Origin of the sequence: Chryseobacterium sp. MMO-72, from assembly GCF_037146035.1 — a bacterium.
In the GTDB taxonomy this organism is placed as follows: domain Bacteria; phylum Bacteroidota; class Bacteroidia; order Flavobacteriales; family Weeksellaceae; genus Chryseobacterium; species Chryseobacterium indicum.
In genome coordinates this window covers 173,015-230,685 of sequence record NZ_JBBCWG010000003.1, presented here as the reverse complement: position 1 = coordinate 230,685, position 57,671 = coordinate 173,015, and the positions used below count along the sequence as shown (strand labels likewise).

The following is a 57,671-nucleotide window of genomic DNA, read 5'->3' as shown; positions in this document are numbered from 1 at the left end:
GTGGAATTAAATGCGATGCACTGGACAACCGGATTTTATTGGGAACAATAAGTGAGTATAAACTCAAACAAAAAACCACCGCTTTTGCGATGGTTTCGTTGTTAATTTCATTGTCTTTAAAAAGATACTTCATTTACTTCTTTTCCGCGTTGGAAATTCATTGTTTTCTGAATTCCCTGATACGCAATATTAACAAGGTTAATCTGCTTTGGAAAAGCACTTAAAAGGATTGTATTCTTTATTCTTAAGGTATTGATATCCGAAACGCCTCCCGTTTCAAAATATACCCATACTGTTTCTCCGCTTACCTGACTACCCGTAAATGTAATTGTTTTCGGTGAGCCATTGACATACACATCAAAATTATTGTTTACATACTTTTTAACTTCTGCTTCAAATCCTGCCGTATTCGGGTTAATTTTTATAGCATCGGAAATGTGATTTGTATTCATTTTTGTAGTGAACTTCAATGTTTTGCTTCCATCAATATAATCCACCTTAGTCATTGAAGAGAAAAAGTCTACATACGTGAAACTCAATAGCACAAAAAGTGCTAAAATTCCTGATATAGATAAAATTTTTTTCATCTTAGATAATAAATTTACAATCATGATTGTTAGTTTTAAGTCACAAATAATATGCCAATTAAAAATTCACATTTACAGAATACTTATCATAAAAAGCCTTGATGTGTGCTACCGCTTCATCCGCGCTGTCTACCACTCTGTAAAGTTCAAGGTCTTCTTCATGGATCATCTTTTCTTTCAGTAAAGTAGTTCTAAACCAGTCTAATAATCCGTTCCAGAATTCCGAACCTACCAGAACGATGGGAAATCTTCCGATTTTATTGGTTTGAATCAGCGTTAAAGCTTCCGTAAGCTCATCCAGTGTTCCAAATCCTCCCGGCATTACGATAAATCCCTGAGAATATTTTACAAACATTACCTTTCTTACAAAAAAATAATCGAAATTCATCGAATAGGATTTGTTGATGTAAGGATTAAAATGCTGTTCAAAAGGCAGATCAATATTTAAACCGATTGATTTTCCCTGAGTATTAAAAGCTCCTTTATTTCCTGCTTCCATAATTCCGGGACCACCTCCGGTGATAATTCCGAATCCTAGTTTTGTAATCTTCTCCGCAATTTCTACCGCCATTTTGTAGTATTTGCTTTGAGGCTTTAATCTCGCCGATCCGAAAATAGAAACACACGGACCAATTTTAGCCAGTTTTTCATAACCGTCCACAAATTCTGCCATCACCTTGAAAACCATCCAGCTGTCTTTTGTAATGGTTTCGTCCCAGGTTTTTTGTCTGAGGCTGTTTTGTAATTTCGTTTCGTTACTGTCAAATTCAGGATTTACCAGACTTTCATCTCTCGTTCCTTCAATTCCCATTGTACAATTATTTAAAATGTTTTTCGGCTTCCGTTACAGATTCCGGTCTGCCGACATCAATTAAAATGCTGTCGTGCAGAAAACCATGAATATGCTCCGTCTGCATAAGATCCAGATATTCTTCCATTACAGAAAATTTACCTGTTCTTTTTATCTTTTCAAAGATAACGGGATTAATACAATGAACTCCACTGAAAGCCAGAGCTTTAAATCCCTTGTTAAACTCAGCAAGTCTCTGTTCGCCGGTCTGTACATTCAGCCAGCCTCTTAACACCATATCGTCGTTGAAAAGCAGTTTTCTCGAACTCTCTCTGTCCGATACAGCTAAAGTAGCAAAATCTTTTATCTTTTTATGGTATTTTACAAATTCTGTGATATTAATATTGGTAAGAATATCTGCATTCATGATTAGAAAGTCTTCCCCATGATCGAGAAATTTTCTTGCAAAAACCAAGCCTCCGCCAGTTTCCAGCAGTTCTTCTCTTTCGTCCGATATTTCAATTTTACATCCGAAGTTATCATTCAGCTTTAAAAAATCAACTATTTGATTTCCAAAATGATGAATGTTGATGACAAAATCGTTGATTCCGAAATTTTTTAAATATTTAATATTTCTTTCCAGAAGCGGAATCTCATTCACTTTTGCCAAAGCTTTCGGATGATGGTCGGTAAATGGTTTTAATCGGGTTCCTTTTCCGGCTGCAAAAATAAGTGCTTTCATTTTTTATGGGTAATGAGTAATTGGTGATGAGTAATAAAATGACCGTGTTTAAATTAAAAACAAAAAGTAATAAAATATCAACGAATTTAAAATATTACTTATTGCACATTACTCATTACTTATGATTAAGTTGATGCTGTTCGTCGTGATGAAGGCTGATTTCAACTTTTTCACCATACTTTTCTTCAATAAAATGAGCTATTTTTATCGCAGAATAAACCGATCTGTGTTGCCCTCCTGTACAGCCGAAGTTGATCTGAAGATTCTCAAAACCTCTTTCCAGATAATTATCTATATTAATGGAAACAAGATTTTTAATTAATTCCAGAAATTTAGGCATTTCGGTTTTTGTTTCCAGATATTCCTGAACGCCGATATCATTTCCGGTCTGGCTTTTATATTCTTCCACTCTTCCGGGATTCAGGATTCCGCGACAGTCGAACGTAAATCCGCCTCCGTTTCCTGTTTCATCCTTTGGAATTCCTCCTTTTTTATACGAAAAACTGTGTATGTCAATGTGTAGCATTTTTTTAATTTTATAATTATTTATTTATTCTTAAACCATTAAGATTTATATTTAAGAAGTTAAGTTTATTTAAGATTTTTGATAAATCAAAATTTTAGTTTGGGAGCTCTTTAAAGTACTCATTAATAAAAGGTTTTAAAGATTTGGTTATATTATCGGTAAAGAAATTTATTAATAAACCCTGAGGCTTTTTCAAAACTTTCATGTAAGTTAACAACTGAGCTTCGTGTATAGGCAAAATTTCTTCAATTGCTTTTAATTCTACAACAATAGTATCATTTACAAGCAGATCAACAACCAGTTTCGTTTTTATATCAACACCTTCATAATTAATGGTTGTATAAAGTTGTTGTTTTACATCATATCCATTTTTAATGAGCTCAATTTTTAAACATTCTTCATAAATACTTTCAAGTAAGCCGGGTCCAAGTGTTTTGTGAACTTTTATTGCAAAACCGGTAATTTCATAAGACAATTGTGTGATTTCTTTTTTAGTCATAACACTTAAATAAACTTAACTTCTTAAATATAAATCTTAATGGTTTATTATTTCTTCAATTTTCAACTTTGTTTTATCTGAACTCAATTGTTTAATCACTTTTTCCAGTTCGGGATAATCTTTCATATTTTCCCAGTTTTGTGCAAAGACTGTAATATTTTCGATTCCCTTTTCGATGCTTGAGATGAAGTGATGTTTTCTCTGGATCAGTCCTCGGAAACCGTAAGCTCCCAAAACCTGCAGGAATCTCATCAGTTGAATTGGTTTTACCGAGGTTTTTAGTTTATTTTTAAGTTCCTGATTTTCAAATTGATGAATGTAATAATCAAGCATCTCACTTTTAAAGCTTTCATTGAAATTTGCTTTTGCCTGAAACAGAAAAGAAATCACGTCATACATTAACGGACCTTTCATCGCTGATTGATAATCGATAAATGATACTTTTTTCTGATCATTTACCATCATATTTCTCGCCTGAAAATCGCGGATCATTAAACCTTTCGGCTCCAGATTTTCGATGAGAGAAACGATGTTCTTAAATTCTTTTAGTAGAGTAGATTTGTGGTATTCCAGTTCCAGAACATCCGCCACGAAATTTTTAAAATAATACAGATCGTGCATTACCGGAAGTTCGTCATAGTTTTCATATTCGAAAGTTTTGGTGAAATCTACCTTATTCTGTGTTGAAATCTGTAATTGATATAACTTTTCCAAAGTCTGCTTTACCAAAGATTTTACATTTTCTGATAAGCCTTCTTTGGAGATAATTTCTGATAGTGTATTTTCTCCTAAAAATTCCTGAATATACATTTTCCGGTCCTCCGAAACTGCAAAAATTGCGGGAGTATTGAGCTTTAAATCAGAAAATAAATAAGAGTAATACAAAAAACTCTCATTTTCCGCGATGTTTTCGTTGTAGGTAATGATATACGTTTTATCTGCTTTTGCGATAAAATTTACTCTTGCGGAGCCGCTTTGAGCTAAAGTAATAAACTCAGAAGGCTTTTTTCCTGTGTAATTTTCAAAAAATCTTTGGGCGTATTCGGAAATCATAGATGTCACAAATATAATAATTTACAGGCGAATTTCTATATTTGCATTATGCTAAAGGATTTTAAACCTGTTTTGAGCATTCTGCTGCGCTTCATCATCATTTATATGGTGCTGCTTCTAGCCTATCAGTTTTTTCTGAACAGTTTTCAGAAAGAAGGTCTCGATCCGTTTTCCAGAATGATTGCGGAGCAGGTGAGACATATCCAGAACTTTATGGGTTTCCCGACGCAGTTGTATAATGATATCAAAGGTGAGCAGGTTTATTTTTATGTCCGGAACGAATATCCTACAAGAATGGTGGAAGGCTGCAATGCCGTTTCTGTGATGATTCTTTTTGTAGCATTTGTTTTTGCCTTTTACAAAGGAAAAAAGACTTTCGTTTTCGTTGTTCTGGGGCTGATTTTGCTTTATATTATTAATGTTTTAAGAATTGTGGGGCTTAATATTGTTGTTTTAGATTACAAAGCATACAGTAAAACAACTCATGATTATATTTTTCCTGCGGTTATTTACGGAACGGTAGTCGTACTCTGGCTGGTCTGGATTAAATTTTTTGCTTTAAAAAATGAAAAATCTTAATTGGATTTTAGTCATAATAGGGGTTTTTGGTCTTATAAGTGTAAGAATACTTGAAGACAAAATTTTCTATGATCCTTTTCTCAATTATTTTCATGAAGCAAATAAGAATCTTCCTTTTCCGGATTTTGAGTGGGGAAAATTAATTCCCGGCTATATTTTCCGGTTTATTCTGAATCTGTTATTTTCATGCATTGTAATTCACTTTTGGTTCAGAAACAAGCAGTGGACAATTCAGGGAGCTGTTTTAATTGCGATTATTTTTGCGATTACATTTCCGATTTATTTGTACTGTATTTATGACAGATTTGAAATCGGATATCTTTTTTCTTTTTACATGAGAAGATTTGTAATCCAACCTTTGACTTTACTTCTTATTATCCCGATGTTTTATTACAGAAAACAAATAAACAAGTGAAAAATATCTTGTAAATAGTATAAGGTGTATTTTTATATGTATAAAGCGTGTTTTTAAAAATTTTATATGATTAAATATATGCTTTTCGCATAAAATTATATATTTTAATATTTAAAAAATATTATTTAAATGTAAATTTATATATTTAATATGTATAATTTTGTATTTTATACGTAAAATAGTAGATAATGAGTTCCAGAAAATATCAAAAAAAAGGAGACTTTCCGCATCCCCATCTTGGGGAGCTTGTAAGAAAAATTATTGATGATAAAAAACTTACACAGGCGGAAGTAGCAAGAAGAATGCAGATTTCTCCAACATCATTAGCTAATTACTTCAAGCAATCGTCACTGCAATTCGGGATTGTTTGGAATATTGGCTTGGCAATAGGCTACGATTTTCTTACGGAGCTAACAAATTATTATCCGTCTACTTTAGCTTTAAACGAGGATGCTAAGATTGTAAAGGAACTTACAGAGAAAACCCAAAGAATAGCAGATATGGAAAAAGAAATTGAAATCTACAAAGCAGCTTTAGGAATAAAAAGATAAATTTTTTTTGCTTTGAAACTTGCTTATACTTTTAAAAATTTCATTTAAAAGTGACTTGTTTGTAATGTTTTAAATGTAATCTGTTATTTTGGTTAAATGTTGGGAAAGTACAGCAATATTTGCTGTGTTTTTATTACAAAAGTTCTCATTTTTACTTCATAGGTTTGTGATGTAAAACAATTAAAAAATCATTTGATTATGAAAAAAACATTATTAGCGGGAGCTTTACTATTGGCAGGTGTAGTTAGTGCATTTCCTTTTAGAACCTCTTGTGGAACTATTGTAATGGTAAATGGAGCTACTGGTTCTTTAGCGCATATTGAAAATATTTGCGAATCAATCAACTTTGCTGTTTGCGGGGAATTTGCAGAAGTTACTTTATACTATCATTAATCAATAATTAATCAAAAAAGTAAATCCATAATTAATTTTATGGATTCATTTTTTACTTATATAATATGAAAAGACTTTCAATATTTTTTATTTTATTATCAATAAAGTTGTTGTCACAAACAAGTTTTAGTGTTGTTTATGAAGCTGATTATAAGTTACAATATAAATTACTTAATTCTCCAAATGCAAAAGTTGAAGAAGCTGCATTTGCATTATTAATAAACGAAAAAGAATCATATTTTAAAAATATGAACAAATATGTAGGAGATTCTTTACGCTTTGAAAAGAAACTTGATGAAAATAAAAGTAATGGTAAATACTTTACTTTTTTTCGGGAAAACATAGGAACTACATACGGAAAAATATATGTTACAACTTCCATTTCTAATAAGAACTTTAGATACGAAGAAACTAATGATATAACTTGGAATTTAATTAATGAATATAAAACTATAGGAAAGTATAAAACTCAAAAAGCTACTACAAAAATATACGGTAGAACTTGGATAGCATGGTTTGCTAGAGATATTCCTTTTCCTTTCGGACCATATAAATTTAATAAACTCCCAGGGCTAATCTTAGAAGTTTATGATGACAAAAACGATTACCACTATACATTGTATAAATTTGGAAAAAGAAAATATCTATGTAAATCTGCAAATATGAATACAGAAGGTGTGAAACTAGTTGAAAAATCTAAAATATTTGACTATCAACGTAAAGAAATAGGCGATCAAAATCAATTCAATGACTACATAGAGGATAAAGAAACATTGAGTATGTTAAGAAAAAAGTCTGCCGAAAGAGCAAAACAATATAATCCTATTGAATTGGAGCCTTGATTAAATGTAAAGCCTTGCAAATTTTGCAAGGCTTTACATTTGAATTCTTGAAACTCAAATTATAAAAAAAATTATTCTTTATTAAGATATTTATCAAGTTCCTCCTTAAGTTTTAAAACTGAACTTTCATCTGAAACATTAATTATATTTATAACAATATTGCCTTTTTGTACACCAACTCCACCAGCTTTATCCTTATTTTCAATATTATTTATGATTTGAATTTTTTGATCATTTTCAAAAAGTTCTTTTAATTCAACCTCGAAAATTTCTGCTAACTTCGGGATGTATTGAGACTTTACATCAAACATTTCACTTTCCCAGTTGGCATAGGTTACCCTGTCGATATTTAGCTTATCTGCTATATCCTGCTGAGAAAATTTTGTTTTGCTTCTTAATCTTTTAAGATTTGTTCCTACTCCCATATTATTATTTTTAACAAATGTAATAATTTTTTTATTCCGCTGTATGCTTATCCACAGAAGTCACATTTTCGGGTGTCCAGATTACTCTTTTTACAAACTCTTTTTCGCGTACCGGACAATCGGATATCTGACAGACAGGACAGGAAATTGGTCTGCAATCGTCCATATGAAAATTAAATTCTACACTTCTTTTTGTATTTTTTGCTAAAAGAATAATCATTTTTTCCATTTCGTTATGCGCGTCACGAAGGCTGTAATACCAAGGTAAAGTAATATGCGCATCAATATGAAGATTCGCCCCGAACTGTTGTATTTTCATATTATGAACATCAATCCATTCCGTTCTCCGGTTTTCTTCCAAAATCTGGATGATCTGTTCCAGAAGATCGGGATCCTGTTCATCCATAATTCCGCTCAGCGATTTCCGGACGATTTTATAGCCCACAACAATAATATATCCCCCAAAGCCCAGTGCAACTACAGAATCCAGCCAATAGATTTTGGTGAAATAGACGATAACTAAACTTGCAACAACGCCAAGTGTAGTTAATGTATCGGATTGAAGGTGTTTTCCGGAAGAGATCAGAACAACAGAGTTTTCCGCTTTTCCTTTTTTAATGGAAATATAGCCCAAAAGATAATTGATAACAGCGGTTGCAGCAATGATCCAGATTCCCAAATCAATTTTGTCTAAAACTTTGCCGACAATTAAACTGTGAACACCTTCATAGATGATCATGATTCCGGCAATGGCAATTAAAGCACCTTCGATTCCTGAGGTTACAAATTCTACTTTTCCATGTCCGTAAGGATGATCCTCATCTTTAGGCTTTGCAGCCAGATACAGCGAATAAAGCCCCATAAATGCGCTGATTACATTCACGATACTTTCCATGGCATCAGAAAAAACGGAGTCGGAATTTGTCAGTTTCCATGCGATAATCTTTCCGATGAATAGAATGATCCCAAAGGCGGCAATCAGTTTCTGAAAGGCTAATTTATCTTTACTTTTATTTTTATGAAGGTTCATAGGTTTGATAAAAAAAAGAATCTCATTTCTGAGACTCTTTCTGGTTTTGTTAGTTTATACTAAGTTGTTTTCTACAAGGTATTCTGCAATCTGTACCGCGTTCGTTGCGGCTCCTTTTCGCAGATTGTCTGCCACGATCCAGAGATTAAGGGTTTTGGGCTGCGAAAGATCTCTTCTTATCCTTCCAACGAAAACTTCGTCTTTTCCTTCGGAATACAGCGGCATAGGATATTCGTTGTTTTTTACGTTATCTACAACAACAACTCCGGGAGTTTCAGATAAGATTTTTCTTACTTCGTCAAGATCAAATTCATTTTCAAACTCGATGTTTACACTTTCAGAATGTCCTCCCTGAACCGGAACTCTTACTGCGGTGGCTGTTAAATTAAAGGTATCGTCCCCTAAGATTTTCTTAGGTTCTTTCATTAATTTAATCTCCTCTTTCGTATAATCGTCATCTGCAAAAACATCACAGTGCGGCAAAGCATTTTTAAAAATTTGGTACGGATATACTTTTGCGATAGAATCGTCTCCGCTGATTTCTCCGTTCAACTGATCTACAGCAGCTTTACCGGTTCCTGTTACGGATTGGTAAGTGGAAACAATTACTCTTTTTAAATCGTATTTTTTGTTCAGAGGTCCTAAAACCATTACTAACTGAATAGTAGAACAGTTCGGATTGGCAATAATTTTGTCTTCTTTTGTCAATACATCTGCATTGATTTCCGGAACTACCAGTTTTTTATCAGGATCCATTCTCCATGCTGAAGAATTGTCGATTACCGTTGTTCCTGCTTCAGCAAAAAGAGGAGCGAATTCGAGGGAGGTTCCGCCTCCGGCAGAAAAAATAGCAATATCCGGTTTGGCAGCTATAGCGTCTTTCATGCTTACAATCGTAAATTCTTCCTGTTTATACTTCACCTTATTACCTACAGATTTTTCGGATGCTACCGGAATTAGTTCGGTGATAGGGAAGTTTCTCTCTTCGAGAACTTTAAGCATAACTTGTCCAACCATTCCTGTTGAACCTACTACAGCTACTTTCATTGATTTAATTAAAAATTATTTTTGTTAATATATTTATGCCCCGAAGACTCTCGCCCACGGGAACGCGAATGCAAATAAACCTACGGCAATTAATCCCATGATTACGACTCCTAAAGAAATAGTAGGATTGGTTTTTACTTTTTTGTTAACGATCGTCATTAAAACAGCGGCGATCAGCATAGAAAACGGATGTTCTACATATTGAAATCTTAATGCTGAGTTTTTCATCACTTCACCCATATTTAGACCATTTGAGAAATTAATGATCAGCATCACAATCCCCAATAGAAACTGAACGTGGAAAAAGATCATTGTGAAAAGAGTAGTCTTTTTAAGGAAATTATTTACTTTTCCACTGAATCCGAACATGGTTGCTAAAAGTGCAATAACAAACAGCGTCACCAAAAGAATTTCCAGATATCCGAATCCTTTGTGAGCATTAAGTAAAATGTTGTAAAAGTCCATATTTATTTTTTTCTGTTTTTCAGACACAAATATAGCAAAAATCCCGGCGAAAAGCCGGGATTGATATTTATAAAATCTAATTTATGTATTTATTAGAAGTTGAAAGACAGGGTTGCAGACCATGTTCTTCCGTATCCGAAATAAACCTGGTTTTGCTGGCTTACTCCATTCCATGTTCCTGCTGCCTGATAAGTCTGATAGTTAGACGTTAATGTTGCAATCTGAGCAGTGGTTAATGGTGTTGATTGAAGAGGTCTGTTTACCGCAATGTACTGATCTAAAGTTAATCCGGTTTTGATGTTTGTATTAGATTCTGCAATGTAAGTCTTATCCAGCAAGTTATAAACATTACCTCTAATCGTAAAGAATTGTTTAGGATTGTTTAATTTAATTTTAAAAGATATTCCTAAATCAACTAAACCATAAGAAGGTAATTCTAAAGCACCTTGGTTTCCTGCATCCGGATTGGAGAAGTTAAGAAGGTTTAAGTTAGCATATAAATTTTTAATCCCTCTATATGTTCCGTCGAATGAGAACCAGTCTGTTGGCTTGAATGTAAATCCAACTGCTGCTGAAGTTTGTGCTGCTCCACCAACTTTAACTTTATCTATATAAAGAGTCTGAGTATCTGCGCTGATTTGTTCATTTGTTTCGCTAAAGATATTCCCTTGTGCATTTCCTTTATAGTACCAGTCACCCACAGAAAGCATACCATACAGGCTTAACATTTTGTGAACATTAGCATTTGCTTCAATTTCAAATCCCTGGTGAATTTCTGTAATTCCCTGAAGGTTTGAATAAGCAGTCGTTGTTGAAATTGTTGAACTTGGATTAGCCGGATCTGGATAAGTAAATGAAAGATTACCTCTTCTCAAGAATCTGTCTCTCCATTCAGTTCTGTAAAGGTTCACATTGGCTGTGAAGATACCGGAACGGAATCCATATCCTGCTTCAACACCGAAGATTTTCTCATTCGTTAAGTTAGGATTTAAATAGTTTTTGTTATTTGGATAAACAGCGTTTAGGAAAGGTTGTTTAGAATAATATCCGATATTTACAAAAACGTTGTGCTGATCATTAATGTTGTAGTTAGCACCTGCCTTTACATTATATCCTACAATATCTTTAAAGCCTGTTTTCTCGTACAATAATGGATTTGTAGCGGTAGGCTGAGCAATTGTTGGTGCAGATGTGTTTCTGAAACCTGCTTGCTGACCATTTAAGAGAGTGACTCCATCAATAATAAAGTGATCTATTCTTTGGAATGACTGGTTAGATAACGCTCCTGAAACAAATGCAGATAATTTATCACTAGAGTATTCTAACTGACCAAATCCACCGTACCATAAAACTTCACCGTCATTGTTATATCCTACCATATCATCCATGCTGTTTCTTTTTCCTCCGAAAGGATTGAAAGTTGGTTCAGCTTTAAATGTATTGGAAACTACTCTTGGAGTTACAGTATATAAATTTCCTGGAGCAGTATAAAAGTTTCTATTCGTATTATCTTTATATCCTGCTGCTCCGTAAAGATCAGAAAGTACCTGATAATGATATCCGTAATAATATCTGTCGTCTGTACCGATTGTGAAGTTTAAGTTATCATTAATTTTATGATTGAAACTAATAATTGCTCCAAACCAGTTATGAGAGTTGATAGATGATCTTCTTACTAAAGTGCTACTTGCTGCAGCAGTGTTTAGATTAACATTTGCGTTTGTAGCAAAAATTCTGTCATACGCAATTTGTCCGTTTGCATCAACAAAAGAATTTACTCCTCCTGTTGTACTACCCACACCTGTTGGAATTCTACCTAAATCTCCAGTTCCTCCACCTCTACCGAAAGAAGCATAGAATACTGAATTTAATTTAGATTTTGAGCTGATATTCCAATCCCAGTTTAATGACATTACCGGTTTGTGATAGTAGTTTACCCTGTTTGATAAAACTTCACCGTTTCTCCATCCCCAGTCTGCATTATATCTTCTGTTTGGAGTTCCATCGTTATCAGAATTATATTTGATGTAATTCTGAATAGTAGAATAAGTTGTTCTTTGGTTGTGCCATTGAGGAGCTCCCGTAATGGTAAACTGGAAATCATGTTTTTTATTTGGCTGATATCCTAAGGCAAAATAATAGTTATACCCTTCGAACTCAGTTCCGTCTGCGTACATTGATCCGGCAGTTCTGCTCATTAAGAATGAAGAAGACCATCCTTTTGCAGATTTACCTGTATTGTATGCAAATAAAGTTTTTAAATAATCATTATTACCAAGACCCAGAGAAACAATACCTCCCTGTTTTTTATCAGCAGCTCTTGTTAATACGTTAATCGTACCACCAACAGAAGCAATGGCTAATTTTGAAGATCCAAGACCTCTCTGTACTTGCATAGCAGAAGTTACGTCAGAAAGTCCAGACCAGTTAGACCAGTAAACGGCTCCGTTTTCCATATCATTCACGGGAACACCATTTACCATTACAGCAATATTTTCCTGTGCGAATCCTCTAATATTGATTTTAGAGTCTCCAAAACCTCCACCGGCTTTTGTAGCATATACAGATGGGGTTGTATTTAAGATTTCAGGGAATTCCTGATTTCCTAATCTTTCAACGATTTGCGCTTCTTTGATTGTTGAAACTGCTACAGGAGTTTTTCTATCTTTTGCGATATCAGCAACTCCAATTAACACTACCTCGTCAATGTCTTTAGACCTTGTATCTTTTACAGTGTCTTTAACCTGTTGAGCATAATAAACGCTAGCTGTAGATAATGTAATTATCGCAGTTAGCATTGATTTGTTGATTAATTTCATAATCGTTAGTAATAGTTAGATTTAATTTTCTGCAAAATTGAGGAAATTTATTTTAACTAATATTAACTGTATGTTAATTTTTAAAGGTTCTTAATAAGGTTTAAAATGTTGGTTTACAATGTATTGAATAATAATTGATATTTCGCATGAAAAAAATCACATTATTGAGTTTTTAACAAAAGGGGATCATTTTTAACAAAAATTCAATGCTATTTCACGGCTTTGAGGCTTAAATCTATATTTTCTGCTGAGTGAGTAAGTGCTCCTGCGGAGATGTAGGTAACGCCTGTAGAAGCAATTTCTTTAAGCTGATCGCGGGTAATTCCTCCCGAAGCTTCACTTTCGCAAGAGCCATTAATTAAGCTTACTGCTTTTTTCATGGTTTTTACGTCCATATTATCCAGCATGATTCGGTCTACCTTCGCATCAATAGCTTCCTGAACTTCATCCAGATTTCTGGTTTCAACTTCTATTTTAAGCTTTTTCTTGTTCTTTTTGATGTAGTCTTTTGCCATTTTTACGGCATTGGTAATGCTTCCGTTGTAATCGATGTGGTTGTCTTTCAGCATGATCATGTCATAAAGTCCGTATCGATGATTGGTTCCACCACCAATGGCAACAGCCCATTTTTCGCATACCCTGAAGTTTGGAGTTGTTTTTCTGGTGTCCAGAAGTTTTGTTTTGGTTCCGATGAGTCTGGAATCCCAGTCATGCGTTAATGTTGCAATTCCGCTCATTCGCTGCATACAGTTTAAAACCAGTCTTTCCGTTGAAAGAATAGATCTTGCACTTCCGGTTACAATAAAAGCAATATCTCCTACCTTTACAGCATCACCATCTTTTACGAAAGTTTCAACGTTTAAATTTTTATCAAAAGTTTTAAAAATAATTTCAGCGAGTTCTACTCCTGCAAGAATGCAATCCTGTTTTACCAGTAGTTTTGCACTTTGCTCTAGATCTTTCGGAATGGTTGAAAGCGTAGAATGATCGCCATCCTGAATATCTTCTTCAAGAGCGTTTTTAATAAACTGTTTTAAAACTTTATCAGTTACGTATGCAGGTCTTTTCATATTTTTAATTTTAGTAATAATAAGATGCTTTTGTTCCGAATAACAAATCGTGAATCACAAAAAGCAAAATTACTTCATTTTCATCAGCTTTTATTTTTTCGAATTCAATTTTATTTTTTATTCGGATATTGTCTTGATTGGTTGCTGTAAATTCTATTAAATATTTTCCTTGCGGATTGTAAGCATCAGGATTTTCTATATACAGAAAATATTTCCAGTTCAGATTTTTCCACTGATATTCTGTCCCATGAAAAAGAAGTTTATCTCTTTTAAATTCTAAAATCGGATGTTGATGATTGTTGATATAATAAAATGTCTGAGGAAGTTTGTTATCATTTATAATTTCATCCAGATCGAATTGATCTTTTCCGAAATAATAAGATTTTCCCATTGTAAGTATATTGCACAATAGATTTAATGGAAGAGGATATTTTGCTCTTGAAATGATAATTTTCTTGATATAATTAAAGAATCGAACCCCAAAAGATACAGCCGCTAAAATGAACATCCAGCCCAGAAAATAGATTTCATCATGATGCTTGCTTCCAAAAATAAGAAAACCAAGTACAATGAGAACGATAAAAATCAACATGACTCTTAAAAAGTTTAAAAGATTCATGATGGTTAAAATTCTCAGACTGAAGATTTCCATACTCCGTATTTGCTATTCTTAAGCCAGATCTTTATTATAAAACGCACCTTTATTCTCCGTCATTTCCATAGACTGGGTAATGATTAGGTGGGCAACGGTTGTTAAGTTTCTAAGCTCTGACAACTGTGGCGAAAGAATAGAGTAGTGGTAAATTTCGTTCACTGCGGCAGCGATTTCCTGATGTTTTTGCAAAGCCATATTCAGACGGCGGTTGCTTCGTACAATTCCTACCAGATCGCTCATCATTTCCTGAAGCTGCTTTCTGAGGTAAGATATAATTACCATCTCATCCATGATTTTCATTCCTTCTTCATTCCATTCCGGAACGGCTTTCAGATCATCAAAGTTGAAATTATTTTCGTTTAAAAGTTCAACGGTTTTCATGGCAGCATTGTGTCCGAAAACTAATCCTTCCAATAAAGAGTTGGAAGCTAGTCTGTTGGCTCCGTGAAGTCCGGAATTGGTACATTCTCCCACTCCGAAAAGATTTCTGATGGAAGACTGTCCGTCACGGTCAACCTCAATTCCTCCCATCAGATAATGACAGGCGGGAACGACGGGAATAAGCTGGCTGAAAGGATCAATTCCTTCGTCTTTGCATTTTTTATAAATATTCGGGAAATGTTCAAGGAATTTTTCATGATCCATTTCACGGCAATCCAGTCCTACAAATTCGTCTCCGGTAATTTTCATTTCCGCATCGATAGCTCTGGCAACAATGTCTCTGGAAGCAAGCTCTTCACGCTCATCATATTTGTGCATGAATTTTTCACCTCTTTTTGTTCTTAATTTGGCTCCGTCTCCACGAACGGCTTCCGAAATTAAAAACAACATTCCATCGAGCTTACTGTACAGAGCGGTCGGGTGAAACTGATAGTACTGCATATTGGAAACTTTTCCTTTTGCTCTTGCCACAAAAGCGATTCCATCTCCTGTTGCAATCGTCGGATTGGTGGTATTTTTGTAAACGTGTCCTGCTCCTCCGGTTGCAACAAGTGTTATTTTTGATGTTATTTTCTTAATGGTTTTGGATTTTTCATCCAGAATATAGGCTCCGTAGCAATGAATATCGCCTTCATTTAATTCTTTTCCGGGAACATGATGCTGCGTAATGATATCAATTACATAATGATGATCGAGAATCTCAATATTCGGACTGCTTTTAGCGGTTTGCAAAAGTGCCCTTTCGATTTCAAAACCTGTGATATCTTTGTGATGTACAATTCGGTTTTCGGTGTGTCCTCCTTCTCTTCCTAAAGCAAATTCGCCGTTTTTCTTGTCAAAATTCGCACCCCAGTCTACAATTTCATTGAATCTTGCAGGAGCTTCCCTAACTACCATTTCCACCACATCGCGTTTGTTTTCGCCGTCTCCCGCACGCATTGTATCGGCAATGTGTTTTTCGAAGTTATCATTTTTAGAATCTGTAACTACTGCAAGACCACCCTGTGCATATTTGGTGTTGCTTTCATCTTCGTCCGATTTTGTTACGATGATTATTTTGGCATCAGGAAGCTGCTCAGAAACTTTTATGGCATAGGAAAGTCCCGAAATTCCGGAACCGATTACTAATACATCCGCTTTTATCATATCCTTAGTTTAAGACAATTGTCTAAATAGTTAAATAAATTTAAACAATTTTTCGTTTGGTTTTCTTACTTTTTTCATGTGCTGAAAATGATCTTCCTCCGAACGGTAGCCTAAAGCGAGCGTTACGCTTACTTTTTCGGTTTCAGTATTTATCTCCAGAATTTCTTCGATAAGTTCCTGACGGAAGCCTTCCATAGGACAGGTGTCTATATTTTCTATCGCGGCAGCGTACATGAGATTCGCAAGAACGATGTAAGACTGTTTTTCTGCCCAGCTGAAAATTTCATCCTGTGTTTTTTGATTAATATGCTGATTGATGCTGTTTTTAAAAAGGTCCAGTTTTTCCAGCGGTGTTTCTCTTACTTTGGAAATATGCCGGAAATAACCATTGATGTAATTGTCGTCCACGATTTTTTTGGAAACAATAACAATGAGATGAGAACAGGTGGAAATCTGTGAAGGATTGTAGAATGCAGGAATTAATTTCTGCTTCATCTCCTCACTTTCCACGATAAGAATTTCGTAAGGCTGAAGACCAAGAGAACTTGCCGATAATTTTCCGGATTCAAGAATATTATGCAGGGTTTCCTGAGGAATAATTTCGTGATTAAATTTTTTTACAGAGTATCTTCTGCTTAAAGCCTCTAAATAATTCATAATTCAAATTTAAGAATTGAATGTGAATTAAATAAGTTTAAAATAAAATATTTCTTCTAAATAAGGCATAAAAAAAGATCATTCGAAAAACGGATGATCTTTAAAAAGTGTTATTCTATATTTTTTACCAGAACCCAGCCATTGTAAGACGTCTGAGTACTGTTTTTGTCATTTTCATTCCAGGTAATGGTGTACCAATAAGTTCCTGTCATTACTTTTTTGCCTCCCGTAGTTCCGTCCCATTTGTAGTTTCGGATTTTGTCGGCTTCGTACATTTTATTTCCGTATCTGTCATACACCGTGAATACTAAATTCTTTTTATATGCTAATGCGGAATAATCAATGTAATCATTTTTGTTGTCTCCATTCGGAGTAATGGCATTCAGGAGATTAGGAACCGTTATCTGAACATGAATAGGTGTACAATTGTAGGCATCTTTTACATACACTGCAACTTCACCTCTTGCAAGACCTGTGAAGACGTTAGAATCCTGCCAGTTTATTCCGTCCAAAGAATATTGATATGGTGTTTTTCCTCCTTTCACATTCACGGTAATCGTGTTGTTTTTAATATCAATTGTAGTAATTACAGGTTGCTGCGAAGGATTTACCATTACGGTCTGCTGTGTTGTACATCTTCCTGATTTAAGCTGTACCCAATAAATTCCGGGTGTTACATTCGTGATAGATTGTGTGGTTGCTCCGGTGCTCCATAAGTAACTGTCGAATCCGGTTCCTGCATCTAAAGTTGTTTTGGCATCAATACAGATGATTTTATCTTTTAATACAGAAGAATAAATCGGCGCTAAAACTTTTAATGTAATTTTTGCAAGTGTCCAGCAATTGGTCACATTCGTAATTCTTACATACACTACGGATGATGTGCTTACGTAAGCTGCGGGATTCAGAATTTCATTTGTTCCGGCTAAAGCATCCGCTTGTGTTTTAAAATATCTTTTGGTAACTCCCGTCGCAGAAGTTACAATTGCCTGTGTAAGATTAAATAAACCTGTTGTCGGTGCATTATCGATAAAGCATGATTCCAGAGTAGCGTCTGTTGTAGCAATTTGAGGGTAAAATGCTAAGGTAATTGCAGCAGAACCCTGACAGCCAAGAGGAGTGGTTACTTTTACATATACCGTTCCCGCAGCAGAAGTGTAGGCTGTAGGATTGGTAATTTCATTGGTTCCGGCGTTCAGATCCGCCATATTTTTATAATATTTCTTGGTAGAACCCGTTGGTTCGTTCACATTCGCAAGGGTAAGATTGTATGTGGCTGTTCCTGTATTGTTGTTATTACATTCCGTAAGTGTTGCAGGGGTTGCTGTGAAAGGAGAAAGGTTTAACTGAATTTTACCGTCCGGATTATCACAAAGCAATCCTGTATTGTCTTTAATTAAAACAGAAACTGAAGTATTTGCACTGAACTGATAGTTGGTAGGATTCGTAATCGGAGTTCCGCCTACACTGTATGAGAACGTATAATTGGCAGGATTGGTTACAAACTGTCCCTGATAAGATGTTAAATTTACCGTTCCTTGTCCTGTTGCAGGATTCGGACAGAAAGTATCTGTTACCAACGTCTGGTTAAGCGCAACTTTATCTATATAAACTTTTACGTTTTTAATTGATTGTCTTGCACTTGCTCCTCCTGTAGAAGCAGAAAAGCCAAAATAGCCGGTCGTCATGGTAGCTGCAGCTCCGGAAGGGGCAAATGATTGGCTTACAATAGTAGTTCCGTCGATTTTAAGCGTAATGATCCAGCTTGCAGGAGCTGCAGGATTTACCTGTCCGTTTACTTCAACGTGTCTGAAAGTAGTTCCTACGAAAGGCTGCGTAGGATTCAGATCCGGAGAGTGAAATGTACTTCCGGGAGTCGTATTATATTCGATATTTGATCCTGCCGTGTTGTTTATTCCATATAAGATATGGACTTTACTCATCTGTGCTTCTGTGGTATTATTAAAGATGTCAAATCCCACCATTAAGCCGGTAGAGTTTGCAGGAATTCCTAATCCTCCGCCAGATGTGTAAGAAGCGGGTGGATTTGCCAGATACCAAAAAGCAATACCATCTCCTCTTCCGTAGGCAGCTGTACCGTTTCCGTCGATTCTGAAATCAAATTCCACTCTCCATTTATCACAATATTTAAGATTGATAGGAGAGTCTAATTTTATACCTCCTACCTGGCTGATCTGGTCTGCGGTAAGCTGTATAAAGTCTGTATTTACAACCGCAGAAGGAACGATGTTCCAGCCTGTGGTGTTTACAGGATTTCCGGTAAGCTGATAGGTTTGCGACGAAATTTTTCCGAAGCAGCAAAATAAGAAGAGGGATAAATAAAGGAGTAGTTTTTTATTCATTTATTAGCATACTTAAAATTAGACGTGTAAATATATTAAATCCTAATTAAATAATATGTATTTAATATTAAATTTGCCTTATTTGGTATTTATTTTATAATAAATGGTAAAGAAACTGAAAGAATGCTGAAAATTTTTCCGAAGATTAGCTGTAATTGTTAATTAAAATAAAGTATTGCTTTCAGGATTTTCGAAATAAGTATCGATTTCTAAATTATCTGAAGCAGCAGCGGTTACGGCAAGTTTGTCGCACAGTTCGTTTTCAAAGTGACCGGCATGACCTTTTATCCAGTGCATTTTTGGTTTATGCAGATTGTATAATACAACAAATTTTTTCCACAGATCAGGATTTTTCACGTTTTTCCAGCCTCTTTTGATCCATCCGGCTAACCAATTCTGGTTAATGGCATCCGCAACATATTTGCTGTCTGTATAAATATGAATTTCGTTGTCCGGAGATTTCAGTTTTTCCAAAGCGGTAATCACAGCAAGAAGTTCCATCCTGTTGTTGGTGGTTTTCCGGAAGCCTTTAGAAAATGTTTTCTGATAATTTTTTTCAGGGACACGCATGAGAATTCCGTACCCGCCTTTTCCGGGATTTCCGCTGCAGGCTCCGTCGGTGTATATTTCAATTTTCAAGTTAAAAACGATTTATGTTATCAAGATTTGCATCGTAATTAAAATCGTAATCATAATCATTAATTACACCTACATAATTTATTGCAATTTTATCAAACGGATCTTCTTCAATGAGTACTGTTATAATTTTATATGGAAATGTTGCGCTAACTTTATAAAAGTTTAAGTGTTCAAGAACTATATCATCAAAATTATACTTATTTAAAATAATCACTTGATTTTCATTGATTTCGTGATCTAATATAAAGTCTCTTATAGATTTAATTGTTATTGGTTTTAACCGAAAAGTTTTTACTTTCATAATTAAATTGATATCGATTAAAAAGGAAAGTCATCATCGTCATCATCAAAATCATTCATAGACGAACCTGAGACTTGTGAGTTTTTTGGAAGATCAAAAGCTGCACTAGGATCTAGCCCTTTAGTAATATTATTATATCCACTTGCTCCTTCAGTTAGACCAGTGTTAGGCGTATATCCAATATTGTTAATTGGCGAATAACCTATTCCATTATTTGCATCCTCAATATTCCCGAATTTCGCAAAATGTTTTAAGAAAGATAAACGCACATCGGCAGTTGCACCGTTTCTATGTTTTGCAATAATCAATTCCGCCTGATTTTCTGTTGAGGTTTCCTGTCCTTCCTCATCATTATCCCAAACCGTAATTTTATAATACTCCGGTCGGAAAATAAAAGATACAATATCGGCATCCTGCTCGATTGCTCCGGATTCCCTAAGATCGGAAAGCTGAGGTCTTTTCCCCGGACGTGTCTCCACACTACGGGAAAGCTGCGAAAGTGCAATGACAGGAACATTAAGTTCTTTGGCAATGGCTTTTAAAGATCGTGAAATCATGGAAATTTCCTGTTCACGGTTTCCGCCTCCTTTTCCGCCGCTTCCGGCAGTCATCAGCTGAAGATAGTCGACCATGATGAGCTTTACACCATGCTGCATGACAAGTCTTCGGCATTTGGCACGGAAGTCGAAAATAGACAGGGAAGGTGTTTCATCAATATATAAAGGCGCATTTTCCAGTTCGGAAACATTGGAGAAGAGTCTTTCCCATTCTTCATCATCCAGTGTTCCTTTTCGGAGTTTTTCTGATGAAATTCTTGTTTCGGAAGCAATCATCCTTGTGATAAGCTGTACCGATGCCATCTCGAGCGAGAATAGAGCCATAGGAATTTTGTGTCCCACTGCAATATTTCTTGCCATCGACAGAAGGAATGCTGTTTTCCCCATTGCCGGACGTGCTGCAATAATAATAAGGTCGGAGTTTTGCCAACCTCCGGTTTCTTTATCTACATCGCGGAAACCGGAAGGAACTCCGGAAAGTCCTTCTTTATCTTTTAGAGATTTAATGGTGTCGATTGCCTGTTTTACCAATGAATTGGCAGTATCGAATCCTTTTTTAATGGTTCCGTTTGTGATTTCGAAAAAGGACTGTTCGGCTTTATCCAGAAGTTCAAAAACGTCTGTAGATTCTTTATAGGATGCGTCAATTACGTTTGCCGAAACATTAATTAAGCTTCGAAGAATATATTTTTCAAGAATAACGCGGACGTGGTATTCAATATGGGCAGAAGAACTTACTCCCATCGTAAGATCGATGATGTAGCTGTCTCCGCCGGCAGAGCTTAACTTGCCTTCTTTTTTAAGCTCCTGAATAATCGTCATTAAATCGACAGGCTGGTTGCCTTCGTATAATTTTAAAATGGTAGAAAATATTACCTGATGTCTCGGATCGTAGAAAACTTCAGGGGTGAGCAGATCTATCGAATGATCGAGTCCTTTTTTATCAATTAAAAAAGTACCAATCACCAATCGTTCAAAATCCAGAGCATTGGGAGGCATTTTCCCGTCTGCAATGGAGAGTTCTTTTGCAAAATTTCCGTTCGTCAAAGAAGATAATGTTTCTTTCTGCGCCATAATAGTGCAAAGATAGTTTTTTTGAAAAGCAAATGAAACGGAGTAACTAACAAAAAATTGTGGATAACTTTTGAAACCTTTATCCAGAAGGGTTTTGCGAAGAGCAAAAAAAATCACCTCAAAACTGAGGTGATTTAATGTTCTGAAAATCAGATTGAATTATTACTGAATGTTTTTAACCAAAACCCAGCCGCTGTATTTCGTCTGTGTATTGCTTTTGTCATTTTCTGTCCACGTAATCGTGTACCAGTATGTTCCTGTAACAATTTTCTTACCACCGGAAGTTCCGTCCCAAGTGTAATTTCGGATCTTGTCTGCTTTGTAAATCATGTTTCCGTATCGGTCGTAAACCGTGAAAACGAGATCTTTTTTATAAGCCAAAGCAGAATAATCGATGTAGTCGTTTTTGTTATCTCCGTTTGGTGTGATCGCATTCAGAAGATTAGGAACGGTTACCTGAACACTAATCGGGCTACAGTTATAAGCATTTTTTACATAAGCTTTATTTTCTCCTCTCGGAAGACCTGTGAATACATTGGAATCCTGCCAGTTTACTCCGTCGATAGAATATTTATAAGGTGCTTTTCCTCCTGTTACGTTGACTGTAAATGAATCGTTGTTGATATCTATACTTGTAATAACTGGTTGTACAGAAGCGGTAACCTTTACCTGCTGTAATGTCCAGCATTTTCCTGTTTTCAGTTTTACAGTATATGTTCCTGCAGGTACATTTGAAATAGATTGTGTTGTTGCTCCTGTGCTCCATTCATAAGCATCAAAACCAGGTCCTGCGTCTAGTGTTGTTTTATCTTCAATACAGATGATCTTGTCTTTAAGAACAGCGGATTGTACCGGAGGTAAAACTTTCAGGTTGATTTTAGCAATGGCGTAACAGTTCTCTATGCTGATTACTTTTACATACACTACTCCTGTTGTTGAAATGTATGTTGTAGGATTTAAGATTTCATTAGTTCCTGCAATGGCATCAGCCTGAGTTTTGTAATATCTCTTGGTTTGTCCTGTCTGTGTAGTTACACTTGGCGTTGTCAGGTTAAATGATGCCGTAGTTACATTAGATTCGATATAACATTCTTCAATAGAAGCATCATTTACTGTTACTACCGGATTAAACTGTAAACTAATCTGGTTGTAACCTGTACATCCCTGAGGATTTCTTACTCTTACATACACTGTTTTCGGTGCTGCAGAAGTATAAGCCGCAGGATTGGTAATTTCGTTGGTTCCTGCATTAAGGTCTGCCAATGTAGGATAATATTTTTTAGTAACGTTTGTAGACGTAGGGTAAACATCAGGAGCAGTTAAATCAAAGACCCCTGTTCCTGCATTATTGTTGTTACAAGCTTTCACTGTAGCCGGAACGACAGCAAGGGCAGGTAAAAACTGCAGGGTAATCTCTGCATTGGCACTGCATCCTTCAGTAGTTGTAACTTTTACAAAAACTGTTTTTGGAGCCTGTGATGCATAAGAAGAAGGAGTGGTAATTTCATTGGTTCCTGCAGTAAGGTCTGCCAGTGTCGGATAGTATTTTTTCACAACATTGGTTGGTCCGTATACGTTTGCAGAATTTAGATCAAAATAACCGATTCCCGTATTATCATAATTACACGAAGTGATGGTGGCATTATTTACAACAATATTACCCGATCTGAATTTGAATTTTCCAACCTGGAAACAACCATTTACAGGGTTATTTGCGTTGTTGGGATCTACATATTTAATTCTGTAATAATAAGTGGTAGCATTTACCATGATCGGAGTTGTAATAGGTGCTGTTCCCGTAATAGCGTCATTACTTGTTAAATGATATGTTACAGAAAAGTTCGGATTACCGTTAATAATTCCTGCAGACAATGTGCTGAAATCAAACATGGATGGTAAAGCACATTTAAGAATTTCGTTCGGATCAGAAGGGTTTGCGGCAGGTGTTCCCGGTGCAATGAACGGATTCGGCGTTAAAGCAGGATTGTTGAATGCTGAAGTTAAAGAAGCAGTTCCTCCCCAAGTTAAAGAAAATCCGTATGGATTACTCGGAATATAGTTATCAATAAGCAGATAATAAGTTTCTCCTGCAATTACATTCAGCGGAGTTTCCCATTGGCTTCCCGTGATAGTTGAACTTAATCCTGTAGGACCACTGAGTCCTGAAAAGTTACATTTAATAGCGTTCCCGAAATCCCATGTGGCGCAGTTGATATTCGGTCCGTAAACGGCAAAATCATAGTCATAATGCGTTACTCCCGGAACGGTATTTGGGGTGATGGTGAATTCTATGGTTCCGGTTGTAGCAGCAGTAAAATAGTACCATACGGAATAATGTTCTACATCCAGGCAGCTTGCGGAAGTAGCTTCCTGAACAGTTCCTGAGCTACTCGGGTTATAAGAAATGTCTGAATTTCCACAAACAGGAATTGCTGAAATACAATCTGATTGTGAGAAAACCATTTGCGACAAGAATAAGATAGTCAGCAGTAATAATTTCTTCATTAGAAAGATTTTAAAAAAAATTAGACTTTATGATGTGAAAAAAACCGCTTGAGAAAAGCGGTTTTTTATCTGTTAGCAATATTTATTCTCTGTTTTTTACCATTACCCATCCTGAGAATTTGAATGGGGTATTCTTTTTATCATTCTCTTTCCATTCTACAGTATACCAATAGGTTCCGGTAGGTATTTTTTTACCTTTTGTGGTTCCGTCCCATTTGTATCCGTTAGATTTATCAGCCTGACCTACTTTTACTCCGTATCTGTCGAAAATACTTAGTACAAGACCTTGTTTTCCGGCTAAAGCAGAGTAGTCGATGACGTCATTTACACCATCTCCGTTTGGAGTAATTACATTGATTAAGTTCGGAACAACTACTGTTACCGTAAGCGGATCGCAGTTATAGCCGTCTTTTACATAAACCATATTGTCTCCTCTGGCTACATTTTCGAAAACGTTAGAATCCTGCCATTTGATTCCGTCTAAAGAATATTTGTAAGGAGCAGTTCCTCCGATTACATTTACAGTTATTGTATTGTTTGTAATATCAATGCTTGAAATTACCGGCTGTTCAGAAGGGTAAACTTTTACAGTCTGTCTTGTAACGCAGTTTCCTGTTTTAAGCTCAACCCAATACGTTCCTACAGTTACATTGTTAATAGCCTGTGTTGTAGCTCCTGTACTCCATTTGTAAGCTGTAAATCCAGGACCTGCATCTAATGTCGTCTTATTTTCCATACAGATAATCTTATCTTCAAGCATACTAGAATATACCGGAGGAAGAACAACCAGTGTTACTTTTGCTACTGCATAACACCCGTTTCCATTGGTCACTTTTATATAAGCTACACCGTTTGGAGCAATATAAGTACTAGGATTTAATATCGCGTTGGTTCCGTTGATAGCATCAGTAAGAGACGGATAATATGTTTTTGTTCCTGCCTGCGTCGTTACAGGTGCTAAAGTAAGGTCGAAAGAAGCTGTTGCAGGATTTGTATCAATATAACAAGATCTTAATGTGACATCTGTAACTACAACTACCGGGTAAAAGTTTAATGTAATTTTTGCAATATCAGAACATCCTAAGTTGGTTGTAATCTTTGCATAAACATCTCCTGTTGCAGAAGTGTAAGCTGTAGGATTCAAAATCTCATTAGTTCCGTTAGTAGCGTCTGTAAATGTTGGATAATACTTTGTAACGTATGTATAATTCGGGTTTGGAGTATATAATGTTGTTGTGGTAAGGTTATACACTGCAACTCCGTTATTGTTGTTATTACATGCTGTTAAACTCGCATTTGTTGCTTTAAAGGTAACATCTTTAAACTTGAATGCGTTAACGTTGAAACATTTATTGGTAGGGTTATTAGGATTTGTTGGATCCTGATAACGGATTGTATAATAATAAGTACTGGTAGTATTAACAATAATTGGCGAAGTAATTGCGTTGGTATCCGCTAAAGCATCGTTAGATGTTTTGTAGTATTTCACATAAAAGTTAGGATTACCGTTAACAATATTAGCACTATTAGTCTGGAAGTTGTAAGGTGCTGAAATGTCGCATACCTCAATGATTCTAGGATCTGAAGCAGTAGCTCCCGGGATTCCTATAGGATTAAACGGATTGGGCTGAATTGCCGGATCGTTGAATGGCGAAGTTAATGTAGCGGTACCTCCCCATGTTAATGAAAAAGCCATCGCCGCATTTGCTCCGGACCAGTTATCAACAATCAGGTAATAAGTTTCTCCGGGAAGAACATTCATTGCAGGGCTCCACGCTCCTGAATTAGCCGTAAGACCAACCTGTAATCCGGTCTGGTTTGGAAAAGGCTGCGCACCCGCATAATTACAACGGATCGGAGCACCTTTTGTAGCACATGTTTTATTAGGTCCGTACACAGCAAAATCATAATCTGCGGTATAAGGCGCCTGAGGAGTAATAGTAAAAGTTAATGTTCCTGCTGTTGCAACAGTGAATTCATACCACACGGAATAGTGTTCGTTCCCACTTAAACAGCTTCCGTTGGCATTTACCTGATCGTCCACGCTTCCAGAACCTGTAGGGAAATAAGAAATATCTGAGTTTCCGCATACTCTTATTGCAGTGGCACAATCTGACTGGGCAAAGAAGAATTGAGAAAAGATTAACAGTAATATAAGGTAGATTTTTTTCATAATAGTCGAATTTATCTTGATTATGACAGATTATTTAAGAATAGAAAGATAGTAACTGATGTCTTCTTTCCCCCAGTTCGGGTCGAGATTAGATTTTTTACTATACGTTTTAAATTTAGCCGCAGCAGAATTGAAAAAAGTTTTTGCCAATTCTTTGTTGGAAGTAAACGCAATCTCACCTTTTATTACATCAATCCTTGGATTGTTTTTGTCTTCAGATTCTGCTTTAGCAAGATATTCATTCGCTTTTGCTAAATTGGCAGCACTGTCCGCGGAATTGCCTGATGATTTAAGTAGATAAATTTGAGACAAAAGAATGTTGGCTTCAGCATTATTTGGATTTTTCACAAATACTCCGGCAAGATATTTTTCTGCCAGCCCTGAAGTTTCTTCAATATTTTGCACATTACCTTGTCTCTGAGCACTGATTTCTGCTCTTACTAATGATAATGCAGTGTAATAATATGCTCTCCAGTCTTCTTTTTTTGTTTCAGTACCTCTGGAAAGTGTGTTCACATATTTCATGAAATACTCTTTAGACTGCTGAAAGTCTTCAGTTTTTTTAGCAGACTCTAATTTTGCAATCTGAGTCTCCAGTCCTTTCTCACCGGAGGTTTGAGCAAAGCCGTAGGCAGCCACCACCATAGAAAGGAGAATAGATAATTTTTTTACCATAATAGAAAATATTTTGTAGACAAATATAAAAAATTATTAACTTTAATTTGAAGTTTTTAAGATTTATTTAATAAAAACGCGTATATTGCTCTAATATTGCATTTTTCTCAATTTTGGATTTGTTGTTCCTACGATCAGTGCAACCAAAACTGTCATGGTTCCTCCGAATACTACAGAACGTACAACACCCAGTAATTTCGCAGATAATCCGCTCTCAAACTGTCCCATTTCGTTACTGGACATAATGAAGATGGAATTCACACTCAGAACCCTTCCTCTGATATTGTCCGGCGTTTTCAGCTGAACAATAGTTCCTCTTATAACTACCGAAATCCCGTCCAGCATTCCGCTCATCACAAGGAAAAGGAATGAAAGCCAGTATAAATTCGAAAGTCCGAAACCGATAATACAAAGCCCGAAACCTGTAACCACACCAAGCAAAATCTTACCCTGATTTTTTCTTAGCGGAATAACCGATAAAATGGTAATGATGCACATTGAACCTATATCGGATGCGGCATTCAGTAACCCGAATCCTTCCGCTCCTACCTTCAGAATATCTGTTGCATACACCGGAATCATGGCAACGGCTCCCCCAAAAAGGACGGCGAACATATCCAGACACAGCGCTCCGAGAATTTCTTTGGTTTTAAAAATGTAAGAAATTCCCTCCCGCATACTATCCATAACGTTAATATTCTCTTTTTTGTATTCGGAATGTTGTTTTTTTAACTGAAAAAAGAATAAAGAAGCCAGAAAGATCAGAGAAATAATAACAACAAGCGTCCATTTCACACCGAAATAGCCGATGAGAAAACCGCCGACAGCGTGGCCGCAAACAGAAGAGATCAAAAATGTAGCCTGATTTAGAGTAACTGCATTCGGGAGATTTTCTTTTTTTACGATTTTAGGAATCATTACAGGAATAATCGGTCCGATGAAGGCTCTTGCAATTCCTGTGAAAAAAATAACCCCATAAATGAAGTACGTGATTTCATGTCCCGAAAAATGCATTTTAACATTGAAAAAAGCAGGGATCAGCAAAAGACTGATTAAAAAAATGTATACATAATTGCAGATCAGGAGCAGCCGTTTTTTTTCATTCATATCGATAACGTGACCGGCGTACAAAGCGCAGCTTACTGCGGGAATTACTTCCGAAAGTCCGATTAAACCGATTGAAAAAGGATCTTTTGTTAACTGATACACCCACCATCCGAGTAAAGTAGCGAGCATTCTGAAAGCTAAAACAATAAAAAATCTGCCTGTAAGAAGGTTTCTGAATTCAACATTTTTCAATGTCTGAAGCGGGGTAAATGAAATCATCCGACAAAAATAGCCTCAAATATTAACTTGAGGCTATTGTTATGGTCATTTTTTTAAATGAAAAATTAAATGAGACTTAAAAGATAAAATCTATTTTAGTCCGCTCTTGAAGCACTGAACACCAAAGCGGCAACTCCGGCTGCTCCGATAATGGAAGCTCCTGTTGTAATTCTTGCTTTTCTGCTGTCTCTCACGGCTGCAACATTAGCTTTAGGAATAGTTACTACTGTACTGTCTTTCTTTCCTTTTGTTCCGATAAGATTATCTCCTTCCACGTTACGGAATAACATTTTTTGATTTTTGGAACCATCTCTCATCATTACAGTATATACTTTTCCTGCCTCCAGATTAGAATAATCATTTTTAGCAGTATCCATACTATATTTTGTGGTTGCACAAGATGAAATTACAAATAACGACGTCAATAAAGATGATTTTAAAAGTACAGATGCTTTCATTATTATTTTTTAGTTTTCCAAATTTATAATTTTTTTCGAATATACGTTTCCGGAATCAAAAAAATGTGCTTAAAGTTTATAAATTTCTAATAAATCGGCGATTTTTCTGTCATTCGCAAGTCTTGGCGTTTTATTTTGTCCTCCCAGTTTTCCCTGAGATTTGGCATATTCGTGGAAAGCATTTTTCTTCAGAGTTGTGAGGTGAAGTTTCTGCAGAATATTTCCTGAAATTAAATCATCATAATACGTATTGCGCTTTCTGAGCTGGTCATCAAGCTCGTTCTTGAACAAGTTTAAATTTTCAGGTACTTTTTCAAATTCAATAAACCACTCATGATAGGGAAGTCCTTCATCGGGATTTACCTGTGGTGCAAGATGAAACTCTGTAATCTGTGCAGGATATTTTTCCAGCGTGGCTTTCATGGCTTCTTCCACTTCAAAAGCAATAACGTGTTCTCCAAAAGCCGAGGTGAAATGTTTCGTTCTTCCGCTCACGAGAATTCTGTACGGATTTTTATCAATAAATCTCACGACATCTCCGATGGAATACGCCCAAAGTCCTGAATTGGTTGTTAAAATTAAAGCATAATCTTTATTCAGTTCAACCTCCTTTAAGGTCAGTCTTTTTGTGCTATGCTGATCGGAGTCGAAGCGTCCATATTCTTCCAACGGAATAAATTCATAGAAAATTCCGTGATTCGTCAATAGCAGCAGACCTTCTTTCGTATAGTCATCCTGAAATGCAAAAAAACCTTCCGAAGCCGGAAAAGTCTGTACAATATCTACTTTTCCGCCTAAAAGTTCTTCCATTTTGTCGCGGTAAGGTTCGTAATTAACGCCGCCTGTAACAATCAGCTGAAGATTCGGGAAAATCTGCTTTATCTTTTTGCCGTGTTTTTCAATCAGCTTTTCAAAATACATAATCAGCCAGGGCGGAATTCCGGAAATCAGCGTCATATTTTCCTTTTCGGTTTCCTCAACAATTTTATCCACCTTCGTTTCCCAGTCTTCTATAATGTTGGTTTCCCAGCTTGGAAGTCTGCTTTTCTGTAAATAATCTGGAATATGATGGGCTACGATTCCCGAAAGTCTTCCGGTTTTTATTCCGTACACTTCTTCCAGTTCAGGACTTCCCTGTAAAAAGATCATTTTTCCCTGTACAAAATCGGCATTGTTTTTTTTGGCAATATAATGAAACAACGCACTTTGAGCTCCTTTCACCTGAAAAGGCATTCCTTCTTTAGAAATCGGGATGTATTTTGAGCCGGAAGTCGTTCCTGAAGTTTTGGCAAAATATTCCGGAGTATCGGTCCAGAGAATATTCGCCTGTCCCTTTTTTACCCTTTCAATATAGGGTTTAAGATCTTCATAATCCGAAACCGGAACACGTTCCTGAAAATCTTTTACCGATTTGATGTTTTCAAAATCATGTTCTCTTCCGAAAAGCGTTTTTTTCGCTGTTTCCGTTAAGGATAAAAGAAGCTTTTCCTGATCGTTTTCCGCATTTTTTTTGAACTCTTCTGCTTTCCGGACGTGGTTTTTCGCCCAGATCAAAGCTGCATATTTCTTTAGGAAGTTTACCATGGTTCAAATTTATAAATAACTGAACAACTGGCGGTCATTTTCAGAAAATAAGACACAAAAAAAACCGATGAATGAGTGTGCATCGGTTCTTCGAAATTTGATTATGAAAATAACAACTAATAATGTTGAGTTTACTTGTTTTCCTTGTACCTTTTATCAGGAGTACCGTCCTTTTTCAGTTTTTTGTTTTCCTTGTATCTTTTATCCGGAGTTCCGTCTTTTTTCATTTTTGCTGCTGTTGGTGCTGTTGCAGGTTTTACGGTAGCTGCCGGAGCGGGTTTGGCAGGTTTTGCTGTTTTTACCGTTTGTGTTTTAGTTGCAGCAGCCGGAGCCGTCTGTTGAGCGGAAGCAAGTCCAAGTCCTAAAACGATAGACATTGCAGTTAAAAATTTTTTCATAGAGAATTTGTTTGTTTTGTTGAATCAAAGGTAGAGAAAATTCCAACTGAAAAATCTATTTTTTTAAACTTAACTAAAGTTTATTACAGCTTAAAAAAAGATTAAATGATACATTTGATATGATGAACGAAAAGACACGAAATACTTTGATTGTGATTATCATTATTGGACAAATGATTATCTATAAATCTCTGTACAAAGATGAAACGTATGAAGAAGAAATAGAGAAAAAAGAGATAAAATCTGTTGTTGCAAAGAAGTTTGTTAACTATGATAACCACGGAATTCATTATGTTGTTTATGAAAAAGACAGTGTAATGATTTCTGAAAGTTGGGATCAATATATAAATGTTGGAGATACAATTATTAAGCCTGAACAATCAACAGAACTTATCATCAAAAATACAGATAAGTATCTCAGATTGGATTTCAATAATCCCAATTTACTTCCTTTAAAATAAAAAACCTGCTTTCTCCGGAGAAAAAGCAGGTTCTAACATATGTATGAAAAGTTGGTTTATCGGGTGCAGTTAGCTGTCCAGGTTTTTCCATCTTTTATGTATAAAATTTTCAGATCGTTATTATCAATTCTGATATACGATGTTGCAGTAGATCCTACCATTACCAAGGTGTTATCTCCCTGTTTATTAAATTCTACTCCGTTAAGATCCGGAATACCGTTCGAGAAGGCGAAATTGTATTTTGTGCCGCTCGCAATTTTTGTTACAAATACACTTCCGTCATTGGAACTGATGTTGTTGTCGCTGTCGCTATAACCGACACTTCCTTTGTAGGTTCCTGCAAAAAAGTCATTGTTGGCAGGATCATCGTCGTCGCTGCATGAAACGGTCGTGACTACAAAGAATAGTAAAAGGAATGCTCCTAAAATTCTGATTGCTTTTTTCATAATAATATTTCTTTAGTGGTTGTAGAAGGGTTTATCCAAACAAAGTGCCATGTGGTAGGTGTAAATTTTTTTTAACTTTTAATTTAAAATTTTAGTAAAAAATTAAGAATTTTGAGACTTTTAAAAACTTTCTATCTTCTTAAAAGAAAAATATTTATCCTTATCTTTGTAAAGCCAAAACGGTTTCGGAAAACTCCCGAAATCGCTTTTTGCGTTCATACCAAATTATCTATGCAATTAAAAACCATCAGCGAAAAATTTCTTCCAGAGCTTCTTCAGAAAGAATTCGGAAAAGAGATTTATATTCAACTGGAAAATAATCAACATATTTCTGTAAAAGGAAGCGCAGGTTCTTCGGTTTCAATTTTTGCAGCCGAGTTGTTTCTTGCCCAAAAGAAAACCATTCTTTATATTCTGGATGATAAGGAAGACGCTTTATACGCGAACACAGAAATGGAAGATCTGCTGGGAAAAGATAAAGTACTCTATTTTCCGGCGACTCATCTGGAACCATATCAGGTTGAAAAAACGCAGAATGCCAATCTTGTTTTGAGAACGGAAGTTATTAATAAGATCACATCCGGAAAATCTCCGCGCGTTATTGTTGCCTATGCGGGAGCGCTGTCTGAAAAGGTTTTAAAAAAGGAAGATTTTAAAGCGATTTCGCATCATATAAAAGTTGGCGATCAGCTGGATTTTGATTTTGTGGATGAACTGCTGAATCATTATCATTTCCAGCAGGCAGATTTTGTTTCAGAACCGGGAGAATTTTCAGTAAGAGGAGGAATTGTGGATGTTTTTTCGTTCTCAAATGAAAAGCCTTATCGAATCACATTTTTCGGGAATGAAGTGGAAAGTATTAAAACTTTTGATATCGAAACTCAGCTTTCGATTGACAAAGTGAAGGATTTTCAGCTGGTTTCCAATATGAATTTTACGGTAACGGGAAGCCGGGTTTCTTTATTACAATTGTTGCCCAAAGAGAGTTTTGTAATTTCTAAAAACGGAATTGTGGGAATGCAGCGTTTAAAAGCATTTTACGAAAAATCTCTGGAAAAATATGAAACATTAAGCAAGGACATTGCACACAGATCGCCGCAGGAATTGTTTATTTCCGATCAGGAATTTCTGTTTGACTATAAAAAATTTAAAACGGTTGATTTCGGAAGTGTTTCTATTGAAGGACTTATTGAGTTATCGGAAATGAAGATAGATCAGACTTCACAGCCTGCTTTCAATAAAAATTTCGAACTGTTAATTGAGGATCTTGAAGGCAAACAAAATGAAGGCTTCGATACATGGATTTCTTTTTCCACAGAAAAGCAGAAAGAAAGACTGGAATTGATTTTTGAAGAGCTGGAACACAAGCTTCCTTTTAAAAGTTTTAAATCTGAACTTCATGAAGGTTTTGTGGACAACGATCATAAAATTCTGGTCTACACCGACCACCAGATTTTCGACCGCTACCAAAGATACAAGGCGAAGAATACATTTGCTAAATCGGAGCAGTTGACACTGAAGGATTTAATGTCTTTGAAAATCGGAGATTATATTGCCCACATCGATCACGGAATCGGGAAATTCATGGGGTTGGTAAAGGTGAATAACGACGGGAAAATTCAGGAATGTTTTAAACTGACGTATAAAAACGGAGACTTATTATATGTGAGCATTCATTCTCTTCATAAAATTTCAAAATACAACGGTCCGGAAGGAAGAGAAATTGTACTGAGTAAACTTGGATCTCCAACATGGAAATCTTTAAAACAGAAAACAAAAGCAAGGGTAAAACAACTGGCTTTTGATTTAATAAAATTATACGCTCAAAGAAAATCTGCGAAAGGTTTTGCGTACACTCCCGATTCTTATTTGCAGAATGAGCTTGAGGCAAGTTTCCTTTACGAAGATACTCCGGATCAGGAAAAAGCAACCATCGATGTGAAGAAAGATATGGAAGCCGATACGGTGATGGATCGTCTGGTTTGTGGAGACGTAGGTTTCGGTAAAACGGAAGTTGCAATTCGTGCCGCATTCAAAGCGGCGACAGACGGAAAGCAGGTCGCAGTTTTGGTTCCTACCACAATTCTGGCGTTTCAGCATTACAGAAGTTTTAAAGAACGACTGAAAGATTTTCCGGTTAATGTGGCGTATGTGAACCGTTTCAGAACAGCAAAACAGAAATCTGAAACCCTTGCAGCTTTAAAAGAAGGAAAAGTAGATATTATTATAGGAACACATCAGTTGGCAAGCAGTTCTGTAAAGTTTAAAGATTTAGGGTTGCTGATTATTGATGAAGAACATAAATTCGGAGTTTCTGTAAAAGATAAGCTGAAAACTTTAAAAGCAGATGTTGATACTTTAACATTAACGGCAACGCCAATTCCGAGAACGTTACAGTTTTCTTTGATGGCGGCAAGAGATTTATCCGTAATTAAAACCCCTCCGCCCAACAGACAACCTGTGGAAACACAATTAATTGGCTTTAACGAAGAAATTCTGAGAGATGCGGTTTCCTATGAACTTCAGCGTGACGGACAGGTTTATTTCATCAACAACAGGATTGAAAACCTGAAAGATATTGCAGGATTGATCCAAAGACTGGTTCCGGATGCGAGAGTAATTACGGGACACGGACAGATGGAGGGAAAACAACTGGAGAAAAACGTTCTGGATTTCATGGAAGGGAAATATGATGTTCTGGTTTCTACAACCATTGTGGAAAGTGGAGTAGATGTTCCGAATGCGAATACCATATTTATTAATGATGCACAGCGTTTCGGGATGGCAGATCTTCACCAGATGAGAGGTCGCGTCGGGCGAAGCAACAGAAAAGCATTTTGTTATCTTATTACACCGCCTTATGATATGATGACTTCCGATGCCAGAAAACGTCTGGAAGCCATCGAACAGTTTTCGGATCTGGGAAGCGGATTCCAGATTGCGATGAAGGATCTTGAAATTCGTGGAGCCGGAGATTTACTGGGAGCGGAACAGAGCGGATTTATCAATGAAATGGGGTTTGAAACTTACCAAAAGCTGATGCAGGAAGCTTTAGAAGAGTTGAAAGACGATCAGGAATTTGAAAATCTTTTCGAAAACGAAGAAGAAAGGAACAAATTATTTAAAACCACAAAAGACGTTAATATTGATACGGATCTCGAACTGATGCTTCCGGACTGGTATATTTCCAATACAGAAGAAAGATTACTGCTTTATCAGAAACTTGCGGAAATAGATAATGAGGCAAATCTGAATAAATTTGAATCTGAACTGATCGACCGTTTTGGAGAATTGCCGAAAGAAGCGGTAAATCTATTGAAAAGTGTAAGTTTAAAATGGCTTGCTTCAGATATAGGTTTCGAAAAGATTGTTATGAAAAACGGTGTGTTTTTAGGATATTTTCCGGGAAATCCTCAGGATAAATTCTATCAGACGAATAAATTCAGGACTATCATTAATTATTTAACAAAAAATCCGAAAGAAGCACAGTTGAAAGAGAAAACAGGAAAAGAAGGAAATCAGCTGATGATGAGGAAAGACAGAGTAGGGAATGTGGATGAGGTGAATGATCTTTTAAAAACAATTCTGAAGAGTGAAGCTTAATTGAACAGAATACTATTTTATACTGCCGTGTTGTTATTTGCGATGCGGCATTTTATTTTAATATTCCTGAAAGGTATCTGTAATACAGATTTTTACATCTCTAATATTAATAATTCTTAATATTGAGAAAAATTGGAATAAAAATCTTCTCAGAAACATGATTTTTATCGTGTTTTTGTTCTGAACCATTATCGAAAAATTTGGATCAGAAAATCGAATTTATTTTAGGTTTTAAAACGTTTAAATACTATATTTTTTCACTATTTATGGATAAATTTACAGGCTTGTGTAAATTTGTCTGTTATTTGTAAATGTTTGTATGTCAATAAAATAAATTTTTGTTTGTGAGTCATTTATTTTAATAAAATTTCAAATATAATTCCTCATTTAGAGACATTAAAGTGAAGGTTTTTGAATTTTTACCTTCATCCTAACAGTTGTTAGTAGTAATAATTCTAATTTCGGTCTGTTTTCAGCTATGCTGTAATTAGTTAATTTCTATCGTTTTACGTATTTCTACTCTACTTTTTGTGTGTTTTTTTTATTTATCTTTGCAGTCCCTTATTATGAAAAAGACTATAAATAGCTGTGTAGCCGGATTATTATTTTCTGTTCAGGCTTACGCTCAGGTGGGAATTGGTACCAGTACTCCCAATTCTGTTCTCGATGTAAACGGGAAAACCACCTTAAGAAAAGAATTGAGAGTTGGAGGTACTACAACAACGCTGGGTAATCCCGGTTTGAACGGACAGGTCCTTGTTTCTCAGGGCGAAGGTCTTACACCAAGCTGGAGATCGATCAATGTTTCCTTTATGGAAGAAGGTCAGTATAAGCTCATTAACTCGTATTTATCTTCCGATCAGGTGGGTATCAGTACGTTATCTAACGGAGTCGCTGCAGACGGAATTTATAAGAATTCTGTAGGAAACGACATTGCTGATGTTACCAACGGTATCTGGGTGAAAATTGCGGGTCTGGAAAATAATTTTACCATTAAAAACGGAAGAAACAGGCTTACCTATCAGTTCCAGACAGGAATTGAACTGAAAGCGCCTGTTGCTACGACTTCCCAAAGTGTTACTTTTGCCTGTGGTATATTCCGAAACAATAAGCTGGTTGCAGTACGTCCTGATAAAGTTACTTCCAACAACAATACTGAGAAAGGAGGTTTTCAGGATTATATCTTTACACTGAACTATACGGAGCAGAACGTTCCTGTAGGTACTCAGAAAATTGAGGTTGCGTGCAGAAAGATTGAATCTTCCAATATAGATTCCCAGTTCACGATCGGAAGGAATATATCCAATACCAATACAATTTCCAATGCATTCACTCTTGAGTCTGATCTCAAAGTGGATATTATTGAATATGTAACCTATAAAAGTAACTAAACCCACCAATGAAAAAAATATTTTTAACTTTCTGTATTTCTGCAGGAATTCTTTCTTCTGCACAAATTGGTATTAAAACTCCCACTCCCAAATCTACACTTGATGTAAACGGTGATGTTAATTTCAGAGATAAATTGTCTGTTTTCAATCCTACAGACAACAGTATTTCTCAGGGAAATAACGATCAGATACTTGTTTCTCAGGGAGCAGGAAATCCTCCTATCTGGAAATCGCTTCGTATACCGGAATATGAACCTAATAAATTTTATTTGATTTTTAATAATTCATTTTCAGATAAGACTGGGATTACATTTTCCAGTACGGAAGAATCTACCAATGGTGCCAACAGGTCTACCACTCTTGTGAAAGATACAAATTACAGCAGTCTGAATCAGTTTAAGAAAATAACGTCTTTATCGCAGCCATTTCTTGTATACAGTACAGAAAGCAAGACGTATTTTCAGTTTGAAACGGTAGTGCAGGCAGATTTTCCGGCAAATACTTCTCCGGATATTTCCATAGATTATGCGTGCGGAATTTTTGTAGACGATAAACTGGTTAACCTCAGACAGAGAAATCTGAAAGCAAGTAGCGCTACCAATACATTTATTACGCATAACCAGATCGGGATGGTACAAAATCTTTCAAAAGGACAGCATACGGTAAGTGTGGCGTGCTCCAGATTAAAATCTTATAACACTTCGGCAAATTTAGGTATTGGAATTAATGTCGCTTCCAATATCGACAGCTTTATTACCCAGTCTTCGCTTAAGGTAGATGTTTATGAAATACCACAAGTATTTAATTCAATTTTAAACTAAATCATGAAAAAAATAGCTTTAGTAATATTTTCTGCATTCTCAATAGGATATTATGCTCAAGTCGGTATAAAGACCACAACTCCAGTAGGTACGCTTGATATAAATGGTGACCTCAATGTTAACAGGGAGCTGAGAATGGGAGGTACAAACACAATTAAAGGTTCCGCCGGAACAGCAGGAAGTATTTTCCATAATAATTCTGAGCTTGGCGTAAATGACTGGAAGAGCATAAAAATTGCAGACGGACAGGGAAGTATGGCTCTATTTTCCATGAATACCGTTTCAGATCAGACAGGAGCTACTTTTAGCGGTGCTAATGGTTCTACTTCTCCGTACACGGAAAATTCAGCGATTAATTCTAACTGGGTGGTACTTACGGGAACTCAGGACACTTATTCGGTAACCAATCCAACCAATAAAGTAGTTTTCACTTTTCAGACGACAGCACAGAAGACCAATAATTCGAATTCTTCTTCGGGATTCGCCTGCGGAATTTTTGTTGATGATCTTTTAAAAGCAGTAAGAACCGATGTTTTAATCGGGACAGATGGTTCTTATAAAATTTATAATATGAATGCAACTCTTACCAACGTTACTCCAAAAAACAATTATGCGGTAAAGGTTGCCTGTACAAAAAGAAACTTAAACAGCGGAACTCTGGGAATAGGTACAGCCGTAAATACAAACTTTCTGAATTCCGATATGTCTCAGTCAGTTTTAACAACATCTGTTTTACAGCCTTATTAAAAACTGTTTATTATTCATAAATTAAAATCTAAAAGCGAAAGTTTTTAGATTTTTTTTATTTTAAGACATATTTTTTTGATGATTTTAAGGCTTTGATAGGAGAAAATAAATTATATTTGACGGCATTAAAAATTAATAATATGACCAAAAATTACATCCTTTCAACTTTTGCCGCAATTGCCCTTGTTTTTGTGGTTTCTTGTGATAATACAACGGAAGATCCGCCCAACCAGAATAAAAATACCACTTCCGGCAGTACTATTACAGGTCCCCGAATTTTATCTAAAGTAAACAACGGAACAAAAGATCTGGAAGAGTATGTTACTAATGGAGGAGCGCTTTCTCAGGTTTTCGTAAGAGATGCTGCGTCCAGCAATACGCTTACTTCTACAGTAACGTATTCGGGAACTACAATTTCTCAGATAAAAATTCAGGATAATGTATCTCCGCACGTTACAGATAATACCTACGCACTTACGTATACAAGCGGAAAATTGTCGTCATTTACGATGGATCAGACTATTATGGGACTTGCTAATCACAGTGATTTTACAGTATATTATGATGCCAATGGAGCACTTTACAGAATTGTTGAGAAGAAAAAAATGGCTGGAAGTACATCCTACACCCATTATACAGAGCTTAAATTTACTTTTTCGACAAACAATATCGTAAAAGCAGATTATACTACCATGCTGATGAGCGGCGGAACTCCTACTGCCTCAACAGCCTCTACAACTTCTTATCTGTATGAGAATTATGATGCTAAAATAAATCCATATACCACCCTGCCAAAAGAATATTTAATGGTGTCTTCCACCATGACGCAGATGAACTCTTATATGCTGTCTTCCAATAATGTAGGGAAAGTTACCATACTAAATCCTGCAGGAGCTGCCATTTCCTATCCTAAAGGATATCTGTATGATTCACAGAATTATCCGGTTTCAGATCAGAGCCAGACAATTAAATATATCTATAAACCGTTATAAGTTATAATTATCTTTTAATAGTTTTATGATAATATGAATAAAAACGTGATTTTTATTCAAAAAAAAATTATATTTGTGGAAAAATAAATAATCCCCTATTGGAATGAAACGACTTTTTTATTTTGTTTTACTATTGGTAGGTATTTCTACAATTCATTCTTGTAAAGATTTATTGGATGAAGACGGAAATCCTCTGGTGGATATTAATAACAATACAGGACTGAACGGTCCGAGAGCTTTATACAGAGAAATCACAGACTCAGACACTTTAGCGACTTATTATTATAACGGTCTGCAATTGTCTAAAGTAGTTACGGACAGTATGAATTCTACTGCGGACATAGCATGGAGCGGAGATAAAGTAAGCCGAATCGATTTCAAAGGATTTTTAGACCTTAACGGAAACGGAAAATTAGATAAAGACAGTGTAACCTTTACACAGCAGTTTACTTATGGAAGTACAGGAAGAATAGAAACCATCTCAGAAAACAGATCTTTCTTCAAGAGAAGTACAACATCTCCATATACTCCTACAGCACCGGGACCACAGACTCTGTACAAAAAGACGAAGTCTCTTTACACTTTAAAATATGCAGCTGCAACGGCTAAGCTGGATTCTATCATTATGAGAAACGGACCTGAAGCTTCAGGAACTCCATTTGTATACACTTCTTATTCAAAAACTAAGTATGAATATACAGGGGATAACGTTTCTAAAGTAACAAGAAACTACGGTCCAATGGGTTCTACAGGAACGATGGGAGCAGCAACCACAAAGTTGGGGTATGAGTTTACAAACTACGATACTAAAATCAATCCGTTTACTTTAATTCCTGCAGCTTACAAAATTTCAAGATTACTCTCAACAGATGCTAATGATGTAAGAAGCTGGATTTTGTCACCAAACAGTCCACAGAGATATTCTGTTACGGATTTAATGACACCGGTTCCTACTCCGAAAGTATTCTCAACAAATTACAATTACGATGCACAAACCTATATGCAAAAAGGATATGGTGTAAATTACATCTACAAGCCATTGTAAAAATTTGTTTTTAAAAATAATAAAAACTCAATCTTCATGAAGGTTGGGTTTTTTTATTTGAAATCCCTTAATTTTGCAAAAAATTTCTTCATGAAATATTTAATAGTCGGCCTTGGAAATAAAGGTGCGGAATACGAAAATACACGTCACAATATAGGATTTAAAGTTGCAGACAAACTAGCGGAAACCATGGAGGTTTCTTTCAATACCACCAATTTCGGATGGATGGCAGACGGAAAGTATAAAGGAAGAAGAGTTTTGGTCTTAAAACCGGATACTTATATGAATCTTTCCGGAAATGCAGTCCGCTACTGGATGCAGAAAGAAAACATTCCTTTGGAAAATGTCCTCATTGTAACAGACGATTTAGCTTTGCCTTTTGGAACCTTGAGAATGAAAGGTAAAGGTTCGGATGCAGGACACAACGGACTGAAAAACATCAACGAAGTACTACAGACCCAGAATTATGCACGTCTTCGGTTCGGAATTTCGGCAGATTTTTCGGAAGGACGACAGGTAGATTATGTTTTGGGAACGTGGAATGAAGAAGAAAACGAAAAGCTTCAGGAAAGAATTGAGAAATTTTCTAAAGCCTGTCTGTCATTTGTATTTGCAGGAATCAATAATACGATGTCTGCTTTCAACGGAAAATAAAATTCTCTATACGATAAAACAAAACCTCCATTTCCGGAGGTTTTTACTATTTGTAAACGACAATATCTTTTATAATTTTCTTTTCAAAGAAATTTCTTTCATTAATCGTAAAGCGGTAATTGTGTTCCTGTTCGAAAAATTCTATTGGTGTTACAGGAACATTGTCGGTTTTCCATTTGATGATAAAGCTGACTTCATTCGGGGAATTTACTTCTTTATCCGAAAACCTGAAAATCGTACTCGGAAGAGTATTTTCCTGATCTTCTTTAATGTCGGATTTTGCTTTTTTAAACTGAAGCTGCGTCATGTCTTTCAGCAATAAAGAAAAAGGTTTTCCAATATATTTTTGTTTATTGGTTTCAAACTTTTTTGCGTAAGCTAAAGTATCGGAAACCGTTTTTTGAGCATTTAAAGCCGTATTAAGAAATAAAAAGAATGTTACCCCAAATATATTCAACAGTATTTTCATGAAGAGGAAATTAAAAATCAAAAGTAAGATTTTACAGACTATTTTCTTTGACTATTTTTAAAAATTATCTTTTTGAATAGAAAACAAAAGACCACCGGATTCGATGGTCTTTGCGATTGTACTTTACAAGAATTTCCAATCAGTTTATCTAACTATAACATTTCTTATGCTAACCAGGTTACAACACCTGTTTCCACATCGTAATTGGCTCCTACGATCTTAATTTTTCCTTCTTCCTCAAGTTTTCTAAGGGTGGAACTCTGCTTACGGATATCATCAATCGCATTAATTACGTTATGCTGGTTCAGTCTTTCCAGAAGATCTGCATTGGCAGAAGAACGCTCTTCTCCTTCTTCGATAATATCGTTGATAATCGGGTTGAAATGATTGATCAGGTGGTTAAGATTATCCATTCCCAATCCTTCAATTTTTGCTGCATCAAGACCTCCTTTTAAAGCGCCGCATTTTGTGTGTCCCAATACCACGACAAGCTTAGAACCTGCAACATTACAACCGAATTCCATAGATCCTAAAATGTCCTGATTAACAAAATTTCCCGCAATTCTGATGCTGAAAATATCTCCTAATCCCTGATCGAAGATAAGCTCTGCAGAAGTACGGCTGTCGATACAGCTTAACACCACTGCAAATGGCCATTGTCCTTCCCGGGTTGCGTTCACCTGCTCCAAAAGATCTCTGTTAGCCTTTAAGTTATTTACAAATCTCTGGTTTCCTTCTTTTAAAAAGTTTAATGCTTTTTCAGGAGTAATAGTCGACTGCGTTTCGTATGTATGTGCTTTCATATAATTTTTATTAAATTGAATTTTTTAAAGGTATAAAATTTATTGTTTTCGAGCTTACATCGCTCTTTTATGTGTAATTAAAATGTGAGACTCTTCGTCTCTTTCGTAATCCCTGTATGAAGTTTTAAATCCTAACAGTTCCACGGTAATGTCTTCTTCCTTTGCGCGGATATTGGCAAAATCCTGAATCATTTCCAGAACATCAGTGGCAATATAGGATGTTTCTCTTGCATCAATGATGACTTTAGAATTCGGTTTGATGTTTTTTAATGTTTTTTTGATAGCTGCTTTGTTCAGGAAAGAAACTTCTTCCGCAAGCTTCATTTTTATTTCATCGGCATCATCCAGTTTTTCACGGCTTAAATAATAAGCTCTTTTCATATTTCCCTGAAGAATATAAAAAACGGAAATAGCAAGACCTATTCCAACGCCTTTCAATAAGTCGGTTGCGACAACAGCTACCACGGTTGCAATAAAAGGAATAAACTGGAATTTCCCTAAATGCCAGAAATGTTTAAATGTTGCAGGTTTTGCCAGTTTGTAACCTACCATAATTAACACTGCGGCCAAAGTTGCCAATGGAATTAAATTCAATACCACAGGAATCGATAAAACGCAGATCAGCAACAGTACTCCGTGAATAATGGTTGATGCTTTTGAAGTCGCCCCCGAATTGGCATTAGCAGAACTTCTCACCACTACAGAAGTCATAGGAAGCCCTCCAATGAACGAACTTATTAGATTTCCGATTCCCTGAGCTTTTAATTCCAGATTGGTATCGGTAATTCTTCTCTGTAGATCCAGCCTGTCGGAAGCCTCGATGCAAAGTAGTGTTTCAATAGAAGCTACAATAGCAATCGTTGCTCCTGCAATCCATACTTTGGGATTGGTAAATCCGTTAAAATCCGGCATCGTCACAAGATTTTTAAAATCATCAAAAGACTGGGGAACCGGTAAGGAAACCAAATGCTGGGTCTGGATTTCCAATGAACTTCCCGTCATTTTAAAGACCTGATTCAGAATAATTCCTGTTACAACGGCAACCAAAGCTCCCGGAAGCATTTTAATCCTTTTAAGAGCCGGAACTTTGTCCCAGATAATCAGGATTGCTACCGAAATTAAAGTAATGATAATGGCGCCCGGCTGAACCGCTCCGAATAATTCTGTAAAATATCCGAAATTGAGGCCATTATCGAATATAGATTCATGTCCTTCATAATCCTTATCAAATCCCAAAGCGTGAGGAATCTGTTTCAGAATAATGATGATCCCGATTGCGGCAAGCATTCCTTCAATTACGTTATTAGGAAAGTAATTGGAAATACTTCCGGCTCTTATAAATCCCAAAATCAACTGCAGTACTCCTGCGATGATTCCGGCACAGAGAAAAAGCTCAAATGCGCCCAAATCTGTAATAGCGGTTAAAACGATGGCCGTTAATCCCGCTGCAGGACCGGAAACAGATATATTCGAATTACTAATGGATCCTACAACCAGTCCTCCGACAATTCCGGCAATAATACCGGACAAAGGCGGGGCTCCAGAAGCCAATGCGATTCCTAAACATAAAGGAAGCGCTACTAAAAATACCACGAGTCCTGAAGGGAAATTCTCCTTAATTCCTCCGATTAATGATGTTTTTTTCATGTGAAAATGCTGTGAATAGTGATCTGTTTTTTTTGTAAACAGACCCATTATAAAGTTGGAAAATGTAATTTTTAATGCACGTGTTTATTCAATATCAATGTCATGACAAAGAATAGCTATCAAAAAAATCTAACGGTAAAAATTACGCTTCCGGAGGTGGAGAAAATATGGTAAGCAATGGAGACAGATGAAAAGAATCGTCTATCAGTACAAACGACCTGTCTTCCAGTGAAGGTTCATAAAACTTCAGATAATCAAATACATCCAGAGTTTTAGGAAGTGTTTTTTCGTAAACAGTAAAAGCTGAGGAGTGGGAATGCGGCTCTTCTTCATTGATTATTACATTGGTTCTTGTAAGATCCCAACCGAGAACTGCGGCAATACTCGGTAGAGCCGTAAAGTTGAGAAAAAACAATAATGTAACAATACTCCAGAGTTTCATTTTACATTCTTTATATAAAAATTATTTGGTCTTTCTGCTCATCACCCAGTCTGAACTGGTAAGGTTATAAATTTTCTGAATGTCCTTTAATATTTTTTCAAAGTCAATTTCCAGATCGATGATCTTTCCGGTTCGAAGGTCGAAAACCCAGCCGTGAACTACGGGATATTCTTCTAAAATATATCTTTCCTGTACACAAGCCATTTTGATAACGTTAATGCACTGTTCCTGCACATTCAGTTCAACAAGTCTGTCATAGCGTTTGTCTTCGTCTATGATAGAATCCAATTCAGCCTGATGTAATCTGTACACATCACGGATTGTTCTTAACCACGGATTGAGCAATCCTAAGTCCTGAGAAGTCATCGCTGCTTTTACACCCCCGCAGTTGTAATGTCCGCAAACAATGATGTCTTTTACTTTGAGATGTTCCACGGCATACTGAATAACCGCTGTAGAACTCATGTCTAAAGTATTCACAACATTGGCAATGTTTCTGTGAACAAAAACTTCTCCCGGTTTGGCTCCCATCAGTTCTTCTGCAGTCGCACGGCTGTCTGAACATCCGATGTAAAGATAATCAGGATGCTGGGTTTTGGCAAGATCATGGAAAAATTCAGGGTTTTCCGCAACTTTAGACTCTACCCATTTTCTGTTATTTTCAAAAATAGCTTTATACGACTGTGACATGAGGAGCTCTTTACAGGGTTAATTATTTATTTAGTTTAAATTATTTCCAAAATTAATAGACTAAATCGATAATGGTACAAAAATATAATTTTTGGCTAAATACAGACTATTTTTAACAAAGTTTAATATCCAGATCTGTTTAAAATCATATAAAGTATCAATATATTTTGTTTTCTTACATTAACTTGGAAAATCCGGATAAAATTACAAACAATTTGATGGAATAATATAAAATATTTTAATTTTTAGACCTTATTGTTAATGTAACCTTCTGTCGCGTTTTCAGACTCATATATTTTTCCCGGATTGCCCATCACGACAGAATTTGAAGGGACATCAAAATTTACATAAGAGTTTGGTGCAATAAGAACGTTGTTTCCGATGGAGATTCCTCCCACAATAACGGCATTGGTTCCGATCCAAACTTCGTCTCCGATGACAGGGAATCCCTGATTTTTTCCGCGATTCTGTTGTCCGATGGTTACGCCTTGTGCGATATTGCAGTTTTTTCCGATTTTTACTTTCGGATTGATGACCAGACTTCCCCAATGTCCCAGATAAAATCCTTCTCCGATTTCTGTTTCGGGATAGATCTGAAAGCCGTATTTAATCTGATAATGCCTTAAAGCCAATTTCCAGAAAATATTCAGCAACGGTGTTTTTAGATATTGCTGAGACTTTCTTAAAACATAAATAAAATGAAGGTTCGGATTGATGCATTTTGCCCAGATCTGAAATGGAGAAAGCCATTTTCCGCTTTCTCTATAAAAATCTTTCTGAAGAATGGAATAGTTTTCTGCCATACCACAAATGTAATAATTCTACAGGTTTAAATTTTTAATCAGTTACAATTCATCCAGAATAGAAACAATTTTGCTTACCGAATTCTCAAGATTAAAAGGCATTTCATAGTTCTTAAGTTTTTCGGAGTATCGTTCGAAAAATTCGGGCTGGGTTAAGGCTTTTTTCATTCCATCATAAATTCCTTCTTCGCAATTTTCAATGAGAAGACCCAATTCTCCATTGTTTAGCATTTCGTTTGCTCCGGAAACTTTTGTACAGATAATTTTCTTTTTCAGGGTAATCGCTTCAAAAAGAACAGTTGGGAAACCCTCATATCTCGAACTTAAAATATAAAAATCCGCTTTTTTAAAATAAGGATAAGGATTATCTGTAAAACCAAGCATCGTCGCTGTTTTATCAACGCCAAGCTCTGATTTTAGTTGTTTAATATTTTCGAAATCATAACCGTCTCCAACAATTAAAACTTTGTGCTGAAAACCTTCATCCAAAAGTTTTTGATGAACTTTCAATAACCTGTCGAACCCTTTTTGTGGAAAAACAGTTCCGACTGAAATAAAAGTGGGAATATTTTCATCAAATTGATAATTTAAAACTGGCTGATCTGCTTTTGAAATAAATTCTTCTGTGTCTAAAGGATTATAAATCTTTACAATTTTCTGTTTCTCCATTTCATTTTTAGCTAAATCATGAAAAAGCTGCTCAATTTTTTCAGAAATCACCATGATTTTGTCAAAACCGAAAAACTTACGGATTTCATCATTGGTATAACCTTTTACCTGTGAAAGATCGTTATGAATCCAGACTATTTTTTTTGAACTTTTTAAAGGAGAACCTAAAATTTCGTCCCGCATTCCGTGAATGGCTGCGAATTCGATGTCGTACTTTTTATTTTTTAGCTTTCCTTTGTAAAGAAGATTTGGAAACTTTTTCAGTATTTTTTCATGAATGACTCTTGCTGCTTTTCTCGGAATTTCGTGAGGACGGTTCGTGGTAATCATTTCACCTTGATGAAGATGCAGAATATTGATCCAACTCGGAACTTCCGCTAAATATTTTCCGGAATTAAGATTCAATAACAAATCGATCTCATATTTATCCTTCGGAAGATTTTTAAGGAATGTCACCAGAACTTTTTCCGCGCCGCCGTGACGCAGCGAACCTATGCGAATGAGGAGTTTCTTTTTTTCAGCCATTTATTTTTTTACAGGTTTGTAAACATGTGGAATGTGTTCTTTGATGTATGCTTCCAGTTTTGCTCTTTCAGGTTCCAATTCTCGGGGATACATTACGTTATTTTCAAGAGCTTTATCACCATATTCTTCAACAGTACAAATAAATTTTGCCGGAGTTCCTGCATACACGGAATTGTTCGGCATACTCGAATTTAGCACAGATCCCGCTCCCAAAATACAATTGTCGCCCATTTGCGAACCTGGAAGAAAGATACAGTTATTTCCTACAAAACAGTTCTTTCCTAGTTTTATCCTTCCGAAATTTCGGGCATCTTCATACTTTTCCATGCTTCGGATGACGTACATTGCACCATCATGATTGATGAATTTGCAGCCTGCCGTAATTTTTGTCCTGTCGCCGATTTCAATTAAAAAAGGTTCGGAGCCAAAATCCGGAGCTTCCACAAAAATCACATCTTTCCCAACTTTCAAACCTCGTGAAATGGAAATTTTAATATAAATCTTCTGAATGATCTTTTGATAGGTGGTATGGATTTTCAGGATAAGACGGTAAAGGAAAATCATTGTTCTTTTTTTGCTAAATTAATAATGATATTTTCTACAGCATTAAAAATCTTCTGATTATCAAACTTTTCTTCAATATTGATGAGATTTTTTTTGATTTCTGCAATTAATTCCGGTTCTGTAAGAAATTTCTTCATAGCTTCATACATCTCATCCGTTTCATAATTGATGAGATAACCTGTTTTTCCATGCTCAATCATTTCGGGAATTCCTCCTACGTTGGTTGAGATAATTGGTTTCTGGAGAATGAGACTGTCTGCAATAATCAGAGGCCAGCTCTCAGATTCTGAAGGAAGAATGAAAAAATCTGCATTTTTTACATGTGGATAAGGGTTCATGGAAGAGCCTACTAATTTGAAGCTTTCCGTAACACCAAGATCCTCTATCTGCTTCTTTAAATTACTCATTTCTTCACCGTCACCGATCACGATAATATGATGATCAAAACCATCTTTCAATAATCTTGCATGCGCTTCCATGAGTTTATGAAAACCTTTCCGGCTGTGAAGTCTCGCAACAGAAACGAAAACAGGTTTGTCTGGCAATTCAGGTTTAAAAGCTAAAGCTTTCTGTTTTAATTCATCAATAGGAATCGCATTTAAAATAACCTGATTTTCGGGAATTTTAAGATCAGGATAAGTTTCTATTAAAATATCCTTCGTTTGTTGGGAACCGAAAATAAAATAGTCAAATTGAGGAATCTGCTTTAAAATTTCAGGAACCAAAGGCTGAAGTTTCGGCAAAGTAATATCGGAATGAAACCAGCCTATTTTCTTTGATTTTTTATTAACAGAGTTTAGAACCGCAGAAAAAGCAGCGTAAGTAGGAGCAATTTCTACATCATATTTGTCATTAAGGGTTTTCTGAGCGATGGAAGGATTTCTCAAAGCATTCTGAAGTCTTAATTTTCTTTTTGCTAACTGTAGTTTTTGAATAAGCGGATTTTTTGAAAGATCTTCCCTGCCTTCAGTAAGGTGAACTTTTCTTACATGAGCGGGAATTTCGTTTCTCAGTTCTCCCTGATTCATATTTAAACAGATCGTCATGTCAAATTTATCTTTATTAAGATGATTCAACATGCTTAAAACTACTTTTTCCACACCGCCCATTTCCATAGAACGATGCCTGAAAAGTACTTTTATTTTATTATTTTTCGTCATTAACTAAAGATTTGTTGAGCAAATATGATTAGTTTCTTTTTTATCCTAAATGATAAAGAATTCTGATACTCCAAAAGACTGTAGATTTCCTGAGAACTGTTGTATTCTTTCGGAACCGGTTTACCGTTGATGGAAGTTAAACTCCTGCGTTTCATGGTGTTGAAAATTACTTTTGCAAAATATTCGCGGGATTTTGGCTTATTGTCGTTCTGTGAAATTCCACCGGAATGAAGCCTGTACAGGTAATTTGTTTCATTAATGAACTTTACTTTTCCCTTTTCATACATTTTCAGGTATAAATCCTGATCTTCAGCAATTTTCATTTCCGTGTTCATTTTTTCTGTCTGATTATAAACGCCTTTTCTAAAACATACGAAATGCACAATATTTACTGGACAGTTGAAAAAAAACGGACTGTTATTAATAACCTGTTGAGCGATTTTAGGAACTTCCAGAATTTTCAGATTTTCATCACATTTTGCAAATTTGCTGTATGTAAGAACAACATCTCGTTGCTTTTGAAAAATTTTTATGCTTGAAGAAAGCGCATTGGATGTAATAGCGTCATCAGGATCTACAAAACCGCAAATATCACCTTCCGCCAGTTCAATCAGTTTGCTTTTTGTGATTCCGACACCGCTGTTCTCTTCATTTCTGTAAATTTTGAAACGTTCATCATTGCCTGTTATTTTTTTTATAACTTCCACGGAATCGTCTGTAGAAGCATCATCCAGAATAATCGCCTCCCAGTTTTTATAATCTTGTGCTATAATAGAATCATAGCATTCTTTAAAGAATTTTCCATTGTTGTAATTGGCAATCAGAACAGAAAACTTCATCTTATTGTGTTAATAAATTTTTACAAAGATAATTATATCCTAAAGATAACAGAAAAATCTTTATTTTTGTGGCTTAAATTTAACACAGTGAGCGAAATATCCAGAGTTCTCAAAACATTTGTAGCCTATCTTAAAAGACCCGATCTTTATCCTGAATTAGGACGTAAAATTGTTAAAAATACCGTAAACAGAGGGAATGCATTTAAAGGAAAAGAAAAGACCAATTCCTGGGCTGCATCCAGAGCGGTTTCGCAAAAACAGGCTGTTTCCCAGCTTTTCGGAATTGATATTGACCCTTTTCAAAGAGATTTTGCTGAAATTTTAAAAGAATCGCAAAAAAAACAGGACGATTGCCCGATCAAAATGGGAGGAGCGGGAGCTTTGGAGCTTATTTATTATGCATGCGAGTTCACAAATGCTCAAAATGCAGTGGAAACAGGAGTCGCGTATGGCTGGTCTTCTCTGGCTGCATTGCTTTCCTTAAACAAAAGAAACGGGACTTTGTACAGTTCAGATATGCCGTATCTTGCGCAGGACGGCGATCAGTATGTGGGATGTATTGTTCCTGAAAATCTGAAATCTCACTGGAAATTATATCGTTTTGCAGATAGAGAATCTCTTCCTAAAATTTTTGCAGACAGCGCGTCTTTTGATGTTGTACATTATGATTCTGATAAGAGTTACAATGGCAGATTCTGGGCTTATAATGAACTTTACAGACATTTGAGAAAAGGCGGAGTTTTCATTAGTGATGATATTGGAGACAATTCTGCCTATCAGGATTTCTGTGAAAAGAATAGTATTGAAACTACAGTCGTTGAATACGAAGGAAAATACATTGGTGTTTTTGTTAAATAAAAACTTTTAAGTGTATTTTTGATTCGTGAAAATTAGTCAGATTACATTTACAAGATTTCTTGCTGCAATCGCAATTGTGATTTTTCACTATGGTGAAGGCGCTTTTGTCTATAAAATAAAATATATATCGGAGATTTTTGCCAAGGCGAATATCGGCGTAAGTTATTTTTTTATTCTTTCGGGATTTATCATGATTGTTGCGTATCATTCCAAAGAAAAAATCAATTACTTTGATTTTTACCGTAACCGGGTCGCAAGAATTTATCCGTTGTATGTAATAGGATTACTTCTGTATCTGTTTACGCGGTCTCAGGAAACCGCTTTTTCGCCGATAATTGCATATTTGGCAGGAGTTCAGAGCTGGTTTCCCGGCAAAGTTTTAATTCTGAATTTTCCGGGATGGTCGATTTCGGTAGAGTTTTTCTTTTACCTGATTTTTCCTTTCTTATACAATTATATTTACTCAAAAAAATACAAATTCATCTGGATTACCGGTATTGTAATCTGGATTACCACTCAGGTTTTTTGCAACTATTTTATGTTTTCAGGATTGTATGAAGGGAGATTTTCAAAAAGTCATGATTTTATTTCTTATTTTCCGCTGCTGCATATTAATGAATTTTTAATCGGAAACCTTGCAGGAATATTTTTTGTTAAAAATTTTAAACATAAAAACTATGACTGGGCAATAATACTGGTTTTCAGTTTTATAGTTTTATCCATGCTGTTTGTACCGCTTTATTATCATGATGGATTAATGGCTGTATTTTTTGTTCCGCTGATTGTTTTAATCTCTATGAATAATGGTTTTTTAACCAGAATGATGTCTTTAAAGCCGTTGGAATATTTAGGTGAAATCAGCTATGCCATTTACATTGTTCATATTCCTATTTTGTTTATTTTAAGGTCGTTTTTGTGGGATTACTTCAGAATATATGATAAAACAGTTATCTTTTCAATCTATATTCCTGTTTTAATAATTATTTCAGGATTTTTTTATCAATTTATAGAAAAACCCTGCAGAGATTATTTAAAGAAAATTTAGATAAATTACTTACTTTTGCTAAACATAAATGAATAAAACTATGACAGAAATGATGTTTTCCCATACTTTTTCCACTTACGATATATCTTATTCATATTTAACGATACTCAGTATATTATAAAGAAATGAAATTTTTAAACATTCTTGTATGAAAAAAGTTTATTTTATTATTTCTGCGTATAATGAAGAAGATAATATCGATATCTTAATTGACTCCTTGGAATCAGAACTTGCTAAAATAAGATTTGATGATTATGAATTTGTATTTGTAAATGATGGTTCTAAAGACAATACTTTAGACGTTTTACTGAAACGTCAGAAAATTAATGAGAAAATCGTCATTATAAATCAGTCTACAAACTTTGGACATGAATTGGCAATGACGGCAGGTCTTAATTATACAGTTTCTGAAAATAAATCTAAAGATTTCAGTGTTTTATTTATGGATGCAGATATGCAGCACCCTCCAGAAATTGCCGTACAGATTATAAAGTTATGGTTAGGCGGAGAGAAACTTATACTTACTAAAAGGACTGATAATGAGGACGCCGGATTAAGATATAAAATCATGGGAAATCTTTATTACTGGATCCTGAATTTTCTTTCTGATGTTAAAATTCCAAGAAATATGCCTGATTTCAGGCTTTTGGATAAAAAGTATGTTCTGTGGATGAATGGCTTAAATGAAACAGACAGAATGTTTCGTGGGATGCTTTCGTTAATTGGGCTGAGAAATGCACATATCATAGAATTTGATGCACCAAAAAGAAATGCCGGAACTTCCAAATATAATTTTCTGAAATTATATAAACTTGCTATAGACAGTGTTATTCAGTTTTCTATAAAACCACTTAGGATAGCTACATTTATAGGTTTTTTAGGATGTTTTTTCTCATTTTTGTTTCTTATATTTTCCATTTACAGAAGCCACATAAATCATGAGCCAAAAACAGGTTTCCTTACCTTACTTTCAGTGACGATCTTTTTTAGTTCTCTTACCATTCTTTTTTTAGGAATTATTGGTGAATATATAGGACGAATTCATATTGAGGTAAAAAACAGACCTTTATATTTCAATGAAATTATAAAAAATGAAGAGTAAATATATTCCCTATTTTGTTATAGCTTTTATCAACTTTTGTTTTGTTCTTTCGGCTGTATATTATCCGCCTTTACGGGATGAACTTTATTATCTGTACCCTACTAAGCTTAATGTTTTTCAGGAATACGGCAATGCCTATTTTGTCGGAAATCCCAGAATCGGGCAATTTTTTTGTAATCTGATTTCTAGGCATCTTCTTTTAAAAATTATTTTTGAATTGTTGATTTTCAATAGTTTAATAGTAGTTTTTTTTCTGTTGACTTTAAGAAGACTGCCGGTTCTGAGAAATGTGAATGATCTCTTAAAATTAATAATCATTGCAGGGCTCTTTATTTTTCTGATTAATTATTTCGGAGAAATGTTTTATTATACACCTTTTATTACAAATTATACTTTTACAACGATCATTTATTTACTCTATATATTTATAGTTTCAGAATATTATCTTAACAACAATAACATTTTAGAAGATCATCATGTTAATATTTTCTTGATTATTTTTTCAGGAATCTTTATAGGAATGTGTAATGAACATGTACCGCCTGTTCTTATAGGTGCTTCATTTCTCGCATTGTTCTGGAATTTTTTCATAAAAAAGAAGAAAATAGATTATAAGATTGCTATTTCACATATTTCTCTTGTTGCCGGTTATTTGCTGTTGTTTTTTGCACCTGCAAACAGAGTTAAATTTAAAGTTGTGGGTAAGCAATCGTACGGGTTTAATATATGGGATTACCTGAAGAATTTCAAAAGTATTCTGAATTTATACAGATATTACAATTTGGAATTGGTTCTTTTTTTGGTTTCATCTGTTATTATGGTATTATTTCTTTACCGTAAGAAATCAATACAAAAGATCTTTTTTATAAGACTGCTTACATTCTTTTTGCTAGGATTGCTCTGCATACCCATAGTTGCTTATTCACCATTATTAGGAACAAGACTGTTGTTTTTTACCAATGCAATGTTTCTTGTAGTTATATTCTCCATATACTTTAAAGGTGTTGAAGTGTATAAGGCACAAAAAATAAGCACTTTAGCTTACATATTCACCTCATGTTTCTCTGTTTTGTTTTTCATTATAAGTGTATTATTATCTTATAATGGAAGAAAAAACTATTCTTACATTACGTCACAGATTGCAAAAGCCAGACGAACTTCCAAAAATGTTATACTTTCAGAATCTTTTAATTTTTACACAGATACTTTCGGGAATTTTAACAGAAGAATTCTTTTAGAAAACGGAGAAGAATATATTGATAGCAATATTAATAAAGATACAAGTGAAGAAATGAATTTTAAGACTTTCTATAATTTAAATAATCTTTCAGTAAGAAGAAGCATTAGCCGATGAAAAAAAAAATAATCATAAATGCTGATGATCTGGGATTTTCATTAGGGGTTAATGAAGCAATAAAAAATGCCCATTTAGATGGATATCTGTCCCATGCCAGTTTAATGTGCAATACAGATTTTTTTGATCATGCTTTAAAAGAAATCATTCCTTTTTGTCCGGATCTTAAAATAGGTCTTCATGTAAATCTTACTTGTGGAAAGGCTTTATACGAAGGAAATGTATTGGCGAAAGACGGAAAGCTGAATTCAAGTTTTGTAAAGCTTCTATTGATGCCAAAAAAAAAGAAAGTTCTGGATGCTTTGGAACATGAAATAGAAAGCCAGTTGCTGGAAGCGAAAAAAAATAATATTTTCTTAAATCATATCGATGGGCATGAACATATCCACATCATTCCGTCCATCAATAAAATAGTAAAAAAACTTGCGAAAAAACATTCCATTAAGAGAATTCGGGAAATCAATGAAAATATTATAACGAGCTCTAAATTCAATTTGAGGACAGCAAGTCTGGCAAATATTATTAAGCTTATGCTTTTAAGATTTCTGAGCCTTTTTAATGATAATAAAAATGAGATTAAATTTTACAGTATTCTGAATACATGTGAAATTAATGAGGAAAACCTCTTTAATTATCTGGAAAAAGGGAATGATGATCATATTGAGATCATGCTTCATCCCGGTATTATAGAGATGGATAAGAACTATAACGGATTGGATAAAAGATTTATAAACTTTCTGAGATCAGATTTCAGAACTCAGGAATATAATGTATGTTTTAATAATAAATTTGAAGATTATGAAGCAATGGTATAAGTTTGCTGAAGGAAAGCACTGGAAAAATATTGTTGCCAAAACCTATTCTCTGGATATTAAAACATTAAATATTCAGGGAAATGAAATTAATTTATACGGAAACGGATCTTTATTTTCAAATTCACCATATATTACAGACGGAGGAGTGTTTAAATTTGAAAAGCCTTTGTCTAAAGATGATTTTAAAGATATTAACAAACCTATTCTTATTAAGACAAGAGATAAGATTAATATTTCCGAAAACTTTAATCATATTTTAATAAAGGATTATTTCACTTATCTTCTTGATCTGAGCGGTGGGGAAGATTTTGTATGGAATAAGAAAGTAAAATCCAAAACAAGAAATCAGGTAAGAAAAGGGGAAAAGCTTAATTATACTGTTAAAACAGGAAAAACAGAATTACTGGATGATTTTTACAAAGTGATTTCCACGGCATGGAGAGATCTGGGTACTCCAACGCATAGTAAAGATTTTTACAGAAACATCGTTGAGGGTTTTACAGAAGACTCTCTATATAAAGCTGAATTTATAATTATGTATCTGGATCATAAACCTGTTTCCGCAGCTTGTCTTATATATGATGATCATGCTATACATCATCCTTATGCAGCCACTTTGAAAGAATATAACAAATATTCTTTGAATAACGCTTTGTATTGGAATATCATCAAATTTGCAATAGGTAAAAAAATTCCTTTCTTTGATTTGGGAAGAAGCAGAGAAGATCAGGGAACCGCAATTTATAAAATTTCATGGGGTGCAGAACCAGTTCAGCTTTACTATTATTATTTTAATAAAACTCATCATAAAAATGATGAAGACGGAAAACTGATACATTTTCTTATCAATATGTGGAAAAAGCTACCGCTTGCTCTTGCTAACTTTATGGGACCGAAACTTATTTATAAAGTACTGAAGTAATGATTATAAAGCTGGACGAAAGTCATATACCGCAGATCGCTAAGATACAAAAGACAAGCCTTCCAAGCCTTTTGTCTGAGTATTCTTTACCTTTTATAGAAACTTTTTATAAATTTCAGATCAGGCAAAAAGACCACATTTTATTGGGTGAATGGGAAGACTCGGAACTTTTAGGATTCGTGTTCGGGACTTATGACGTAGAAAAACTTTATAATGAATTTATAAATAGTAAAAAGATTTATTTTATATGGAATACCTTATTAACATTGGCCTTCCATCCCAAATATCTAATGCTGATCTTAGCTAAGTTTTTTACAAAACAGTATTCATCTGCCTGTAAGACACAGTTGGTATATATAGCGACCGACAGGAATATGAAGAATAAAGGTATCGGAAAAAAACTACTTCAGGCTTTCGAAAAAGAATTGAAAGATACAGATTACTATGAACTAGAGGTAGAGAGTAATAATAATGCAAACCATTTTTACAGGAAGAATGGTTTCTCTGTTGTTTATACTTATAATAATTTTTTTGAAAAAAAATATTTAATGGGAAAGAAATTCTTAACGGAATAGATATTTCCTGAAATTAATATTATAAAGCCCGGAGCGGATACTTTTGTAATCTGTAAAAAGATACTTTACAATCATTCCCCATTTTTTCAGTGGAGAAGCCAGAGCAATTTGATAGCTCCTGTGCATTCTTTTGATATGAAGTTTTACATCTTCAGAAATGGAAGGTTCATTTTGTGCCCAGTCACTTATTTCTTTCCAAAGTAAAACTCTTGATGTTGCAGGATTTACTTTTTTAGAATCTACAGCAGTAATTCTGTTGCTTTCATGGACTCCTCTCATCGCAACAGCCTTATCTAAAATTCCGGGGTAAAGATCAAGATAATATGAAAGACGGAATAAAAATTCTGTGTCCTGATGAAGTCGTAAGTGTGTTTTAAAAAAAGGTTTCAGCTTTTTGATCATCGAATCCCTTCTAATTGTTAAACAGTCGATACTGAAAAGTCCAAAACTTCCTCTCATATGAAGTTGTCCTGGAAAGACATCTTTTGGATCGTGTTTTTTATAAACTGTTGTTAAATTATCTTTAAAAAGACTGTAGTACTGTTCTTTTGCTTTTTCAGAGTAATAATGAACACCCAAAGCACCATAAACACCTTCTACTTTTGGATCTTTGAATAATTCTTTTTCGGCATCAAAGCGGTTGGGAAGATAATAATCATCGGCATCCAAAAATGCTATGAAATCGCCTGTTGCCTTTTCCAAAGCTAGGTTTCTTGATGGTCCTGCTCCGTGATTTCCTTTATCTGGATGCTGAAAGAGCTTCACTCTTTCATATTTTTCAGCCAGTTGCAGACAAACCTGCAGGGCATTATCAGGAGATTTATCTTCCACTAAAATAACTTCATGAACTTCATCAAACTTAAGTGCGGATTCCACAGCCTGAGTTATATATTTTTCAGCGTTATAAACGGGAGTGATGACGGAGATTTTCATAAGTTTTAAAATTAAATTAATCTGAAATAGATTCTTACTAAAATTGCTGATGAGAAACAGAAAGATGAAGTAATATTAGAGAAGGTTGCAACACACCTTAAAGCATTAAACCGAATTAAATTATCATTTTTCTTCATGGAAGTTACATTAATTTAAATACGTAAAACGATATTGAGTCTTTAGTATTTGGGGATTTTTAATCCCTTCAATTAAAATGGTAATGTATTTTGACATTCCTTTTAACTGAGATAAATCAAAAGACTTATAGCTAAGATAAATTCTTGTTTTGTATTCTAAAGGTAGCTTTTCTTCGATTGCCCAATTGTAAAGAGATTTCCAGTACAAAAGCTGTTTTTGGTTGTATTGTGGAGAATAGCGAATAATTTTTGTAATTCTATTATCATCATGAACTCCTCTTACGGCGATTGCTTCGTCTATAATCCCGGATTTAAGATGACAGTGGTAAGCCAATTTAATGATAAAGTCAGAGTCTTGATGAACTCTTAGATCT

The 57,671-nt window shown here is 35.2% G+C and carries 60 protein-coding genes (2 of these 60 running past the window's edge); 21 read left to right on the top strand and 39 right to left on the bottom strand.

What is annotated here, in order from left to right:
• Window positions 1-51 carry the 3' portion of a DUF7336 domain-containing protein gene (locus WFH39_RS06290; protein WP_336689210.1) on the top strand. It extends 459 nt beyond the left edge of the window, so the window shows 51 of its 510 coding nt (coding positions 460-510); its start codon lies off the left edge, out of view; the stop codon is at window positions 49-51.
• A 65-nt stretch (window positions 52-116) separates the two neighbouring features.
• Here the strand turns inward: WFH39_RS06290 and WFH39_RS06285 are convergent, their stop codons facing one another.
• From WFH39_RS06285 to WFH39_RS06260, 6 genes are all read right to left on the bottom strand, one after another.
• Window positions 117-587: a DUF6702 family protein gene (locus WFH39_RS06285; RefSeq protein ID WP_235132554.1), complete on the bottom strand. Its 471-nt coding sequence runs from the start codon at window positions 585-587 to the stop codon at window positions 117-119.
• Window positions 588-645: 58 nt separating this feature from the next.
• The gene (locus tag WFH39_RS06280; protein WP_336689209.1) at window positions 646-1,398 is read right to left on the bottom strand and encodes a TIGR00730 family Rossman fold protein; all 753 of its coding nucleotides are present in this window, start codon (window positions 1,396-1,398) and stop codon (window positions 646-648) included.
• 7 nt (window positions 1,399-1,405) lie between these two features.
• Window positions 1,406-2,119: a nucleotidyltransferase family protein gene (locus tag WFH39_RS06275; RefSeq protein ID WP_214588220.1), complete on the bottom strand. Its 714-nt coding sequence runs from the start codon at window positions 2,117-2,119 to the stop codon at window positions 1,406-1,408.
• Between the two features lie 115 nt (window positions 2,120-2,234).
• Window positions 2,235-2,645: a RapZ C-terminal domain-containing protein gene (locus WFH39_RS06270; protein ID WP_235132557.1), complete on the bottom strand. Its 411-nt coding sequence runs from the start codon at window positions 2,643-2,645 to the stop codon at window positions 2,235-2,237.
• Between the two features lie 94 nt (window positions 2,646-2,739).
• Window positions 2,740-3,144: a GxxExxY protein gene (locus WFH39_RS06265; protein WP_214588222.1), complete on the bottom strand. Its 405-nt coding sequence runs from the start codon at window positions 3,142-3,144 to the stop codon at window positions 2,740-2,742.
• A 36-nt stretch (window positions 3,145-3,180) separates the two neighbouring features.
• Window positions 3,181-4,197 (bottom strand): aminoglycoside phosphotransferase family protein, encoded by a 1,017-nt coding sequence (locus tag WFH39_RS06260; RefSeq protein WP_336689208.1) that lies wholly within the window; start codon window positions 4,195-4,197, stop codon window positions 3,181-3,183.
• 48 nt (window positions 4,198-4,245) lie between these two features.
• Here WFH39_RS06260 and xrtF point away from each other — a divergent pair, with 48 nt between their 5' ends.
• The 5 genes from xrtF to WFH39_RS06235 all read left to right on the top strand — a co-directional run bounded on the left by xrtF (window position 4,246) and on the right by WFH39_RS06235 (window position 6,977).
• A complete protein-coding gene (xrtF, locus tag WFH39_RS06255) occupies window positions 4,246-4,776 on the top strand; it encodes an exosortase family protein XrtF (protein ID WP_336689207.1) in 531 nt (176 codons plus the stop codon).
• A complete protein-coding gene (locus tag WFH39_RS06250) occupies window positions 4,763-5,191 on the top strand; it encodes an exosortase F system-associated membrane protein (protein WP_336689206.1) in 429 nt (142 codons plus the stop codon). Before xrtF ends, WFH39_RS06250 begins: the two co-directional genes overlap by 14 nt.
• Window positions 5,192-5,379: 188 nt before the next feature.
• Window positions 5,380-5,742 (top strand): helix-turn-helix domain-containing protein, encoded by a 363-nt coding sequence (locus WFH39_RS06245; RefSeq protein WP_271246047.1) that lies wholly within the window; start codon window positions 5,380-5,382, stop codon window positions 5,740-5,742.
• A gap of 198 nt (window positions 5,743-5,940) precedes the next feature.
• Entirely contained in the window at window positions 5,941-6,135 is a 195-nt protein-coding gene (locus WFH39_RS06240) for a hypothetical protein (RefSeq protein WP_336689205.1), read from the top strand.
• Between the two features lie 65 nt (window positions 6,136-6,200).
• Window positions 6,201-6,977 carry a GLPGLI family protein gene (locus tag WFH39_RS06235; RefSeq protein WP_336689204.1) on the top strand — a complete coding sequence of 259 codons (777 nt, stop codon included), beginning with the start codon at window positions 6,201-6,203 and terminating at the stop codon, window positions 6,975-6,977.
• Between the two features lie 71 nt (window positions 6,978-7,048).
• Here the strand turns inward: WFH39_RS06235 and WFH39_RS06230 are convergent, their stop codons facing one another.
• The 20 genes from WFH39_RS06230 to WFH39_RS06135 all read right to left on the bottom strand — a co-directional run bounded on the left by WFH39_RS06230 (window position 7,049) and on the right by WFH39_RS06135 (window position 30,785).
• Entirely contained in the window at window positions 7,049-7,402 is a 354-nt protein-coding gene (locus WFH39_RS06230; RefSeq protein WP_336689203.1) for a helix-turn-helix domain-containing protein, read from the bottom strand.
• A 31-nt stretch (window positions 7,403-7,433) separates the two neighbouring features.
• Window positions 7,434-8,432 (bottom strand): cation diffusion facilitator family transporter, encoded by a 999-nt coding sequence (locus tag WFH39_RS06225; protein WP_336689202.1) that lies wholly within the window; start codon window positions 8,430-8,432, stop codon window positions 7,434-7,436.
• Between the two features lie 54 nt (window positions 8,433-8,486).
• Window positions 8,487-9,479 (bottom strand): aspartate-semialdehyde dehydrogenase, encoded by a 993-nt coding sequence (locus WFH39_RS06220; protein ID WP_076391627.1) that lies wholly within the window; start codon window positions 9,477-9,479, stop codon window positions 8,487-8,489.
• A 33-nt stretch (window positions 9,480-9,512) separates the two neighbouring features.
• Window positions 9,513-9,944, bottom strand: coding sequence for a hypothetical protein (locus tag WFH39_RS06215; RefSeq protein ID WP_214588228.1), 432 nt, complete (start codon window positions 9,942-9,944; stop codon window positions 9,513-9,515).
• Between the two features lie 92 nt (window positions 9,945-10,036).
• A complete protein-coding gene (locus WFH39_RS06210; protein WP_336689201.1) occupies window positions 10,037-12,763 on the bottom strand; it encodes a TonB-dependent receptor in 2,727 nt (908 codons plus the stop codon).
• Window positions 12,764-12,972: 209 nt separating this feature from the next.
• On the bottom strand, window positions 12,973-13,833 hold the full coding sequence (gene nadC, locus WFH39_RS06205; RefSeq protein ID WP_235132562.1) for a carboxylating nicotinate-nucleotide diphosphorylase: 861 nt from the start codon (window positions 13,831-13,833) through the stop codon (window positions 12,973-12,975).
• 10 nt (window positions 13,834-13,843) lie between these two features.
• Window positions 13,844-14,485, bottom strand: coding sequence for a hypothetical protein (locus tag WFH39_RS06200; RefSeq protein WP_336689200.1), 642 nt, complete (start codon window positions 14,483-14,485; stop codon window positions 13,844-13,846).
• A gap of 18 nt (window positions 14,486-14,503) precedes the next feature.
• Window positions 14,504-16,075: an L-aspartate oxidase gene (gene nadB, locus WFH39_RS06195; RefSeq protein WP_214588232.1), complete on the bottom strand. Its 1,572-nt coding sequence runs from the start codon at window positions 16,073-16,075 to the stop codon at window positions 14,504-14,506.
• Window positions 16,076-16,105: 30 nt separating this feature from the next.
• On the bottom strand, window positions 16,106-16,732 hold the full coding sequence (locus WFH39_RS06190) for an NAD(P)H-dependent oxidoreductase (RefSeq protein WP_235132565.1): 627 nt from the start codon (window positions 16,730-16,732) through the stop codon (window positions 16,106-16,108).
• Window positions 16,733-16,842: 110 nt separating this feature from the next.
• Complete coding sequence (locus WFH39_RS06185; protein ID WP_336689199.1) at window positions 16,843-19,095, bottom strand: T9SS type B sorting domain-containing protein; 2,253 nt, start codon at window positions 19,093-19,095, stop codon at window positions 16,843-16,845.
• 162 nt (window positions 19,096-19,257) lie between these two features.
• On the bottom strand, window positions 19,258-19,734 hold the full coding sequence (gene rnhA, locus WFH39_RS06180) for a ribonuclease HI (RefSeq protein ID WP_214588235.1): 477 nt from the start codon (window positions 19,732-19,734) through the stop codon (window positions 19,258-19,260).
• Between the two features lies 1 nt (window position 19,735).
• Entirely contained in the window at window positions 19,736-20,035 is a 300-nt protein-coding gene (locus WFH39_RS06175) for a hypothetical protein (protein WP_336689198.1), read from the bottom strand.
• A gap of 17 nt (window positions 20,036-20,052) precedes the next feature.
• Entirely contained in the window at window positions 20,053-21,666 is a 1,614-nt protein-coding gene (gene dnaB, locus WFH39_RS06170; RefSeq protein ID WP_336689197.1) for a replicative DNA helicase, read from the bottom strand.
• A 162-nt stretch (window positions 21,667-21,828) separates the two neighbouring features.
• A complete protein-coding gene (locus tag WFH39_RS06165; protein ID WP_336689196.1) occupies window positions 21,829-24,171 on the bottom strand; it encodes a gliding motility-associated C-terminal domain-containing protein in 2,343 nt (780 codons plus the stop codon).
• Window positions 24,172-24,253: 82 nt separating this feature from the next.
• The gene (locus WFH39_RS06160) at window positions 24,254-26,344 is read right to left on the bottom strand and encodes a T9SS type B sorting domain-containing protein (protein WP_336689195.1); all 2,091 of its coding nucleotides are present in this window, start codon (window positions 26,342-26,344) and stop codon (window positions 24,254-24,256) included.
• A gap of 30 nt (window positions 26,345-26,374) precedes the next feature.
• Complete coding sequence (locus WFH39_RS06155) at window positions 26,375-27,019, bottom strand: hypothetical protein (RefSeq protein WP_336689194.1); 645 nt, start codon at window positions 27,017-27,019, stop codon at window positions 26,375-26,377.
• Window positions 27,020-27,109: 90 nt separating this feature from the next.
• Window positions 27,110-28,345, bottom strand: a complete 1,236-nt coding sequence (locus WFH39_RS06150) for an MFS transporter (RefSeq protein WP_336689193.1) — start codon at window positions 28,343-28,345, stop codon at window positions 27,110-27,112.
• Between the two features lie 95 nt (window positions 28,346-28,440).
• Complete coding sequence (locus WFH39_RS06145) at window positions 28,441-28,803, bottom strand: hypothetical protein (protein ID WP_336689192.1); 363 nt, start codon at window positions 28,801-28,803, stop codon at window positions 28,441-28,443.
• A gap of 69 nt (window positions 28,804-28,872) precedes the next feature.
• Window positions 28,873-30,387: a GH3 auxin-responsive promoter family protein gene (locus tag WFH39_RS06140; protein WP_336689191.1), complete on the bottom strand. Its 1,515-nt coding sequence runs from the start codon at window positions 30,385-30,387 to the stop codon at window positions 28,873-28,875.
• Between the two features lie 131 nt (window positions 30,388-30,518).
• Window positions 30,519-30,785, bottom strand: coding sequence for a hypothetical protein (locus tag WFH39_RS06135; RefSeq protein WP_235132573.1), 267 nt, complete (start codon window positions 30,783-30,785; stop codon window positions 30,519-30,521).
• Window positions 30,786-30,904: 119 nt separating this feature from the next.
• Between WFH39_RS06135 and WFH39_RS06130 the strand changes: the two genes are divergently transcribed.
• Window positions 30,905-31,246 carry a hypothetical protein gene (locus tag WFH39_RS06130; protein ID WP_336689190.1) on the top strand — a complete coding sequence of 114 codons (342 nt, stop codon included), beginning with the start codon at window positions 30,905-30,907 and terminating at the stop codon, window positions 31,244-31,246.
• A 56-nt stretch (window positions 31,247-31,302) separates the two neighbouring features.
• Here the strand turns inward: WFH39_RS06130 and WFH39_RS06125 are convergent, their stop codons facing one another.
• Window positions 31,303-31,692, bottom strand: a complete 390-nt coding sequence (locus WFH39_RS06125) for a hypothetical protein (protein WP_214588243.1) — start codon at window positions 31,690-31,692, stop codon at window positions 31,303-31,305.
• A gap of 231 nt (window positions 31,693-31,923) precedes the next feature.
• On the opposite strand from WFH39_RS06125, the gene mfd reads away from it, so the two are divergent.
• The 7 genes from mfd to pth all read left to right on the top strand — a co-directional run bounded on the left by mfd (window position 31,924) and on the right by pth (window position 40,945).
• Window positions 31,924-35,295, top strand: a complete 3,372-nt coding sequence (mfd, locus tag WFH39_RS06120; RefSeq protein WP_336689189.1) for a transcription-repair coupling factor — start codon at window positions 31,924-31,926, stop codon at window positions 35,293-35,295.
• A 566-nt stretch (window positions 35,296-35,861) separates the two neighbouring features.
• On the top strand, window positions 35,862-36,686 hold the full coding sequence (locus WFH39_RS06115) for a hypothetical protein (RefSeq protein WP_336689188.1): 825 nt from the start codon (window positions 35,862-35,864) through the stop codon (window positions 36,684-36,686).
• A gap of 8 nt (window positions 36,687-36,694) precedes the next feature.
• A complete protein-coding gene (locus WFH39_RS06110; protein ID WP_336689187.1) occupies window positions 36,695-37,507 on the top strand; it encodes a hypothetical protein in 813 nt (270 codons plus the stop codon).
• A gap of 3 nt (window positions 37,508-37,510) precedes the next feature.
• Entirely contained in the window at window positions 37,511-38,254 is a 744-nt protein-coding gene (locus WFH39_RS06105) for a hypothetical protein (protein ID WP_235132578.1), read from the top strand.
• Between the two features lie 140 nt (window positions 38,255-38,394).
• The gene (locus tag WFH39_RS06100; RefSeq protein ID WP_336689186.1) at window positions 38,395-39,246 is read left to right on the top strand and encodes a hypothetical protein; all 852 of its coding nucleotides are present in this window, start codon (window positions 38,395-38,397) and stop codon (window positions 39,244-39,246) included.
• A gap of 103 nt (window positions 39,247-39,349) precedes the next feature.
• Window positions 39,350-40,291: a hypothetical protein gene (locus tag WFH39_RS06095; protein WP_235132580.1), complete on the top strand. Its 942-nt coding sequence runs from the start codon at window positions 39,350-39,352 to the stop codon at window positions 40,289-40,291.
• A gap of 90 nt (window positions 40,292-40,381) precedes the next feature.
• Window positions 40,382-40,945 (top strand): aminoacyl-tRNA hydrolase, encoded by a 564-nt coding sequence (pth, locus tag WFH39_RS06090; protein ID WP_214588250.1) that lies wholly within the window; start codon window positions 40,382-40,384, stop codon window positions 40,943-40,945.
• Window positions 40,946-40,991: 46 nt separating this feature from the next.
• Here pth and WFH39_RS06085 read toward each other — a convergent pair whose 3' ends face one another.
• The 10 genes from WFH39_RS06085 to WFH39_RS06040 form a co-directional block, all read right to left on the bottom strand.
• Window positions 40,992-41,414, bottom strand: a complete 423-nt coding sequence (locus WFH39_RS06085; protein WP_336689185.1) for a hypothetical protein — start codon at window positions 41,412-41,414, stop codon at window positions 40,992-40,994.
• Window positions 41,415-41,578: 164 nt separating this feature from the next.
• Window positions 41,579-42,217 (bottom strand): carbonic anhydrase family protein, encoded by a 639-nt coding sequence (locus WFH39_RS06080; RefSeq protein WP_214588252.1) that lies wholly within the window; start codon window positions 42,215-42,217, stop codon window positions 41,579-41,581.
• Between the two features lie 54 nt (window positions 42,218-42,271).
• Entirely contained in the window at window positions 42,272-43,864 is a 1,593-nt protein-coding gene (locus WFH39_RS06075; RefSeq protein WP_336689184.1) for a SulP family inorganic anion transporter, read from the bottom strand.
• Window positions 43,865-44,006: 142 nt separating this feature from the next.
• Window positions 44,007-44,306 carry a hypothetical protein gene (locus tag WFH39_RS06070; protein WP_336689183.1) on the bottom strand — a complete coding sequence of 100 codons (300 nt, stop codon included), beginning with the start codon at window positions 44,304-44,306 and terminating at the stop codon, window positions 44,007-44,009.
• Between the two features lie 21 nt (window positions 44,307-44,327).
• Complete coding sequence (locus WFH39_RS06065; RefSeq protein ID WP_336689182.1) at window positions 44,328-44,996, bottom strand: carbonic anhydrase; 669 nt, start codon at window positions 44,994-44,996, stop codon at window positions 44,328-44,330.
• Window positions 44,997-45,241: 245 nt separating this feature from the next.
• Window positions 45,242-45,799, bottom strand: coding sequence for a serine acetyltransferase (locus WFH39_RS06060; RefSeq protein ID WP_336689181.1), 558 nt, complete (start codon window positions 45,797-45,799; stop codon window positions 45,242-45,244).
• A 42-nt stretch (window positions 45,800-45,841) separates the two neighbouring features.
• Complete coding sequence (locus WFH39_RS06055) at window positions 45,842-46,993, bottom strand: glycosyltransferase (protein WP_336689180.1); 1,152 nt, start codon at window positions 46,991-46,993, stop codon at window positions 45,842-45,844.
• Complete coding sequence (locus tag WFH39_RS06050; protein ID WP_214588258.1) at window positions 46,994-47,557, bottom strand: acyltransferase; 564 nt, start codon at window positions 47,555-47,557, stop codon at window positions 46,994-46,996.
• Window positions 47,554-48,717, bottom strand: a complete 1,164-nt coding sequence (locus tag WFH39_RS06045) for a glycosyltransferase (RefSeq protein WP_336689179.1) — start codon at window positions 48,715-48,717, stop codon at window positions 47,554-47,556. Before WFH39_RS06045 ends, WFH39_RS06050 begins: the two co-directional genes overlap by 4 nt.
• Complete coding sequence (locus WFH39_RS06040; protein WP_336689178.1) at window positions 48,717-49,556, bottom strand: glycosyltransferase family 2 protein; 840 nt, start codon at window positions 49,554-49,556, stop codon at window positions 48,717-48,719. The genes WFH39_RS06045 and WFH39_RS06040 overlap by 1 nt, the downstream gene beginning before the upstream one ends.
• Before the next feature lie 87 nt (window positions 49,557-49,643).
• Between WFH39_RS06040 and WFH39_RS06035 the strand changes: the two genes are divergently transcribed.
• From WFH39_RS06035 to WFH39_RS06005, 7 genes are all read left to right on the top strand, one after another.
• On the top strand, window positions 49,644-50,414 hold the full coding sequence (locus tag WFH39_RS06035; protein WP_336689177.1) for an O-methyltransferase: 771 nt from the start codon (window positions 49,644-49,646) through the stop codon (window positions 50,412-50,414).
• A gap of 25 nt (window positions 50,415-50,439) precedes the next feature.
• Window positions 50,440-51,459, top strand: coding sequence for an acyltransferase family protein (locus tag WFH39_RS06030; protein ID WP_336689176.1), 1,020 nt, complete (start codon window positions 50,440-50,442; stop codon window positions 51,457-51,459).
• Between the two features lie 148 nt (window positions 51,460-51,607).
• Entirely contained in the window at window positions 51,608-52,561 is a 954-nt protein-coding gene (locus WFH39_RS06025) for a glycosyltransferase family 2 protein (RefSeq protein ID WP_336689175.1), read from the top strand.
• The gene (locus tag WFH39_RS06020; RefSeq protein ID WP_336689174.1) at window positions 52,551-53,915 is read left to right on the top strand and encodes a DUF6056 family protein; all 1,365 of its coding nucleotides are present in this window, start codon (window positions 52,551-52,553) and stop codon (window positions 53,913-53,915) included. The genes WFH39_RS06025 and WFH39_RS06020 overlap by 11 nt, the downstream gene beginning before the upstream one ends.
• Window positions 53,912-54,730 carry a carbohydrate deacetylase gene (locus WFH39_RS06015; RefSeq protein WP_336689173.1) on the top strand — a complete coding sequence of 273 codons (819 nt, stop codon included), beginning with the start codon at window positions 53,912-53,914 and terminating at the stop codon, window positions 54,728-54,730. The genes WFH39_RS06020 and WFH39_RS06015 overlap by 4 nt, the downstream gene beginning before the upstream one ends.
• A complete protein-coding gene (locus tag WFH39_RS06010) occupies window positions 54,714-55,652 on the top strand; it encodes a GNAT family N-acetyltransferase (protein WP_336689172.1) in 939 nt (312 codons plus the stop codon). Before WFH39_RS06015 ends, WFH39_RS06010 begins: the two co-directional genes overlap by 17 nt.
• Window positions 55,652-56,227, top strand: a complete 576-nt coding sequence (locus tag WFH39_RS06005) for a GNAT family N-acetyltransferase (RefSeq protein WP_336689171.1) — start codon at window positions 55,652-55,654, stop codon at window positions 56,225-56,227. The genes WFH39_RS06010 and WFH39_RS06005 overlap by 1 nt, the downstream gene beginning before the upstream one ends.
• On the opposite strand, the gene WFH39_RS06000 is transcribed toward WFH39_RS06005, so the two are convergent.
• Window positions 56,216-57,160, bottom strand: coding sequence for a glycosyltransferase family 2 protein (locus WFH39_RS06000; RefSeq protein WP_336689170.1), 945 nt, complete (start codon window positions 57,158-57,160; stop codon window positions 56,216-56,218). The two genes, WFH39_RS06005 and WFH39_RS06000, sit on opposite strands and share 12 nt — an antisense overlap.
• A 147-nt stretch (window positions 57,161-57,307) precedes the next feature.
• Window positions 57,308-57,671 carry the 3' end of a glycosyltransferase family 2 protein gene (locus WFH39_RS05995; RefSeq protein WP_336689169.1) on the bottom strand. It continues 572 nt past the right edge of the window, so 364 of the gene's 936 nt are visible here — the last part of the coding sequence; its start codon lies beyond the right edge, outside the window — the gene reads right to left on this strand; it ends in the stop codon at window positions 57,308-57,310.

Coding starts and splice junctions, on each gene's coding strand:
- WFH39_RS06155 (WP_336689194.1), bottom strand. CDS start 27,019: ATGGTAAAAAAATTATCTATTCTCCTTTCTATGGTGGTGGCTGCCTAC.
- WFH39_RS06175 (WP_336689198.1), bottom strand. CDS start 20,035: ATGAAAGTAAAAACTTTTCGGTTAAAACCAATAACAATTAAATCTATA.
- WFH39_RS06135 (WP_235132573.1), bottom strand. CDS start 30,785: ATGAAAAAATTTTTAACTGCAATGTCTATCGTTTTAGGACTTGGACTT.
- WFH39_RS06250 (WP_336689206.1), top strand. CDS start 4,763: ATGAAAAATCTTAATTGGATTTTAGTCATAATAGGGGTTTTTGGTCTT.
- WFH39_RS06150 (WP_336689193.1), bottom strand. CDS start 28,345: ATGATTTCATTTACCCCGCTTCAGACATTGAAAAATGTTGAATTCAGA.
- WFH39_RS06070 (WP_336689183.1), bottom strand. CDS start 44,306: ATGAAACTCTGGAGTATTGTTACATTATTGTTTTTTCTCAACTTTACG.
- WFH39_RS06280 (WP_336689209.1), bottom strand. CDS start 1,398: ATGGGAATTGAAGGAACGAGAGATGAAAGTCTGGTAAATCCTGAATTT.
- WFH39_RS06115 (WP_336689188.1), top strand. CDS start 35,862: ATGAAAAAGACTATAAATAGCTGTGTAGCCGGATTATTATTTTCTGTT.
- nadC (WP_235132562.1), bottom strand. CDS start 13,833: ATGAAAAGACCTGCATACGTAACTGATAAAGTTTTAAAACAGTTTATT.
- WFH39_RS06045 (WP_336689179.1), bottom strand. CDS start 48,717: ATGACGAAAAATAATAAAATAAAAGTACTTTTCAGGCATCGTTCTATG.
- WFH39_RS06095 (WP_235132580.1), top strand. CDS start 39,350: ATGAAACGACTTTTTTATTTTGTTTTACTATTGGTAGGTATTTCTACA.
- WFH39_RS06020 (WP_336689174.1), top strand. CDS start 52,551: ATGAAGAGTAAATATATTCCCTATTTTGTTATAGCTTTTATCAACTTT.
- WFH39_RS06225 (WP_336689202.1), bottom strand. CDS start 8,432: ATGAACCTTCATAAAAATAAAAGTAAAGATAAATTAGCCTTTCAGAAA.
- nadB (WP_214588232.1), bottom strand. CDS start 16,075: ATGATAAAAGCGGATGTATTAGTAATCGGTTCCGGAATTTCGGGACTT.
- WFH39_RS06160 (WP_336689195.1), bottom strand. CDS start 26,344: ATGAAAAAAATCTACCTTATATTACTGTTAATCTTTTCTCAATTCTTC.
- WFH39_RS06275 (WP_214588220.1), bottom strand. CDS start 2,119: ATGAAAGCACTTATTTTTGCAGCCGGAAAAGGAACCCGATTAAAACCA.
- WFH39_RS06015 (WP_336689173.1), top strand. CDS start 53,912: ATGAAAAAAAAAATAATCATAAATGCTGATGATCTGGGATTTTCATTA.
- WFH39_RS06010 (WP_336689172.1), top strand. CDS start 54,714: ATGAAGCAATGGTATAAGTTTGCTGAAGGAAAGCACTGGAAAAATATT.
- WFH39_RS06140 (WP_336689191.1), bottom strand. CDS start 30,387: ATGGTAAACTTCCTAAAGAAATATGCAGCTTTGATCTGGGCGAAAAAC.
- WFH39_RS06165 (WP_336689196.1), bottom strand. CDS start 24,171: ATGAAGAAATTATTACTGCTGACTATCTTATTCTTGTCGCAAATGGTT.
- WFH39_RS06050 (WP_214588258.1), bottom strand. CDS start 47,557: ATGATTTTCCTTTACCGTCTTATCCTGAAAATCCATACCACCTATCAA.
- WFH39_RS06190 (WP_235132565.1), bottom strand. CDS start 16,732: ATGAATTATTTAGAGGCTTTAAGCAGAAGATACTCTGTAAAAAAATTT.
- pth (WP_214588250.1), top strand. CDS start 40,382: ATGAAATATTTAATAGTCGGCCTTGGAAATAAAGGTGCGGAATACGAA.
- WFH39_RS06285 (WP_235132554.1), bottom strand. CDS start 587: ATGAAAAAAATTTTATCTATATCAGGAATTTTAGCACTTTTTGTGCTA.
- WFH39_RS06270 (WP_235132557.1), bottom strand. CDS start 2,645: ATGCTACACATTGACATACACAGTTTTTCGTATAAAAAAGGAGGAATT.
- WFH39_RS06185 (WP_336689199.1), bottom strand. CDS start 19,095: ATGAATAAAAAACTACTCCTTTATTTATCCCTCTTCTTATTTTGCTGC.
- WFH39_RS06000 (WP_336689170.1), bottom strand. CDS start 57,160: ATGAAAATCTCCGTCATCACTCCCGTTTATAACGCTGAAAAATATATA.
- WFH39_RS06245 (WP_271246047.1), top strand. CDS start 5,380: ATGAGTTCCAGAAAATATCAAAAAAAAGGAGACTTTCCGCATCCCCAT.
- mfd (WP_336689189.1), top strand. CDS start 31,924: ATGCAATTAAAAACCATCAGCGAAAAATTTCTTCCAGAGCTTCTTCAG.
- WFH39_RS06130 (WP_336689190.1), top strand. CDS start 30,905: ATGATGAACGAAAAGACACGAAATACTTTGATTGTGATTATCATTATT.
- WFH39_RS06055 (WP_336689180.1), bottom strand. CDS start 46,993: ATGGCTGAAAAAAAGAAACTCCTCATTCGCATAGGTTCGCTGCGTCAC.
- WFH39_RS06060 (WP_336689181.1), bottom strand. CDS start 45,799: ATGGCAGAAAACTATTCCATTCTTCAGAAAGATTTTTATAGAGAAAGC.
- WFH39_RS06235 (WP_336689204.1), top strand. CDS start 6,201: ATGAAAAGACTTTCAATATTTTTTATTTTATTATCAATAAAGTTGTTG.
- WFH39_RS06080 (WP_214588252.1), bottom strand. CDS start 42,217: ATGAAAGCACATACATACGAAACGCAGTCGACTATTACTCCTGAAAAA.
- WFH39_RS06200 (WP_336689200.1), bottom strand. CDS start 14,485: ATGGAAATCTTCAGTCTGAGAATTTTAACCATCATGAATCTTTTAAAC.
- WFH39_RS06005 (WP_336689171.1), top strand. CDS start 55,652: ATGATTATAAAGCTGGACGAAAGTCATATACCGCAGATCGCTAAGATA.
- WFH39_RS06125 (WP_214588243.1), bottom strand. CDS start 31,692: ATGAAAAAAGCAATCAGAATTTTAGGAGCATTCCTTTTACTATTCTTT.
- dnaB (WP_336689197.1), bottom strand. CDS start 21,666: ATGGCGCAGAAAGAAACATTATCTTCTTTGACGAACGGAAATTTTGCA.
- WFH39_RS06075 (WP_336689184.1), bottom strand. CDS start 43,864: ATGAAAAAAACATCATTAATCGGAGGAATTAAGGAGAATTTCCCTTCA.
- WFH39_RS06065 (WP_336689182.1), bottom strand. CDS start 44,996: ATGTCACAGTCGTATAAAGCTATTTTTGAAAATAACAGAAAATGGGTA.
- WFH39_RS06260 (WP_336689208.1), bottom strand. CDS start 4,197: ATGATTTCCGAATACGCCCAAAGATTTTTTGAAAATTACACAGGAAAA.
- WFH39_RS06085 (WP_336689185.1), bottom strand. CDS start 41,414: ATGAAAATACTGTTGAATATATTTGGGGTAACATTCTTTTTATTTCTT.
- WFH39_RS06265 (WP_214588222.1), bottom strand. CDS start 3,144: ATGACTAAAAAAGAAATCACACAATTGTCTTATGAAATTACCGGTTTT.
- WFH39_RS06110 (WP_336689187.1), top strand. CDS start 36,695: ATGAAAAAAATATTTTTAACTTTCTGTATTTCTGCAGGAATTCTTTCT.
- WFH39_RS06105 (WP_235132578.1), top strand. CDS start 37,511: ATGAAAAAAATAGCTTTAGTAATATTTTCTGCATTCTCAATAGGATAT.
- WFH39_RS06215 (WP_214588228.1), bottom strand. CDS start 9,944: ATGGACTTTTACAACATTTTACTTAATGCTCACAAAGGATTCGGATAT.
- WFH39_RS06100 (WP_336689186.1), top strand. CDS start 38,395: ATGACCAAAAATTACATCCTTTCAACTTTTGCCGCAATTGCCCTTGTT.
- WFH39_RS06230 (WP_336689203.1), bottom strand. CDS start 7,402: ATGGGAGTAGGAACAAATCTTAAAAGATTAAGAAGCAAAACAAAATTT.
- WFH39_RS06145 (WP_336689192.1), bottom strand. CDS start 28,803: ATGAAAGCATCTGTACTTTTAAAATCATCTTTATTGACGTCGTTATTT.
- WFH39_RS06040 (WP_336689178.1), bottom strand. CDS start 49,556: ATGAAGTTTTCTGTTCTGATTGCCAATTACAACAATGGAAAATTCTTT.
- WFH39_RS06220 (WP_076391627.1), bottom strand. CDS start 9,479: ATGAAAGTAGCTGTAGTAGGTTCAACAGGAATGGTTGGACAAGTTATG.
- WFH39_RS06240 (WP_336689205.1), top strand. CDS start 5,941: ATGAAAAAAACATTATTAGCGGGAGCTTTACTATTGGCAGGTGTAGTT.
- WFH39_RS06210 (WP_336689201.1), bottom strand. CDS start 12,763: ATGAAATTAATCAACAAATCAATGCTAACTGCGATAATTACATTATCT.
- xrtF (WP_336689207.1), top strand. CDS start 4,246: ATGCTAAAGGATTTTAAACCTGTTTTGAGCATTCTGCTGCGCTTCATC.
- WFH39_RS06025 (WP_336689175.1), top strand. CDS start 51,608: ATGAAAAAAGTTTATTTTATTATTTCTGCGTATAATGAAGAAGATAAT.